The sequence below is a fragment of the Acidimicrobiia bacterium genome, assembly GCA_040880805.1.
In the GTDB taxonomy this organism is placed as follows: domain Bacteria; phylum Actinomycetota; class Acidimicrobiia; order IMCC26256; family DASPTH01; genus DASPTH01.
Genome location: JBBDHW010000056.1, coordinates 1 through 55,844 on the forward strand (window position 1 = coordinate 1; position 55,844 = coordinate 55,844).

At 66.6% G+C, this 55,844-nt stretch carries 54 protein-coding genes, 4 tRNA genes and 1 pseudogene; 8 read left to right on the top strand and 51 right to left on the bottom strand.

The window, feature by feature from the left end; all coding sequences use genetic code 11:
• The 18 genes from WD271_14785 to WD271_14870 all read right to left on the bottom strand — a co-directional run.
• Nucleotides 1–222, bottom strand: a 222-nt coding sequence (locus WD271_14785) for a DNA-directed RNA polymerase subunit beta (protein ID MEX1009093.1), incomplete at its 3' end; no start/stop codon positions are given.
• A 118-nt stretch (nucleotides 223–340) separates the two neighbouring features.
• Complete coding sequence (gene rpoB / locus WD271_14790; GenBank protein ID MEX1009094.1) at nucleotides 341–3,829, bottom strand: DNA-directed RNA polymerase subunit beta; 3,489 nt, start codon at nucleotides 3,827–3,829, stop codon at nucleotides 341–343.
• Nucleotides 3,830–4,217: 388 nt separating this feature from the next.
• Nucleotides 4,218–5,570, bottom strand: coding sequence for a hypothetical protein (locus WD271_14795; protein MEX1009095.1), 1,353 nt, complete (start codon nucleotides 5,568–5,570; stop codon nucleotides 4,218–4,220).
• 67 nt (nucleotides 5,571–5,637) lie between these two features.
• The gene (locus WD271_14800; GenBank protein ID MEX1009096.1) at nucleotides 5,638–6,549 is read right to left on the bottom strand and encodes a hypothetical protein; all 912 of its coding nucleotides are present in this window, start codon (nucleotides 6,547–6,549) and stop codon (nucleotides 5,638–5,640) included.
• Nucleotides 6,539–7,459, bottom strand: a complete 921-nt coding sequence (locus tag WD271_14805; GenBank protein MEX1009097.1) for a winged helix-turn-helix domain-containing protein — start codon at nucleotides 7,457–7,459, stop codon at nucleotides 6,539–6,541. The genes WD271_14800 and WD271_14805 overlap by 11 nt, the downstream gene beginning before the upstream one ends.
• A gap of 462 nt (nucleotides 7,460–7,921) precedes the next feature.
• Nucleotides 7,922–8,311, bottom strand: coding sequence for a 50S ribosomal protein L7/L12 (gene rplL, locus WD271_14810; GenBank protein ID MEX1009098.1), 390 nt, complete (start codon nucleotides 8,309–8,311; stop codon nucleotides 7,922–7,924).
• A 16-nt stretch (nucleotides 8,312–8,327) separates the two neighbouring features.
• Nucleotides 8,328–8,936, bottom strand: a complete 609-nt coding sequence (gene rplJ / locus WD271_14815) for a 50S ribosomal protein L10 (GenBank protein MEX1009099.1) — start codon at nucleotides 8,934–8,936, stop codon at nucleotides 8,328–8,330.
• A gap of 186 nt (nucleotides 8,937–9,122) precedes the next feature.
• Nucleotides 9,123–9,839, bottom strand: a complete 717-nt coding sequence (gene rplA / locus WD271_14820) for a 50S ribosomal protein L1 (GenBank protein MEX1009100.1) — start codon at nucleotides 9,837–9,839, stop codon at nucleotides 9,123–9,125.
• Complete coding sequence (rplK, locus tag WD271_14825) at nucleotides 9,836–10,285, bottom strand: 50S ribosomal protein L11 (GenBank protein ID MEX1009101.1); 450 nt, start codon at nucleotides 10,283–10,285, stop codon at nucleotides 9,836–9,838. The genes rplA and rplK overlap by 4 nt, the downstream gene beginning before the upstream one ends.
• Nucleotides 10,286–10,397: 112 nt before the next feature.
• Complete coding sequence (gene nusG, locus WD271_14830) at nucleotides 10,398–11,282, bottom strand: transcription termination/antitermination protein NusG (GenBank protein ID MEX1009102.1); 885 nt, start codon at nucleotides 11,280–11,282, stop codon at nucleotides 10,398–10,400.
• Between the two features lie 5 nt (nucleotides 11,283–11,287).
• Nucleotides 11,288–11,545, bottom strand: a complete 258-nt coding sequence (secE, locus tag WD271_14835; protein ID MEX1009103.1) for a preprotein translocase subunit SecE — start codon at nucleotides 11,543–11,545, stop codon at nucleotides 11,288–11,290.
• A 58-nt stretch (nucleotides 11,546–11,603) separates the two neighbouring features.
• Nucleotides 11,604–11,676, bottom strand: a tRNA-Trp gene (locus WD271_14840).
• A gap of 67 nt (nucleotides 11,677–11,743) precedes the next feature.
• Nucleotides 11,744–12,286: a signal peptidase I gene (locus WD271_14845; GenBank protein MEX1009104.1), complete on the bottom strand. Its 543-nt coding sequence runs from the start codon at nucleotides 12,284–12,286 to the stop codon at nucleotides 11,744–11,746.
• A 32-nt stretch (nucleotides 12,287–12,318) separates the two neighbouring features.
• A complete protein-coding gene (locus tag WD271_14850) occupies nucleotides 12,319–12,687 on the bottom strand; it encodes a hypothetical protein (GenBank protein MEX1009105.1) in 369 nt (122 codons plus the stop codon).
• Nucleotides 12,677–13,300, bottom strand: coding sequence for a sigma-70 family RNA polymerase sigma factor (locus WD271_14855; protein MEX1009106.1), 624 nt, complete (start codon nucleotides 13,298–13,300; stop codon nucleotides 12,677–12,679). The genes WD271_14850 and WD271_14855 overlap by 11 nt, the downstream gene beginning before the upstream one ends.
• Before the next feature lie 52 nt (nucleotides 13,301–13,352).
• The gene (gene rpmG / locus WD271_14860; GenBank protein ID MEX1009107.1) at nucleotides 13,353–13,514 is read right to left on the bottom strand and encodes a 50S ribosomal protein L33; all 162 of its coding nucleotides are present in this window, start codon (nucleotides 13,512–13,514) and stop codon (nucleotides 13,353–13,355) included.
• 24 nt (nucleotides 13,515–13,538) lie between these two features.
• Nucleotides 13,539–13,614, bottom strand: a tRNA-Met gene (locus WD271_14865).
• 17 nt (nucleotides 13,615–13,631) lie between these two features.
• Nucleotides 13,632–13,704 (bottom strand) — tRNA-Thr (locus WD271_14870).
• 71 nt (nucleotides 13,705–13,775) lie between these two features.
• Between WD271_14870 and WD271_14875 the strand changes: the two genes are divergently transcribed.
• Complete coding sequence (locus tag WD271_14875) at nucleotides 13,776–14,282, top strand: N-acetyltransferase family protein (GenBank protein MEX1009108.1); 507 nt, start codon at nucleotides 13,776–13,778, stop codon at nucleotides 14,280–14,282.
• A gap of 97 nt (nucleotides 14,283–14,379) precedes the next feature.
• Here WD271_14875 and WD271_14880 read toward each other — a convergent pair whose 3' ends face one another.
• The 3 genes from WD271_14880 to WD271_14890 form a co-directional block, all read right to left on the bottom strand.
• Nucleotides 14,380–16,884: an AAA family ATPase gene (locus tag WD271_14880; protein MEX1009109.1), complete on the bottom strand. Its 2,505-nt coding sequence runs from the start codon at nucleotides 16,882–16,884 to the stop codon at nucleotides 14,380–14,382.
• A gap of 1 nt (nucleotide 16,885) precedes the next feature.
• Nucleotides 16,886–17,533, bottom strand: coding sequence for a hypothetical protein (locus WD271_14885; protein MEX1009110.1), 648 nt, complete (start codon nucleotides 17,531–17,533; stop codon nucleotides 16,886–16,888).
• A 95-nt stretch (nucleotides 17,534–17,628) separates the two neighbouring features.
• A tRNA-Tyr gene (locus tag WD271_14890) sits at nucleotides 17,629–17,709 on the bottom strand.
• A 161-nt stretch (nucleotides 17,710–17,870) separates the two neighbouring features.
• Between WD271_14890 and WD271_14895 the strand changes: the two genes are divergently transcribed.
• The gene (locus WD271_14895) at nucleotides 17,871–18,359 is read left to right on the top strand and encodes a YajQ family cyclic di-GMP-binding protein (protein ID MEX1009111.1); all 489 of its coding nucleotides are present in this window, start codon (nucleotides 17,871–17,873) and stop codon (nucleotides 18,357–18,359) included.
• 18 nt (nucleotides 18,360–18,377) lie between these two features.
• On the opposite strand, the gene WD271_14900 is transcribed toward WD271_14895, so the two are convergent.
• From WD271_14900 to ndhC (WD271_14975), 16 genes are all read right to left on the bottom strand, one after another.
• The gene (locus WD271_14900) at nucleotides 18,378–19,646 is read right to left on the bottom strand and encodes a hypothetical protein (protein MEX1009112.1); all 1,269 of its coding nucleotides are present in this window, start codon (nucleotides 19,644–19,646) and stop codon (nucleotides 18,378–18,380) included.
• 21 nt (nucleotides 19,647–19,667) lie between these two features.
• Nucleotides 19,668–20,489 (bottom strand): zinc metalloprotease HtpX, encoded by an 822-nt coding sequence (locus WD271_14905; GenBank protein MEX1009113.1) that lies wholly within the window; start codon nucleotides 20,487–20,489, stop codon nucleotides 19,668–19,670.
• An 86-nt stretch (nucleotides 20,490–20,575) separates the two neighbouring features.
• Nucleotides 20,576–21,073 carry a hypothetical protein gene (locus WD271_14910; protein ID MEX1009114.1) on the bottom strand — a complete coding sequence of 166 codons (498 nt, stop codon included), beginning with the start codon at nucleotides 21,071–21,073 and terminating at the stop codon, nucleotides 20,576–20,578.
• Nucleotides 21,070–23,031, bottom strand: coding sequence for an acetate--CoA ligase (acs, locus tag WD271_14915; GenBank protein MEX1009115.1), 1,962 nt, complete (start codon nucleotides 23,029–23,031; stop codon nucleotides 21,070–21,072). The genes WD271_14910 and acs overlap by 4 nt, the downstream gene beginning before the upstream one ends.
• An 88-nt stretch (nucleotides 23,032–23,119) precedes the next feature.
• Nucleotides 23,120–24,271 (bottom strand): SAM-dependent methyltransferase, encoded by a 1,152-nt coding sequence (locus tag WD271_14920; protein ID MEX1009116.1) that lies wholly within the window; start codon nucleotides 24,269–24,271, stop codon nucleotides 23,120–23,122.
• Between the two features lie 66 nt (nucleotides 24,272–24,337).
• Nucleotides 24,338–25,825, bottom strand: coding sequence for an NADH-quinone oxidoreductase subunit N (locus WD271_14925; GenBank protein MEX1009117.1), 1,488 nt, complete (start codon nucleotides 25,823–25,825; stop codon nucleotides 24,338–24,340).
• A complete protein-coding gene (locus WD271_14930) occupies nucleotides 25,822–27,375 on the bottom strand; it encodes an NADH-quinone oxidoreductase subunit M (GenBank protein MEX1009118.1) in 1,554 nt (517 codons plus the stop codon). The genes WD271_14925 and WD271_14930 overlap by 4 nt, the downstream gene beginning before the upstream one ends.
• A gap of 53 nt (nucleotides 27,376–27,428) precedes the next feature.
• Nucleotides 27,429–29,495 (bottom strand): NADH-quinone oxidoreductase subunit L, encoded by a 2,067-nt coding sequence (gene nuoL / locus WD271_14935; protein MEX1009119.1) that lies wholly within the window; start codon nucleotides 29,493–29,495, stop codon nucleotides 27,429–27,431.
• A gap of 7 nt (nucleotides 29,496–29,502) precedes the next feature.
• A complete protein-coding gene (gene nuoK, locus WD271_14940) occupies nucleotides 29,503–29,802 on the bottom strand; it encodes an NADH-quinone oxidoreductase subunit NuoK (protein MEX1009120.1) in 300 nt (99 codons plus the stop codon).
• 3 nt (nucleotides 29,803–29,805) lie between these two features.
• Nucleotides 29,806–30,309, bottom strand: coding sequence for an NADH-quinone oxidoreductase subunit J (locus WD271_14945; GenBank protein ID MEX1009121.1), 504 nt, complete (start codon nucleotides 30,307–30,309; stop codon nucleotides 29,806–29,808).
• A 130-nt stretch (nucleotides 30,310–30,439) separates the two neighbouring features.
• Nucleotides 30,440–30,919 (bottom strand): NADH-quinone oxidoreductase subunit I, encoded by a 480-nt coding sequence (locus tag WD271_14950; GenBank protein MEX1009122.1) that lies wholly within the window; start codon nucleotides 30,917–30,919, stop codon nucleotides 30,440–30,442.
• Nucleotides 30,919–31,953, bottom strand: a complete 1,035-nt coding sequence (nuoH, locus tag WD271_14955) for an NADH-quinone oxidoreductase subunit NuoH (GenBank protein MEX1009123.1) — start codon at nucleotides 31,951–31,953, stop codon at nucleotides 30,919–30,921. Before nuoH (WD271_14955) ends, WD271_14950 begins: the two co-directional genes overlap by 1 nt.
• Nucleotides 31,953–33,035, bottom strand: coding sequence for an NADH-quinone oxidoreductase subunit D 1 (locus WD271_14960; GenBank protein ID MEX1009124.1), 1,083 nt, complete (start codon nucleotides 33,033–33,035; stop codon nucleotides 31,953–31,955). The genes nuoH (WD271_14955) and WD271_14960 overlap by 1 nt, the downstream gene beginning before the upstream one ends.
• Nucleotides 33,036–33,145: 110 nt before the next feature.
• A complete protein-coding gene (locus WD271_14965) occupies nucleotides 33,146–33,877 on the bottom strand; it encodes an NADH-quinone oxidoreductase subunit C (GenBank protein ID MEX1009125.1) in 732 nt (243 codons plus the stop codon).
• 1 nt (nucleotide 33,878) lies between these two features.
• Nucleotides 33,879–34,406: an NADH-quinone oxidoreductase subunit B family protein gene (locus WD271_14970; GenBank protein ID MEX1009126.1), complete on the bottom strand. Its 528-nt coding sequence runs from the start codon at nucleotides 34,404–34,406 to the stop codon at nucleotides 33,879–33,881.
• Entirely contained in the window at nucleotides 34,397–34,759 is a 363-nt protein-coding gene (gene ndhC, locus WD271_14975; protein ID MEX1009127.1) for an NADH-quinone oxidoreductase subunit A, read from the bottom strand. Before ndhC (WD271_14975) ends, WD271_14970 begins: the two co-directional genes overlap by 10 nt.
• 166 nt (nucleotides 34,760–34,925) lie before the next feature.
• Between ndhC (WD271_14975) and WD271_14980 the strand changes: the two genes are divergently transcribed.
• Nucleotides 34,926–35,825 (top strand): patatin-like phospholipase family protein, encoded by a 900-nt coding sequence (locus tag WD271_14980; GenBank protein MEX1009128.1) that lies wholly within the window; start codon nucleotides 34,926–34,928, stop codon nucleotides 35,823–35,825.
• 71 nt (nucleotides 35,826–35,896) lie between these two features.
• On the opposite strand, the gene WD271_14985 is transcribed toward WD271_14980, so the two are convergent.
• The 14 genes and pseudogenes from WD271_14985 to ndhC (WD271_15050) all read right to left on the bottom strand — a co-directional run bounded on the left by WD271_14985 (nucleotide 35,897) and on the right by ndhC (WD271_15050) (nucleotide 51,242).
• A complete protein-coding gene (locus WD271_14985) occupies nucleotides 35,897–37,408 on the bottom strand; it encodes an NADH-quinone oxidoreductase subunit N (GenBank protein ID MEX1009129.1) in 1,512 nt (503 codons plus the stop codon).
• Entirely contained in the window at nucleotides 37,405–38,958 is a 1,554-nt protein-coding gene (locus WD271_14990) for an NADH-quinone oxidoreductase subunit M (protein ID MEX1009130.1), read from the bottom strand. The genes WD271_14985 and WD271_14990 overlap by 4 nt, the downstream gene beginning before the upstream one ends.
• A gap of 2 nt (nucleotides 38,959–38,960) precedes the next feature.
• Nucleotides 38,961–40,982: an NADH-quinone oxidoreductase subunit L gene (gene nuoL, locus WD271_14995; protein MEX1009131.1), complete on the bottom strand. Its 2,022-nt coding sequence runs from the start codon at nucleotides 40,980–40,982 to the stop codon at nucleotides 38,961–38,963.
• Complete coding sequence (gene nuoK / locus WD271_15000; GenBank protein ID MEX1009132.1) at nucleotides 40,979–41,293, bottom strand: NADH-quinone oxidoreductase subunit NuoK; 315 nt, start codon at nucleotides 41,291–41,293, stop codon at nucleotides 40,979–40,981. The genes nuoL (WD271_14995) and nuoK (WD271_15000) overlap by 4 nt, the downstream gene beginning before the upstream one ends.
• Nucleotides 41,290–41,862, bottom strand: a complete 573-nt coding sequence (locus WD271_15005) for an NADH-quinone oxidoreductase subunit J (protein MEX1009133.1) — start codon at nucleotides 41,860–41,862, stop codon at nucleotides 41,290–41,292. Before WD271_15005 ends, nuoK (WD271_15000) begins: the two co-directional genes overlap by 4 nt.
• On the bottom strand, nucleotides 41,859–42,497 hold the full coding sequence (gene nuoI / locus WD271_15010) for an NADH-quinone oxidoreductase subunit NuoI (GenBank protein ID MEX1009134.1): 639 nt from the start codon (nucleotides 42,495–42,497) through the stop codon (nucleotides 41,859–41,861). The genes WD271_15005 and nuoI overlap by 4 nt, the downstream gene beginning before the upstream one ends.
• On the bottom strand, nucleotides 42,497–43,702 hold the full coding sequence (gene nuoH / locus WD271_15015) for an NADH-quinone oxidoreductase subunit NuoH (protein MEX1009135.1): 1,206 nt from the start codon (nucleotides 43,700–43,702) through the stop codon (nucleotides 42,497–42,499). Before nuoH (WD271_15015) ends, nuoI begins: the two co-directional genes overlap by 1 nt.
• A 10-nt stretch (nucleotides 43,703–43,712) precedes the next feature.
• On the bottom strand, nucleotides 43,713–46,406 hold the full coding sequence (gene nuoG, locus WD271_15020; protein ID MEX1009136.1) for an NADH-quinone oxidoreductase subunit NuoG: 2,694 nt from the start codon (nucleotides 46,404–46,406) through the stop codon (nucleotides 43,713–43,715).
• A gap of 121 nt (nucleotides 46,407–46,527) precedes the next feature.
• Nucleotides 46,528–47,859: an NADH-quinone oxidoreductase subunit NuoF gene (gene nuoF, locus WD271_15025; GenBank protein MEX1009137.1), complete on the bottom strand. Its 1,332-nt coding sequence runs from the start codon at nucleotides 47,857–47,859 to the stop codon at nucleotides 46,528–46,530.
• Complete coding sequence (locus WD271_15030; protein MEX1009138.1) at nucleotides 47,859–48,347, bottom strand: NAD(P)H-dependent oxidoreductase subunit E; 489 nt, start codon at nucleotides 48,345–48,347, stop codon at nucleotides 47,859–47,861. Before WD271_15030 ends, nuoF begins: the two co-directional genes overlap by 1 nt.
• Nucleotides 48,347–49,651 carry an NADH-quinone oxidoreductase subunit D gene (locus WD271_15035; protein MEX1009139.1) on the bottom strand — a complete coding sequence of 435 codons (1,305 nt, stop codon included), beginning with the start codon at nucleotides 49,649–49,651 and terminating at the stop codon, nucleotides 48,347–48,349. The genes WD271_15030 and WD271_15035 overlap by 1 nt, the downstream gene beginning before the upstream one ends.
• Before the next feature lie 11 nt (nucleotides 49,652–49,662).
• A complete protein-coding gene (locus tag WD271_15040; protein MEX1009140.1) occupies nucleotides 49,663–50,211 on the bottom strand; it encodes an NADH-quinone oxidoreductase subunit C in 549 nt (182 codons plus the stop codon).
• Nucleotides 50,212–50,273: 62 nt separating this feature from the next.
• Nucleotides 50,274–50,771, bottom strand: a pseudogene (locus WD271_15045) (NADH-quinone oxidoreductase subunit B family protein).
• On the bottom strand, nucleotides 50,772–51,242 hold the full coding sequence (ndhC, locus tag WD271_15050; GenBank protein MEX1009141.1) for an NADH-quinone oxidoreductase subunit A: 471 nt from the start codon (nucleotides 51,240–51,242) through the stop codon (nucleotides 50,772–50,774).
• Between the two features lie 246 nt (nucleotides 51,243–51,488).
• On the opposite strand from ndhC (WD271_15050), the gene WD271_15055 reads away from it, so the two are divergent.
• The 5 genes from WD271_15055 to proC form a co-directional block, all read left to right on the top strand.
• Nucleotides 51,489–52,574: a M23 family metallopeptidase gene (locus WD271_15055; GenBank protein MEX1009142.1), complete on the top strand. Its 1,086-nt coding sequence runs from the start codon at nucleotides 51,489–51,491 to the stop codon at nucleotides 52,572–52,574.
• A 67-nt stretch (nucleotides 52,575–52,641) separates the two neighbouring features.
• The gene (locus tag WD271_15060; protein ID MEX1009143.1) at nucleotides 52,642–53,145 is read left to right on the top strand and encodes a hypothetical protein; all 504 of its coding nucleotides are present in this window, start codon (nucleotides 52,642–52,644) and stop codon (nucleotides 53,143–53,145) included.
• 33 nt (nucleotides 53,146–53,178) lie between these two features.
• Nucleotides 53,179–54,393, top strand: coding sequence for a glycosyltransferase (locus WD271_15065; GenBank protein MEX1009144.1), 1,215 nt, complete (start codon nucleotides 53,179–53,181; stop codon nucleotides 54,391–54,393).
• A 35-nt stretch (nucleotides 54,394–54,428) separates the two neighbouring features.
• Complete coding sequence (locus WD271_15070) at nucleotides 54,429–54,884, top strand: YbjN domain-containing protein (protein ID MEX1009145.1); 456 nt, start codon at nucleotides 54,429–54,431, stop codon at nucleotides 54,882–54,884.
• Between the two features lie 252 nt (nucleotides 54,885–55,136).
• Nucleotides 55,137–55,844, top strand: a 708-nt coding sequence (gene proC / locus WD271_15075; GenBank protein ID MEX1009146.1) for a pyrroline-5-carboxylate reductase, incomplete at its 3' end; no start/stop codon positions are given.

The window sequence follows — 55,844 nt, forward strand, 5'->3', positions numbered from 1 at the left end:
GATGATGCCCTTGAACCGGACACGCTTGTACTTGCCGCAGTAGCACTCCCAGTCCTTGGTGGGCCCGAAGATCTTCTCGCAGAACAAGCCATCCTTCTCGGGCTTGAGCGTGCGGTAGTTGATCGTCTCGGGCTTCTTGACCTCGCCGTTCGACCACGTGCGGATCTGGTCGGCGGTCGCGAGCGCGATGGAGAGCTGCGCAGAATCGTTCACGTCGAGCACTGGTTCCCTCGCCTTCTTCTTCTCTCGTGCGTCTCGTGCGTCTCGTTCGATGTGACTCGAACTTGCGTCGCCTGTGGTCGCTCTACAACCTTGAACGACGCAGGTTCGTTGTGGGGGGTCAGTAGGCGGGCTGTTGTTGGCGGCGGCGCTCGTCTTCCTCGTCGGTGCCACGTTCGGGCCTCGAGAGGTCGATGCCGAGCGACTCGGTGGTGCGGAAGGCGTCTTCGTCGAGCTCTCGGATCTCGACCTCCTGGCCCTCCGCGTTCATCACGCGGACGTTGAGGCACAGCGCCTGCATCTCCTTGATGAGCACCTTGAAGCTCTCGGGGATGCCGGGTTCGGGGATGTTGTCGCCCTTGACGATCGCCTCGTACACCTTCACGCGTCCGAGCACGTCGTCGGACTTGATGGTGAGGATCTCCTGCAGCGCGTACGACGCGCCGTACGCCTCGAGGGCCCACACCTCCATCTCGCCGAAGCGCTGGCCGCCGAACTGCGCCTTCCCGCCGAGCGGCTGCTGCGTGATCATCGAATACGGACCGGTCGAACGGGCGTGGATCTTGTCGTCGACCAAGTGAGCGAGCTTCAGGATGTAGACGAACCCGACGGTGACGGGCCGGTCGTACGCCTCGCCGGTGCGACCGTCGTACAGCGTGGCTTTTCCGTCGAGCCCGACCAGACGGCCGTGGCTGCCCTCGCCGTCGGGATGCATCTTCTCGAAGAGCTGCTCGATCGTGCCCTCGCTGCTCGACTGCTCGACCTCGTCCCAGTGCGCACCGTCGAACACGGGGCTCGACACCCACACCGCGGGCTCGGTGACCGTGCGGGTCTTGTGCTCGTTCACCGGCGCGACGCGCTGGCCTTCCCAGCCGTGGCGAGCCGCGTAGCCGAGGTGCGCCTCGAGGACCTGGCCGACGTTCATGCGTGACGGCACACCGAGCGGGTTGAGCACGATGTCGACGGGCGTGCCGTCGGCGAGGAACGGCATGTCTTCCACGGGAAGGATCTTGGCGATCACGCCCTTGTTGCCGTGGCGGCCGGCGAGCTTGTCGCCCTCGCTGATCTTGCGCTTCTGGCCGACGTACACGCGAACGAGCTGGTTCACGCCGGGCGGCAGCTCGTGGCCGTCCTCCCGGGAGAACACGCGCACGTCGATCACCTTGCCGACTTCGCCGTGCGGCACCTTCAGCGACGTGTCGCGCACCTCACGCGCCTTCTCGCCGAAGATCGCCCGCAGCAGGCGCTCCTCCGGGGTGAGCTCGGTCTCGCCCTTGGGCGTGACCTTGCCGACGAGGACGTCGCCGGGCCCCACCTCGGCGCCGACGCGGATGATGCCGCGCTCGTCGAGGTCCTTGAGGATGTCTTCCGACAGGTTCGGGATGTCGCGCGTGATCTCCTCGGCACCGAGCTTGGTGTCGCGGGCGTCGGTCTCGTGTTCCTCGATGTGGATCGACGTGAGCACGTCGTCCTTCACGAGGCGTTCGGAGATGACGATGGCGTCCTCGTAGTTGTGGCCCTTCCAGGGCATGAACGCCACGAGGAGGTTCTTGCCGAGCGCGAGCTCACCGTCGTGGGTTGACGGGCCGTCGGCGAGCACGTCGCCGGTGGTGACCGTGTCGCCGATCTCGACACGCGGCTTCTGGTTGATGCACGTGCCCTGGTTGGAACGGCGGAACTTGTTGAGCCGGTACGTGGTGCGGCCCTGCTTGCCCTCGTAGTCGACGACGATCGAATCACCGCTGACGTCGGTGACGGTGCCGTCGCCATTCGCGAGGATCACGTCGCCCGCGTCACGCGCGGCACGCCCCTCGACACCGGTGCCGATGAACGGCGCGGTGGGGCGGAGGAGCGGCACGGCCTGGCGCTGCATGTTGGCGCCCATCAGCGCGCGGTTCGCGTCGTCGTGCTCGAGGAACGGGATCAGCGACGTCGCGACCGACACGATCTGCTTCGGCGAAACGTCCATGTAGTCGACCTCTTGCGGGGTGACGTACGCAACCTCGCCGCGACGCTCGCGCACGAGCACCTTCTCGTCGAGGAAGCCGCCGCGCTCGTCGACCGCGGCGTTCGCCTGCGCGATGACGTGGCGGTCTTCGTCGTCGGCCGCGAGGTACTCGATCTGCTCCGTGGCGACGCCGTTCACGACCTTCCGGTAGGGCGTCTCGATGAAGCCGAACCGGTTGATCCGCGCGTAGGTGGAGAGATAGCCGATGAGGCCGATGTTCGGACCTTCCGGTGTCTCGATCGGGCACATCCGGCCGTAGTGGCTCGGGTGCACGTCGCGCACCTCGAACCCGGCGCGCTCACGCGACAGGCCCCCGGGCCCGAGTGCCGACAGCCGGCGCTTGTGGGTGAGCCCCGCGAGCGGGTTGGTCTGGTCCATGAACTGGCTGAGCTGGCTGGAACCGAAAAACTCCTTGATCGCCGCGACCACCGGCCGGATGTTGATGAGCGTCTGCGGCGTGATCGCCTCGACGTCTTGGGTGGTCATGCGCTCGCGCACGACCCGTTCCATCCGGGAGAGACCGACCCGCACCTGGTTCTGGATCAGCTCGCCGACCGAACGCACCCGGCGGTTGCCGAAGTGGTCGATGTCGTCGGGGTAGTAGTCGGGGTCGTTGTTGTGCAGCTTCACGAGGTACGACACCGTGGAGAGGATGTCGGCCTTCGAGAGCTGATAGTCGACCGGGCCGGCCTCGGGGTCGGCGTTCGGCACGCTGAGGTCGAGGCTCCTGAGCGGCAGCTTGGCGTACTCGTCGCGCAACTTCTTCGACACCTTGTGGCGCCCCACCTTGGCCATGTCGTAGCGCTTGGGGTTGAAGAAGAGGTTCTCGAGCAGCGCGCGCGCGGAGTCGGGCGTGGGCGGCTCGCCCGGGCGCAGCTTGCGGTAGATGTCGATGAAGGCCGCGTCGGCGTCTTCGGTGTGGTCCTTCTCGAGCGTGTTGCGCATCGAGTCGTAGGGGTTGCCCTGCGGGTCGAGGACCAGGTTGAGCAGTTCCTCGTCGCTCTCGCCGAAGCCCAACGCCTTCAACAGGACCGTGACCGGCTGCTTGCGCTTGCGGTCGATGCGGACGTAGACGACGTCCTTCTTGTCGACCTCGAACTCGAGCCACGCGCCCCTGCCCGGGATCATCTTCGCGTCGACGATGTCCTTCTCCGGCGACGTCTTGTCGGGGTTGATCCCGAAGTAGACGCCCGGCGAGCGCACCAATTGCGACACCACGATGCGCTCCGTGCCGTTGATGATGAACGTGCCGCGCTCCGTCATCATGGGGAAGTCGCCCATGAAGACGGTCTGCTCCTTGATCTCACCGGTCTGCGCGTTCATGAAGCGAGCCGTGACGAACAACGGGCGCGCGAAAGTCATGTCACGGGCGCGACAGTCGTCCTCGGAGTACTTGGGCGGGTCGAAGATGTGGTCGGACAGCTCGAGCTTCAGCTGACCGGTGAAGTCCTCGACGGGTGAGATGTCAGCAAGGACCTCGGCGACACCCTGTTCGAGAAACCACTCGAAGGACACACGCTGCACCGCGATCAGATCGGGTAGCTCGAGCACCTCATGGAGACGGGAAAAGGACAGACGTTCGCGGGACGCGACAGAAGCCAACGTCACTCCTTCGTTGAGGAGGCGCGCGCGGACCAGGAGAACGAGGTCAGCGTGGGCACGGCCGGGCAGACACGACTGAGTGCATGTTAGCGCGCTACCGCAGGCGCTGCAAGGACGCCAAAAAGCAGACCCCGAGGGGCCTGGCCTGCGGGAAAGAATACGCCACGACCCCCCCGCGGGTCAAGGTTTGAGGTGTCCTCACTCCTCATCTCCGCGGGCCGCGGGTGGCCCGATGCCCGGCTGTTCTCGTCAGCGCCCTACCTCGGCCGAGCCCCTGCCGGTCCTCCTCCGTCGGACCGGGCTCTCCGAGCCGGGTCTCGACCGACGCCCGCAGCCGCCTCGAACAGGGGCATCGGCCCCACCCGCTCGGCTCTCCTTCTGTGTTTGGCTACTTGGGAGGCGCGTATTCGAAGACTCCGCTCGTTGCGATCTGTTCCCTCGGGGGATCGGGACGGCTATCAGGTAGGCCGTGGGAGAGGTCGGGAAGCTCCACAATTAGGAGCGGTTCGCCGTACCCGACGATCGTCGAACCTGACCACACAGCCATGCGAGTGACGGGTGGGAGGTCGGTGAGCGTGCGCCAGGTGTCGGTTGACGGGGCGTAGGCCACTGCGCTCGCACCGATCTCCTCTGTCGGGAGGAACACCAGTTCCTTCCCGGTCCAGACGCGGCTACCCATCGGCGGTATCGGCGGGAAGCTATTGGCGCCGGGAGGAACCGAGGGTGCACGCCAGTGCCCTGTTTGCAGGTCGTACAAGTGCATGTTCGTCGTTGCGACGGCATCAGACACGAGGACCGAGTTATTGAGGCACGCGAGACTCGGAGGTGCACTGTCGTCGAAAAGGTCATCGGTCAGCGCTTCGCCGGTTGTCCATTCCTTAGCCGCCCTCAAATCGAGCACGGCGATACGCGGAAGGACGAAACCATCATCTGGTCCGAAGCTGAGGCTCTCGCCCGGCTTCTGGGCCGTTGAGGGGTCGTCTGCTTGAACCGCGCCGTGGTATTGGTACTGCGAATTGAGGACGACGAGATTGTCCCCGGCGAGGCATTGAGCGTCGGAGCGAACACCAGGCGCTGGGAGTTGTGTCCAAGTGTCCGAGCCGGAGCTATAGGTCCAATACTCCTCTGCGCCGAGGGCGCCCAGCGCGAACACCGCGTTGCCATCCGGTGCGAGGCCAAGCGCCTGTGTCCGTCGGTAGTCGCCGGGCCACCACGAGCGATAGCGGTCTTGGAGTCGGGCGGGCACGGCGACGCTGCGCCAGTCGTCGCTGCTCAGGTCGAACAACGCCGCTCGATACGTGCCGGGCTTGCATCCCCCCGTCTCCCCGCCCTCCGGCTGGAGAATCTCGTCGCAGGCTGGGCCCACAACCAGCATTTGGTTGCCCACGCGGATCGCGTCCGGCTCGAAGAGTGGCCCAAGACCGGAATCAGGCAGCATCTGCACGTCGCCTGAGCCAGGCGTCAACACCGCAGCGTCGCTCAACAACGAGACGTCGGTTGTGTCGGCGGCCTGGCCGCCGAAGACGAAGACACCCTTCCCAGTCCAGGCAACGGCCGGATAGAACCGTCCGGCAAAGTCCGGCGTTGGTGTGAGGCCGTCGGCCGCGCGGACACTCTGGGTGCCATCCCCCGTCCGATCCCGCTGCACAATCGCAAGCGCCGACGCAGCGATCACGAGGACGATGGCGGCTGCGATGCCCAGTCTGGCCCAGGTCGAGCGCCGCTCGGGACGAAAGGACATCGTCAACCTCCTGCCGCTTCGCGGCGAGGTACGTGAACTCGACGAGGGTACCGACAGGCGGCGCTTTCTACGGCCCGGGAACGACTCCCTGAGCAACGAGTTCGTCATACAACGCGGTGATCGTTCCCATCGCGTGGCGTTTCAACGCTGGGTTCGTCCCATCTCCGAGGAAGTCAGCGTAGGCCTGCGGCCCAATCGATTCGATGTTGTGAAATTGATCGCGGGCGAGGCGGGTGAGCTGTGCTCGGACGTCCTCAGCGTTGTCACCACTCAGGAGTGGACTCGCCTTGATCACTTGAGCCGCGCCCGCCGGACCCAACGCGTCCGCTAGCCACACGATGTCGTACGCGTCCTTGGGCTTGTCTCGGCGCATCATCGCGTCGGTCTTCAGGCACACCCACGACGCGACTCCGGCGATCGGGAACTCGTAGGACAGCAGTCCCCGGCTGGTCTCGACTCGCCGCTCGACCGTAATGGTGTCCTCAAGCACAAGATGCCCGTAACCGACTGCGAGAGCTGTGATCTCACCGCTGCGACCGATGTTCGCCTCCGCAGGCGTACCCGCGGCTGGGTCCTCCGCCTTTCCGGACCGTTGCCGCACCGGGCACAGGAACTCCACCTGGACCCTGATCTCGCGGTGTCGCCCCACCCACCGCCACTTGATGTCACGTCCGTTCTGCCGATCAGGACGAAGACCGAGTCGCCGAAGACCGTCGACGATCGCTTGGTAGTAGTCCGCCGTTTCGCCGTCCATCAGATGCAGCGAGAGATGCAAGTCGAGATCACCGGTTCCCGCGTGGCGCTCGATGCCACGAGGTGGTTCCGGCACGAGGAGGCTTGGCACCGCGCCGCCCACGATTGCCAGGTGCTTTCCGCCAAACGCGCTGCCGAACGAGCGCAGCACGTCGGCTGCGATTCCGAGGAGCCGCTCTGTCGTTGCATCGTCGTAGTCGTGGATGTCGGCTCTGTCACCAAGCATGGCTGATTGCCCCCCACACCTGCGCGGCGAATTCGGAGCCTCGTTGCTCGGTGTGAAGGTCACACCAGACGCGCACGGGGTGTGCAACCTTGGCGCTCCACTCATCGAGCGTTGCAAGCTCAGCTCGATGCACTCCGACGCGCCAGGCATCAACCGCGACGCCAACATTGGCGTCTGCCTTCGGCACTTCGTCGAGATCGAGCGCGTCGGCAATCTGGAGCGCGGACAAGGACGGCCTCGCATTGACCCAACACCGAACTGCTGACGGCGAAGCCGTACCCAACACGCCGAGGAAGGTCGCGCCGGTCCGGCCGGTAATCGCGACCTCGAACTCAGCGGCGTCGGCTCTCGCCGAGAGCCGTGCCGCGACATCTAGATGGTTGCGCCCCCAGAGATATCCCCAGACGACCTCACGTCGACCCCACGGAGTGCGCTGTGCGAGGTGCTCGGCGAGCTGGACTGGGTCGACCACCGACACCAGCACTTCTCGACCATGGCGATGCCTAGTCACGAGCCCGTGACCGGCGAGTTGAGAGACCGTGCGAGAAGCGCTCGACAGGCTGACCCCCGCACCTTCGGCAATTCCACCGATCGTGAGTTGGACACCTCCGGAGGCAACGATAAGAAGCTCCTGCGCGACGAGTGCGTGGCTCTTCTGAAGCGGCACCGCCGTCGTGCGACGCTGAGTAGTCGTTCCGAACCGACGTGCACGGACACGAAGCCTTGGCCACTCGATCTCGGCGACTCCCGATGCATCGATGAACGAAGCTGCGCCGTCGCGCAACCTGCCCCGCCACTCGACCGGTACGGCGCCAGCGACAAGGACCACCCGGCCGGCGCCTTGCTGCCTCGCGATTTCATCGAGCAGCGACTCGACGGTCGACGAGCGAACAGGGTCGACGATCCGCACATCGAGAGTGATGCCGTCGTCATATGAGAGCAAGTTCTCCCGACCTCGATGAACTACGAGATCACCGATCTCCTCGGGTTCTCCCGCGATCCACGGCAGGTTCAGGGTCAGCTTGGGGCCCGGCACGCTTGCAGTCTAGTCAATCCCGTCACTAAACAGCAAGTGTGGGGCCAGAAGACGGCCTAAGTCCCGCTCACTTGCTGTCTAATGACTCCAAGAGTAAAAGCGCAAGTCTTTACCCATGCGGTCAGCGACGCAGGAAACCGCACAGCGTCGAGCGTGCGAGCAGGTTGGTCGGTTCCCGATGGTTGCGCCCGTCGGCCGAGACCCGGCTCGAAGAGCCGACTTTTCGCCGTCAGGCGGAAAGTCGCAGGGGCTCGGACGAGGCCGGGCGCTGTCGGGAACCGCGAGCCGGCTGCTCGCACGCGGCCCGCTCGTGGTTCGAGTAAGGACTCGCTCCGACTACTTGACCTCGACCTGGGCGCCGGCTTCTTCGAGTTTGGCCTTGGCCTTCTCGGCGTCTTCCTTGGCGACCTTCTCGAGGACGGGCTTCGGCGCGCTGTCGACGAGGTCCTTGGCCTCCTTGAGGCCGAGGCCCGACACGAGCGTGCGGACCTCTTTGATGACCTGGATCTTCTTGTCGCCCGCCGCGAGCAGGATGACGTCGAACTCGTCCTGCTCCTCCGCAGCCGCGGCCTCGCCGGCGCCGGCACCGGCAACCGCGGCAACCGCCACGGGCGCGGCGGCGGTGACGCCGAACTCCTCTTCGAACGCCCTGAGGAAGCCGTTCAACTCGAGCACCGTCATGTTCTTGAAGACGTCGAGCAGCTCTTCGGTTGTCATGGTGGCCATGTCGCTGGTTCTCCTGTTACTCGGACTCTGTCGGTTCGGGTTCGGGTTCAAACGTTTCGGCTTCGGCTGCGGGCACTTCGGCTTCCACCGGCACTTCCTCGGCGGGAACACCCCCGCGCTGATCGATGAGAGCCTTCACCCCGTAGGCGAAGTTCCTCGTGAACGCCTGGAAGAGGCCCGCGGCCTTGACGAGCGGCGCCTGGAACACGCCGGCGACCTGGGCGAGGAGCACGTCGCGGGACGGCAGCTCGGCGAGCGCCTCGATCTCGACCGGCGTGATGATGCGCGGTCCGAGGAGCCCGCCCTTCACAACGAGCGCGGGGTTCGTGCGCCCGAAGTCGCGGAGGGCCTTGGCCGCACCGGCCGCGTCGCCGCGAACGAACGCGATCGCGACCGGGCCCTCGAACAGCGACGCGACATCGTCGAGACCGGCCTCGGCGACGGCGAGGCGTGCGAGCGTGTTCTTGAAAACCTTGTACTCAGTACCCGAGACGCGGAGCGTTGCGCGCAGTTCGGCGAGCTCGGGAACGGTGAGGCCGCGGTACTCGGTGAGGACGGCCGCGTCAGCTTCCGCGAGCTTCGTGCGGATCTCCTCGACGACCGCGACCTTCTCGGGTCTTGCCACCTGTGCTGCTCCTACACCATCGGTCGCTCGACGAAAAACGGGACGCCGCAGGTTCGCGAAACGTCCCGTGGAACAGGGCGCCTCGTCCGGCGGATCCCAATCCTGGTGGGACCGGGATCCATTACCTCGAGAGAGACCGGAGGTCTGTGGCGGATTCAGTTGTGGGGCGACACCTTAGCGCGCGGGTCAACCCGAGGACTTGGCGAGCTCGTCGCGGGCGACCGACGGGTCGACCCGCACACCCGGGCCCATGCTCGACGACAGCGCGACACCCTTCAGGTAACGGCCCTTCGCCGACGCGGGCTTGGCGCGGAGCACCTCGTCGAGCACTGCCTGGTAGTTGCTCATGAGATCGTCGGCGTCGAAGCTCGCCTTGCCGATCGGCACGTGCACGTTCCCGTAGCGATCGGTGCGGTACTCGACCTTGCCGGCCTTGAACTCGCCGACGGTCTTGCCCACCTCGCTCGTGACGGTGCCGGCCTTGGGGTTCGGCATGAGGTTGCGAGGCCCGAGCGTGCGGCCGAGCTTGCCGACCTTCGGCATCATGTCGGGAGTGGCGATCGCAACGTCGAAGTCGAGGAAGCCTTTTTCGATCTGCGAGACGAGGTCGTCGCTCCCGACGACGTCGGCACCCGCCTCCTCGGCCTCGCGTGCGGCATCGCCCTCCGCGAAGACCGCCACGCGCACGTCCTTGCCGGTGCCCTTGGGCAGCGACACGGTGCCGCGGATCATCTGGTCGGCTTTGCGGGGATCCACGCCGAGCCGGAACGCGGCCTCGACGGTCTCGTCGAAGTTGCGCGTGGCGAGCGACTTCACGAGATCGACTGCCTCGGTGGGCGGGTAGACGCGCTCACGATCGAATTGCAGGGCCGCGTCGGTGAACTTCTTGCCGTGCTTGCTCATTCCTCAGCCTTCACTTGCTCGTCGCCGATTTCGATTCCCATGGAACGCGCGGTGCCGGCGACCTGCGCCATCGCACCCTCGAGGTCGATGGCGTTGAGGTCGGGCATCTTGGTCTCGGCGATCTGGCGCACCTGAGCGTGCGTGACACGCCCGACCTTCTCCGTGCGCGGGTTCTGCGCGCCCTTCTCGACACCCGCGGCCTGGCGGAGCAGGAACGGCGTGGGCGGCGTCTTGGTGATGAACGTGAACGACCGGTCTTCGTAGATCGAGATCTCGGCGGGGATCACGAGCCCGCGCTGGCTCTCGGTGACCGCGTTGTAAGCCTTGCAGAAGTCCATGATGTTGATCCCGTGCGGACCGAGCGCGGTGCCGACGGGCGGCGCGGGCGTTGCCTGCCCGGCCGGGATCTGGATCTTCACGGTCGCAGCGAGTCTCTTCTTTGCCATCTCTATTCGCTCGCTCTCTGCGAGCCGGGATACCCGGCTCGCGGTCGTTCGCTCGCTGGCGAGCGTCCTTCGCTCGCTCCGCTCGTCTCCGGGCGCCGCGTCCGCATCATCTCTACAGCTTCGCGACTTGGCCGAGCTCGAGCTCGACGGGCGTCTCGCGACCGAAGATGTTCACGAGCACGGTGAGCTTGGACCGGGCGACGTCGATGTCGGAGATCGCGCCGTTGAAGTCGGCGAAGGGACCGGTGACGACGCGCACCTGTTCGCCCACCTCGAACTCGAGGCGCGGGCGCACCTTGCGCTCCTGCCCGGGTTCTTCCTTGCCGACACCGAGGATCGACTCGACCTCTTTCCGCGACAGCGGAGTGGGGCGTGACGCGTTGCCGACGAAGGCGGTGACACCCGGCGTGTTGCGCACGACGTACCAGGAGTCGTCGTCGAGCGCCATGCGCACGAGCAGGTAACCGGGAAATACCTTCTTCTGCACGACGACCTTGCGGCCGCCCTTGAACTCGATGACGTCTTCCATCGGGATAGCGACTTCGTAGATCTGTTCCTCGACGTTCATCGACTTCACGCGGCTCGCGAGGTTCTGCTTGACCTTGTTCTCGTAGCCCGCGTACGTGTGCACGACGAACCAGTCGCCGGGTCGGTCGTAAGGGCTGGGCTCGGGTGGCTCGGCGTCGGCGTCGCCTTCGAGCTCTCCGTCGAGTCCTTCCTCGACGACCTCGAGGAGCTCCGCGCTCGCGAGCTCGAGGGATCCGGCCGGTTCCACGATCTCGACGATCTCGACGATCTCCTCTGCGTCGTCGCCGGCTTCGGGCCGCGTGGAGAGCGTCGCCCAGTCGGGGAGCGAGGACTCCTGCTCCGTCACGTCGGTCGCATCGCCCGTGGTCGAATCGCCGGGGCGCGCGTCGTCGGTGGGCGCGTCGACCGATCCGCCGGCGGGAGCGTCGCTCGAGGAGAGATTGTCCGAAGATGTCTCGATGTCGTCCATGGCGATCAGTCGAAGAGGAAGAGCACGAACTTGGACGACACGTAGTCGAACCCGAAGATGAGCGTGGTCATGACGATCACCGCGATGAGCACGACGATCGTGGAGTTGATGACTTCCTTCCGGGTGGGCCAGGCGACCTTGCGGAGCTCGCCCTTCACCTCCGAGAAGTACTCGCGGGGCCCCACCTTGTCGCGCTGAACCGGCACCGGTTGCGGCCGGCGCTGCTGTGGCTGGCCCGGTTTGTCCGAGCCTTGCTTCTGCATCAAACGCTTGGTCTGACGATTCATCGACACGGCGCAGCCGTCCTGTTCGTGTTCTCTGCAGGGCAGGAGGGACTCGAACCCGCAACCGCCGGTTTTGGAGACCGGTGCTCTACCAATTGAGCTACTGCCCTCCGGCCGTTTGGTCGGGCCGAACACATTGAGGATAGCAGCGGCGCTCCGAGCCGCCCGAGGCGGCTGCTACGCAGGGATCGCTTCGGAGCGCCGGCGGCGGTCGAGGGCCCACAGCGATGTGAGCACGATCGAGCCGACGAACCAAGCGAAGACCGGCGGTTCGCGGAGGACACCCACGACCGATCCGGCGTAGGGAATCCGCAACGCGACGCTGCCGATCACGTCTCGGGAGGTGGGGTGCCACGGGTCGGCGGCGGCGCGGTTGTCGCCGCGGGTGATGTAGCCGGTCTCGGCCGAGCCGCCGATGATGCGGTGGATCACGCGCAGACCCGCGCGTTCGAACCCGTCCGGCACGCGGTACGCGATCACTTCACCCACGTGGTACGAGTCGTGACCGCGCGTGATCACGAAGTCGCCGTCGACGAGGGTCGACTCCATCGACGTGCCCGCCACCATCGCGTACGCGGCCGGGCCACCGATGAGCTGCGGGCGGTAGAGGTTCCACCAGAAAACGGCGAGCACCAGCGTGACCGCGATGTTCAGCGCCCGCAGCCAGGGTCGACGGACGTGTCGCCACGCGCCAACCGCCGCTGCTTCGTCGCCTGCCACGAGACCAGTGTCGCCCAGAACGGAATGACCGTCTAGCTGGCGACCGGTAACCCGCGCCGGCGGGAGCGGTGCACGAGCATCGCCGCCGTCGCGGCAGTCGCGGCGACCGCCGCGCCTCCGATGGCGCCCGCGTACGCGAGGCGACGACCCGAGAGGATCGAGTGGACGGCCTGGCGCTCCCCGGCTTCCTCGATCGCGGCGAGTGTCTGCGCGAGCAGCCCCGGCGAGGGCTCGAGGTAGCGGGTGCGCAGCATCTGGAGCCCGCGCAACATGCGTCGATACCGGGCGAGCTCGGCCTGGCACCGCAGGCAGCTCTCGATGTGCCGCTGCACGGAGAGCTCGACTGCAGCGCCGTGCTCGACCGCCGCGGGCAGCAGCTTGGCGACGTCGTCACACTGCATGGGCCCACCTCCCGCCGTTCTCCGGGCCCTCGTTCGCGGACTCGTCGTCGTAGAGAAGGTCGCGCAGGCGCCTGCGTCCGCGGTGGAGACGCACTTTGGCCGCGGGCACCGAGATGCCGAGCTCAACGGCTACCTCCTCGTGCGAGAGCCCGTACACGTCCTTCAGCACCACGAGGACGCGCAGCTTGGGAGGGAGCTCCTGGAGCGCGCCCGACAGACGAACGAGTAACGCAGCCGACTCCGCGGCGCCTTCTGGTTGCGCGTCGGACCGGAGCTCGATCGGCTCTTCCACCATCGCATCGAGTGCTTCGGTGCGGTGACGGTGACGGCGCTTCACAAGGGTGTACGCAGCGTTCGCGGTGATGCGATACATCCAGGTGCTGAACTGCGCGTCGCCGCGAAAGCGCGGCAGCCCCTTCCAGGCACGAAGGTACGCCTCTTGCACCACGTCGCGTGCATCCTCCTCGTGGGCCGTGAGGCGGAGAGCGAGCGTGTAGGTGTCGACGTAGGTCCGGCGGACCAACTCGTCGAAAGCCGGGCGGTCGCCCTCCCGGGCGGCCACGACCAAGCGGTCGAGCTCGTCTCGTTCTCGCGGCAGTTCGTGCGTGGTCATGTGAGACTCACGCCCGTGCCCGCGGGTTACGCGGCCCGACGTTGCCCAATGTTCAGCGGGTTTCCCGGTGGAGGGTGTGCTGACGCTCGAAGCGGCAGTACTTCTTCATCTCGATGCGCTCTCGGTTGTTGGTCTTGTTCTTGACCGTGATGTAGTTGCGCCGCTTGCACTGCTCGCACGCCAGCGTCACCTTGACCCGCTTGTCACTTGCCATCTGTCGTCTGCTCCCGGTCTTTCCTGGTAGCGGTGGCGGGACTCGAACCCGCGACGCCGCGATTATGAGCCGCGTGCTCTGCCAACTGAGCTACACCGCCAAACTATGGCCTCGCTGAGCCCCCTTACGGACTTGAACCGTAGACCCCTTCCTTACCATGGAAGTGCTCTACCAACTGAGCTAAGGGGGCGGGACCGGCAAGGCTAGTGCCGCGGCTCCGTGCCCGAACAGCCGGAAACGGGTCCGCGCTACCGTGCGACGATGAGCGTCCTGATCCGTCTCGCCGAACGGCGTGACGCGGCGGGGATTCGGGCCATCTACAACCACTACGTCACCGAGTCGACCGCGCTCTTCGACATGGTGCCGCGCACCCTCGACGAACAAGTGCAGTGGATCGACGAGCACTCGGGAGGCCATCCGGCCTTGGTGGCCGTCGCTCGCGGTGAGGACGGCACCAACCGCGTGGTGGGCTTCGGGTCACTGTCGCCGTTCCGGTCGCGGCCGGCGTACACCACCACGGTGGAGAACTCGGTGTACCTGCTCGAGGAGTACCAAGGTCGCGGTGTCGGGCGCATGGTCCTCGAGGAGCTGATCCGGCTCGCCGAGTTGCACGGGTTCCATTCCGTGATCGCGCGCATCGCCGGTAGCAACGACGCGTCGATCGCGCTGCACGCCGCGTGCGGGTTCGAGCTCGTGGGGACCGAGCGCGAGGTCGGTCGCAAGTTCGGCCGTTGGCTCGACGTGGTGGAGATGCAGCGACTTCTGTAGGCGGACGCGGCGACCAGAGCGACGGAGGAGCGGAGGTCGCTCGCCAGCGAGCAAACGGCCGCGAGCCGGGTATCCCGGCTCGCAGAGAGCGAGCGAATTATGCAGGCTCGTCGTCTTCGGAACCGTTGTTGGCCTTGAGCAACTGGCTCGTGCCCGGGCCGATGATCGCCTCTCCCTCGTGGTCGACGAACGCCGGCTGCTTGGAACCGTTCTCCGCGTCGACGACGGGAACATCGGGTGTCTGACCGTTCCCGCTCCCGTTCGCAGAAACCGGCTCGACGGCACTTCGGAGCGTCTGACGCTCGGGCGGCTCGAACTCCACGCGCTGCGTGCCCTCCTGGTGCGCGAGGAGCATCCGCTCGTGGTACTGGTCGATCTCGCCGACGAACTCAGGGTCGAGGTAAACGGTGCCGTCGACGACCGTGCCCATCCGCTGCTCGATCACCGCGACCACGTCTTCGCCGGCCAGTGTCTTCTGCTCCTCGAGCGCGTGGGCAACCCGGAGGATCGTGTCGCGCTCGCGCTCGATGAGCGTGTGCGTGCGACGCAGCAGACGGTTGAGGTTGTCCTCGACGCGCTGTCCCATGCTCCCGCTGAGGAGCTCCTTGTTGAGATCGCCCGGCTTCTGCGTGGGGCCGCCGCCACCGACGCCGGCGCGCTGGATGATCGCGTGCGACGCGATCGTGGAGCCCATGCCCCAGAAACCCTCCATGAGGATCGCGATCTCGGTTGCCTGCTCGAGGTCGCCGGACACACCGGACGCGCTGTCGCCGGCGAAGAAGATGCGCTCGCCGGCGAGCGACGCGAGGCACACCATGATGTCGGACTCGAACTCCGTCTTGAAGAGCTTCTGGCGGTCCTCGATCGGGACCGACGCGACGAGCCCGAGGTAGTCGGTGCCGGGGTGGATGGTGGCCATGTCGATCTCGAGGTGCTTGCGGACGCGGTACGCAACCACTGCGTGACAGGCCTCGTGCACCGCGACCCCGTGGCGGTCGACGGCGATCAGCTCCTGGTCGCGCGTGAGCCCGAGGGTCTTGAGGTGCTTTGCGTCGAGCACGTCGGTCCAGGTGATCATGTCGCGGTTGTCCTGGATCGCGTTGATGAGCGCCTCGTTGACGAGGTCCTTGATCGACGCGCCGGTCGCGTACGGGGTCATGTGGGACAGCCGGTCGACCTGTTCCGCGGTGAGGTCGTGCTCGACCTTGGCGAGGTAGCCCTCGTAGGTGCGGACACGACCCTGGTTGGTGGGGTATCCCACGCGATAGATGCGGTCGATGCGGCCCGGACGCAGCAACGCCTGGTCGAGCGACTGCGGCATGTTGGTAGCCATCATGATGAGCATGCGGTACTTCGGGGGCGGCTTCGACTTCAGCCCGAACAGCTTCCGGACGTAGCGGTTGATGATCCCACGCGGCTTGTTGAGGCCTGACAGCTCGGTGAGGAGCACGGGGAGGACCGACCCACCCATCCCGCCGCCCATGCCCATCATGAAACGCGAGCGCGTGGTGTCGGGACCAGTCGGCGGGTCGTGGTGGTGATGCGCGCCGATCGCGCCGTCCATGAGGTGCTGGCGCGTGACGTCGGACAGATATCCGAATCCTCCGCACGAGCACATCCCGGAGAACAACGAGTCCTGCGCGCGCGGCGCCTGGCCCGCGAGCTCACCTCGGCTGCCGAGCGCGTCGGCCTCGTCGAAGAAGGCGACCACGCCCCCGTAGCGGAGCGCGAGGCGGCGAAGACGGCGGAAGAGCATCTTCACCTTGATCACGCCCATGCCCATCGTGTTGAGCTGGCTGGCGTCGATGTTCACGAACGGCTTGCCGGTCTCGCCCGCCATCGCCTCGGCCATGAGCGTCTTGCCGGTACCGGGCGGACCCCACAGGAGCAGGCCGCTCGGCACGTAGCCGCCCTTCTCCTCGATCATCTTGGGGTTGTCGAGGAAGATGAGATTCTCCTTCACCTTCTCGAGGACGGGATCCTGACCCCACACGTCGGAGAACCGAGTGTTGATGTCGTCGGGGTAGAACGTCTCGACGCCGCCCCTCGTCGCGAACCAGATCATGAGACCGAACTGGAACCCGATCCAGAACGTGAGGAACAGCACCAACTGGAGCGCCGTCGGTGTGACGCCGATGACGAAGTCGAGCAACTCGTAGGGCGCACGAAAGAAGTTGGTGTCGAAGAGCCGCGCCAACACGAGGTTGAGGACCACGAGGACCGTGACGATCTTGATCGTGCGCGCGGCCTGGTGGCGCTTCCACGGGTCGAACCTCGAGATGCTCTCGTTCCAACCCGCGAAGACCTTGTCGCGCCAGAGCTGGTAGTAGGAGGCGCTGTGCTCGCAGATCAGGTAGTGGATCTGGCGGATGAGCTCCAGGCCCATCAGGGCGAGGATCCACCACTTCCCGCGCGCCGTCATGTTGAACGCCTCGGACGCCGGAAGGAGCGGGTCGTCGGCCATCTCGGCCGCGAAGAAGAACGCGAAGAGCGCACCACCCCAGAACAGGAACTTGATGCGGTTCCAGAACGACATCGGCTTGCGCGTCGCGCGTTCGCTCTCGCGCGGACGGCTCTCGAACTCGGTCGCGACTTGTGTCATGTCACTTGTCCTTCACCGTCCACGAGTTGATGACGCTGTCGATCTTCGACTCGTACTTGTCGTAACACTCGGTTGTGCAGTAGATGCTGATCGCGTACACCTTCGACGTCGACTGGTCGAAGAGCGCGATCTGATTGAAGGTGATGGAGCTGGTCTTGCCCTCGACGCGGGCAACCAGGTGTGAGCCGTGGAAGCCGCCGCCGAGCTCCACGAGGTCGTAGGCCGACACGTGCGCGTTCCCGGCCTCCAGGGCGTCGTCGACGTCGAAGAAGATGTTGCGCAGCGACTGGAGCGACGCGGCGTCGGAAGCATCGGGCGAGAGGGGCCGGACGACTGCCTGGCCGAGCGGATAGTTCGGGCGGTTGCCCGCGAGATGGTTGAGCGACGGGTCGGGGTTGGCGTCGAAGACCGTGGTCCACATGGTGTCTCGGCGCTGGTCGATCTCGTCCTTGGAGAGCGCCCCCTTCAGGGCGTCGAGCACGGAGTCCTGGTCGTAGAGCTTCCAGCTGTCGGGCACCTTGAAGTAGGTCTTGTTCTCGGAGCTCTTGACGTAGTGATACCCGGTGCCGGCGCAGGCCGCGAAGGCGAGTGGCGCCGCGAGGAGAAGCAGTGCAGTCGCGGAGCGCGCCCTCCCCAGGCCTCCCGTCATACCCACCAGTATCGACCAGATCAGGGGTGGTCGGTAGTCCGAATGTGGTGTGGAGGCGTCACGGAAAAGAAAGGAGGCCCGCCGAGGCGGGCCAGTGGGCCGGGTTGGATTCGAACCAACGTAGGTTTCCCAGCAGTTTTACAGACTGCTCCCTTTGGCCACTCGGGTACCGACCCAGGGGGGGCGTACAGTACCAGCCCCAAATAATTCGTCGCTCACTGCGAGCGGGTATCCCCGGCTCGCGGTCGTTCGCTCCTGGCGAGCACTCGACTCGCTCCGCTCGCTCGTGCCGCAGGTACCCTCACTATGGTGCGCCGCAGCGAGAGAGCGAATCAGCATGGCAACGTTTGACGTGGTGTCGGAGCTCGACATGCAGGAGGTGCGCAACGCCGTCGATCAGGCGAAGCGCGAGGTCGGCACCCGCTTCGACTTCAAGAACACCGGTAGCACCATCGAGCTCGGCGAGAAGTCGATCGAGCTCCACACCGAGAGCGACGCGCGCCTCAAGGCACTCACTCAGGTGCTCGAGGAGAAGCTCGTGCGCCGTCAGGTCTCGTTGAAGGCAATCTCGTATGGGAAGGTCGAGGAAGCCGCGAAGGGGACCGTCCGCCAGACGGTCACCCTCAACATGGGGATCTCGTCCGACAAGGCACGCGAGATCGGAAAGTTCCTCAAGGGCCTCAACTTGAAGGGTGTCCAGCACCAGGTGCAGGGCGACCAGCTCCGCGTGAGCGGCAAGAAGCGTGACGACCTGCAGGCCGCCATCCAGGCCATGCGCGACCACGACTTCGAGATCGCCTTGCAGTTCACCAACTTCCGCGACTGATCCGCTCGAGGCCGGGCCCTACGGGCCGAGGACGGTGGCGAGCCCCCCGGCCATCGTCTCGAGGTTGGCAGACGGCGTATCGCCGAGGGGCAGGGTCACCCCGACCGGGAGCTGCATGAACGTGAACGCGCCGCGACTTCCCGCGGTGAGGGCCGCGATCGCGGTGGTCCCGATCTGCAGGCCGTCCGGACCGTTCAACGTCGAGATATAGAAGACGTCCCGAACTCCGAGCTTCTTCGCTCCGATCGTCGCCGAACCACGCTTGGGCACGCGCTCGACGTCAACGCTGGAACCGGCAGGAAGACTCGCGAGATAGAGGTCGTGGAGACAGGTCCCGAGGTTGCTGTAGTCGCCGAACCAGTGGCCGGCCGTCCCCTTCGTCGGGAACACGATGATCTCGGCACCGACGGTGGTCCGCGTCGCGGGGTCCTGTGCCCGGAAGCCCCTGATCACGCCGTTCGTGCCCGAGGAGAGGAACGCGTCGGTCGCGGCCCGGCAGGCCGCCGGGTTCGCGGGTACCACCGAACGCGGGGATGGTTGGAACACAAAGGGGTTCGCGGTCGGGGCCCATTCGATGAAGCGCTTCGCCCCTTCGTCGGCGTCCTTGGCGAGCTTCGGGTTCGACGCTTCGAACTTCCACGCCAGCAGGCGATAGCGCAAGCTCGCCCACGCCTGCCGCTCGAGCTCCTCCAGCTCGCCGGGCTTCGCGTTCGCGACGCGAGCCGTGGCCTCGGCGACAAGATTGTCCCAGGTGAGCAAGGCAGCGGCACCGGCCAACGGGGCGGCAGCACTCGTGCTTTCGAACGTCGTGGCCCAGACGCCGTCGTCATTGGAGACCGCTGACGCGAAGGTCGGAGGTGGCGGCAGCTGCGCGTACTGCACGAACACACTGTTGATCGCGTCGCGCGCGCCGTAGCCGAGGCACGCGGCGGACGATCGCGCCGTCGTCACGAAGTTCCTGGCCGCCTTCGCGTTCGGGAACACGTGGATCCGCTCGTTCACGACGATCCGCCCGTCGCTCGTCCCGAGTAGCACGCCGTTCCCCGACGACGGGCCTTTCGCGAGCGCGGCGTCGACCTCGGCGGCACGAGGGCAGCTCCCCTTCAGCGCGTCCGTGTACAGGGGTTGCGCGTCGCGGGCCGTGAACGCCACGAACGGGGTGCGGGCGTACGTTCCCGCCGTCAAGTACGCGTCGGGCGGGACCGCTGCGCCGGGATCGACCGCGCCTGCCGGTACCGCGGCCGTCAGCGCAAGTGCGGTGGTCGCGACGACGAAGGGTCGAAGCACCCTTCGACCCTACTGACTGAGTCAATACTGGCCGCTGCGGAGGCGGGCGATGCGGTCGGCCGTGGGCGGGTGCGTGCTGAACAGGTTCTTGAACTGGACCTTGCGACCGGTGAGCGGGTTGATGATGTACGCAGTTGCTCGCTGCGGACTGACGTCCATCGGCACCTGGTTCGCGTAGGCCTCGATCTTCTCGAGCGCGCGGGCAAGGGGCTCGCCGTCGTGCACCAGGTGGGCGCCGCTGGCATCGGCTTCGTACTCGCGGGAGCGGGTCAGCGCTCGCTGGAGGAGGAAGGCCGCGAGGGGCGCCAGGATCATCATGAGCAATGCGCCGATGATGTTGTCTTCATCGGAGAACCAGAACGCCATGCGCGCCACGAACGTGATGGCCAGGGCCACGGCTGCCGCCACCGATCCGATCAGGATGTCGTAGTTCTTGACGTGCGAGAGCTCGTGGGCGAGCACGCCGCGGAGCTCGTCACGGTCGAGCACCCTCAGGATCCCTTGCGTGACACACACTGCCGCGTGCCTCGGGCTCCGCCCGGTGGCGAACGCGTTGGGTTGCGCCTCCGCGGACACGTAGATCTTCGGCATGGGCATGCCGGCCGCGCTCGTGAGCTCCTCGACGATCTCGTAGACCTCGGGCAGCTCCTCACGGGTGGCCGGCTGGGCGCGCGCCGCCTTGATCGCGAGCTTGTCGCTGAACCAGTAGGAGCCGCCGCAGAACAGGAGGCCGAACGCGAGCCCGATCAGGAGCCCGGTGGAACCGCCCAGGACAGCGCCGATGCCCATGAACAGGGCACCGAGGAGCGCCAGGAGGACGGCCGTCTTCGCTGCGTTTCTCATTGTCCTCACCTCGTCGGGATCGGGAAGATCCCGGTTACCCCTGCAACGCTACGCGCTGCCCCTCGCGTTCCCGCCACGACCCCCAATCAGTCGTAGTACCCCGAGTGGAAGTAGATACACGGGACGCCTTCGGCGCGGAACATCTCGACGTTGCGGCGGTCGTCCTCGATCGCGAGCCGGAGGTCGAACCCGTACCGGCGGAGGTCCCACACCGAAGCCTGCTTGAAGTCGCGGGCGTAGTCGTAGTCGCCCCATGGCCGCATGACGAGCAGGTCCCACCGGATCCTGTAGCGGCGCAACCACGCCTCGGTGAGGTGGTGCACCCGCTCCGGGCGCGCGGTGAGCAGCAGGATCCGCAACTCGGGATCGAGCAGATCGAGGAGCACCTTGACCTCTTCGATGACCTCGTCGTCGCCGCAGGCTTCGAAGAACGCGTCCCAGTCTCGGCGCGGCCGCTCGAGGTAGTGCTGACGGCTCGCCGCGTCGGAGAGCACGCCGTCGAGGTCGACGATCGCGCCCGGCCCGGGCTCGACGGCGCCGTCGTGCCACGTCCAGTGCTCAGGTGCGTAATTCGGAATCGTCAATCTTCGTCGGCCGGTGCCGTCGCGAGGTAGCGCGACTTGATGCCTTCGACGACAGAAGGGTCGGCGAGTGTGGTGGTATCGCCGAGCGCTTGGTCTTCGGCCACGTCACGCAACAACCGACGCATGATCTTGCCCGACCTGGTCTTCGGCAGATCCTCGGTGAAGAGGATCTTCTTCGGCTTCGCGATGGGGCCGATGGTGTTGCCCACGTGGTCGCGCAACTCGGCGACGAGCGCGTCGCTCGCCTCGCGGCCGCCGCGGAGGGTCACGAACGCGCTGATCGCCTGGCCGGTGGTGTCGTCCTTCGTGCCGACGACCGCGGCCTCGGCGACCGCGGGATGCCCCACGAGCGCGTGCTCGACCTCGGCGGTGGAGATGTTGTGCCCCGACACGAGCATCACGTCGTCGACCCGGCCGAGCAGCCAGAAGTAGCCGTCTTCGTCGCGCTTCGCGCCGTCGCCCGCGAAGTACCGACCCTCGAATCGACTCCAGTACGTGTCGCGGTAACGCTCCGGGTCGCCCCAGATGCCGCGCAGCATCGCCGGCCACGGTCGCGTGAGCAGCAAGTAGCCGCCGCCGGGGATCGGCACCGATTCGCCCGCGTCGCTCACAACGTCGGCACCGATGCCCGGGAGCGGGAAGGTCGCGCTCCCGGGCTTCAACGTGGTCGCGCCGGGCAACGGGCTGATCATGATGGAGCCCGTTTCCGTTTGCCACCACGTGTCGACCACGGGGCAGCGCCCACCACCGATGTACTGCCAGTACCAGACCCATGCCTCGGGGTTGATCGGTTCACCGACCGTGCCGAGCAGACGCAGCGAGGACAGATCACGCGACTCCGGGTACTCCGATCCCCACTTCATGAACGTACGGATCGCGGTGGGCGCGGTGTAGAGGATCGTGACCTTGTACTGCTCGATGATCTGCCAGAGCCGGTCCTTCTCGGGGAAGTCGGGCGTGCCCTCGTAGATCACGCTCGTCGTGCGGTTCGCGAGCGGGCCGTACACGATGTACGAGTGGCCGGTGACCCAACCGACATCAGCCGAACACCAGTAGACGTCGGTATCGGGGTGCAGGTCGAAGACGTGTTGGTGCGTCCACGCGACTTGCGTGAGGTAGCCGCCCGTCGTGTGCATGATGCCTTTGGGCTTCGCGGTGGTGCCGCTCGTGTAGAGGAGATAGAGGAGGTCTTCCGAGTCCATGTGCTCGGGGTCGCAGTCACTCGACTGTTGCGGCACGAGGTCGTGCCACCACACGTCGCGCCCCTCTGTCATGGGAACGTCGTGTTCCGTGCGGCGCAGCACGAGCACCTTCTCGATCGACGGGCACTCGCCCACCGCGGTGTCGGCCGTCTCCTTCAGCGGCACGATGCTCCCGCGCCGCCACGCGCCGTCGCCGGTGATGAGCACCTTGGCCTCGGCGTCCTGAATGCGGTCGCGCAGCGAGTCGGCCGAGAAGCCGCCGAACACCACCGAATGCGGCGCGCCGATCCGCGAGCACGCGAGCAGCGCCATCGGCAGCTCGGGCACCATGCCGAGGTAGATGTTGACCCGCTCACCCTTGCGAACGCCGAGCTCCTTCAGCGCGTTGGCGAGACGGCAGACGTCGTCGAGCAGCTCTGCGTAGGTGATGGTGCGCGTGTCGCCCGGTTCGCCCACCCAGTGGTACGCGACCTGCTCGCCGTGACCGGCCATCACGTGGCGATCCAGGCAGTTATAGGACGCGTTGAGCTTCCCGCCGACGAACCACTTCGCGAACGGGAGATCCCACTCGAGGATCGTGTCCCACTCCTGATACCAGTCGAGGAGCTTCGCCGCCTGCTGCGCCCAGAACCCCTCGTAGTCGACGTTGGCCTCGTCGTAGATCTCGGCGTCGACGATGAGCGCGTCCTGCTTGAACGACTCGGACGGTCGGAACGTGCGTCCCTCCTCGAGCAAGGACTCGATCGTGTCGGACATTGCGTTGACCCCCGGGATGCACAGCTCGCGAACCTGCGTCGACGACCGACGCTATACGACGGCTGTTGGCGAAAGTTCGGGAGTGGGGTCAGCCCGCCCGGAACACGAGGACGCGGTGGGCGCCGAGACCCGCCGGGTCGAGCAGCGCGGCAGCCTCGGTGACCCGGCTGCGGTGCCGGAGCGCCTCGAGGTCGCCGACGTGCGCGCGTGCGTCCCACTGCGCACGTGCATCCGCGACGAGCTCCTCCACGCCGAGCTCGCGCAACCACTCCGCCTGCGTGCACTCTCGCTCCAACGTGAGGCCGGCGGCGCTCGCCGCATGCACGAGATACTCGAGCGGAACGTCGGCGGTGATGTCCTGTTCGCCGGGCGCGACGATCGGTGACGCGCCGCGCCGATGTTCCCGGTAGGTGCGCAGCCAACCCGCTTGGCCGCGCTCCATCAGCTCGGCCGCGGATGCGGCGTAGTCGACGATGAGCAACGTGCCACGCAGCACCGCCGCACATCCGAGCAACCAGTCCCGCGCGCCGGTGGGTACCGGCAACCGCGTCCCGACGGGCACGTCGCCCGACGCTACGTGATCGGCCTCGGTCGCGAGCGCGGGCGCGGCGGGAATCACGTCTTCCTCGAACGCGTCTTCCGTGATGCCGACGCGCACCTCCGACCAGCCGTCAGCGCTGCGTTCGACGACGCGGAACGGGAGATTGTCGAGCAGCTCGTTCGCCAGCACCACGCCGGTCAGCGGCACCGCGGGGAGCTCACCCAGCGACGTGGCGATCGGCCCGACATCGGCAACGGGCGCGGGTGGGCCGTCGCCGTCGGGGATCACGGGCCCGAGCGCGTCCTCGAAGGGTTCGAGCACGAGCAGCTCGCGCTGCTCCGCGCGCAGCGCTTCGGAACGCTCGACGAGCACGTACCGCAGCGCCGGGCCGCACCTCGGCTGTGACGCGAGCACGTCGGCCGCGAGCCGTCCCCGACCTGCACCTGCTTCCACCACGAGATACGGGTCCGGTGCGTGCAGCTCGTCCCAGAACTCGTCGAGTGCACGCGCGACGAGTGCGCCGAACAGGGTGCCCACCTCGGGGCTGGTGACGAAGTCGAGGCCGCGGCGGCCCGCTCCCTTCGCACGGGTGAAGAAGCCGCCGTCGCCGTACAAGGCCTCTTCGACAAACGTGTCGAAGGGAATCGGCCCTTCCCGATGAATCCGCTCAGCGAGCCGCTTCGCGAGCGCAGACCTCATCAGAGGACAAGCTACCGGCGCACGCGGCGACGAGCGAAGCGAGTCGCTCGCCAGCCGAGCGAACAATCAGGTGACGGGGAACGCGAGCTCGCCGATGCGGGCGAAGAACTGCGGGTAGATGCCGACTACCACCACAACCGCCGCGGTGAGCCCGATCGCGAGGGTGAGCGCGGCCGGGACCGTCCGGGAGGGCGTGACATCGGCGTACTCGGGCGCGGGATCATGGAACCACATCTCGCGTGCCACCGCCGCGTAGTAGAAGAACGCGATCACCGAGGCGACCGCCGCGATCACGCCCAGCACGATCGCGCTCGGCGTGTTGGCGTCGAAGACGGCGCGGAACATCACGAACTTGGCGAACCACCCCGCGGTCGGTGGTATCCCGGCGAGGGAGAGGAGGAACAGCGTCATCGCGAGCGCGAGACCCGGAGAAGTCTGCCCAAGCCCGGCGTACGATTCGATCTCGCCCGAACGGGTACGGCGTGCCACGGCGATCACCACGGCGAACGCGCCAAGGTTCATCGCTCCGTAGATGAGGATGTAGATCACGACGGCTTCGAACGACGCCACCGCGGCCTGGTTGTCGCCGGCAACCGCGAGCGGTACGAGGATGAAGCCGCCCTGCGCGATCGACGAGTACGCCAGCATGCGCACGATGTTGGTCTGGCGCAGCGCGACCAGGTTGCCGTAGATCATCGACGCCGCGGCGAGGATCCAGAGCGCAGGCTGCCACGAGTCGGGCGACGGGAAGAAGCCGAACGCGACGACGCTGAGCATCGCGACGAAGCCACCCGCCTTCGACGCCACCGACAGGAAGGCGGTGACCGGTGTGGGCGCGCCCTGGTACGTGTCGGGGACCCAGAAATGGAACGGGACCGCGCTCACCTTGAAGGCGAAGCCGCCCAGCGTGAGGAAGATCGCAACTGCGAACAGCGGCGTGGTCTCGCGGCCGGGCGCACTGATGTAGTGGGAGATGTCGCTCAACAGCGTGGAGCCCGTCTCGCCGTAGACGAGAGACATGCCGTAGAGCATGATCGCCGTCGACAGCACACCGATCAGGAAGTACTTGATCGCCGCCTCGTTCGAGCCTTCGTCGTGCTTGCGCCACCCGGCGAGCACGAATGTGGGGATCGTGATCGTCTCCAGCGCGACGAAGATCGACACCAGATCGCGCGATGAAGCCATGACGAGCATGCCGAGCACCGAGGTGAGCAGCAGGAAGTAGAACTCGCCCTGGTAGTAGTCGCCCTCGCTGATGTAGTCGGCTGACATGAGCAACGACACGTACGCAACGACGAGGAAGAAGCCTTCGAGCGCGAGCGCGTAGTTGTCGACGACGAACGCGCCGCCGAAGAGATCGCGTGGGAGCTGCGACCCGTCGGCGGCGAGCGTGATCACGGGCACCAGTGCCGCGAGCACGCCGATCGACGCGATCCGCGACGACGTGAAGCGGGACCGTTCCGGCCAGATCAGGTCGGCCACGAGCACGACGAGGATCGCCGCCGTGAGGACGATCTCGGGCGCGATCGCGTGGAAGTCGACGGAAGGGTTCACCCAAGTGCCCTGTTGATGCCGGCGACGATCTGCGTGACCGCGGGATCGCTGATCTTGAACAAGAGGTTCGGGTAGAACCCGAGCACGACGATGAGCGCGAGCAGCGGGATCCATGCGATCCACTCGGGCCCGTGCACGTCGTGCACATGGAGATCGGCGAACTCGGCGTGGACCTTGCCGAACGCGACGCGCTGGAACATCCAGAGCAGGTACCCCGCGGCGAGGATCGTCCCGATCGCCGCGATCACCATGTACACGCGGAACGTCCAGAGCGTGCCGCTGCTCCCGCCCCACAGACCATTCGGGTTCGCGGGGTCGTACGCGGAGAGGATCGCCGGGAACTCGCCCCAGAACCCGGCGAGCCCGGGAAGGCCGAGTGACGCCATCGCGCAGAACCCGAGTATCCAACCGAGGTGTGGCGCCTGCGTGAGCAGACCGCCCAGCCGGCTGAGCTCGCGCGTGTTGTAGCGCTCCTGGATCGATCCCGCGAGGAAGAACAACATGCCGGTGATGAGCCCGTGCGCAACCATCCCGAACACCGCGGCGTTGATGCCGAAGTCGGTGAGCGTCGCGATGCCGAGCATCACGAAGCCCATGTGCGCGATCGAGGAGAACGCGATCAAGCGCTTCATATCTCGCTGCGCGAGGCAGCCCAGCGCGCCGTAGATGATCCCGATCACGGCGAGGAGCCCGATCCAGGGTGCCCAGGTCTGCGCGGCTTCGGGGATAATGGGGAGCGCGATGCGGATGAACCCGTAGGCACCGAGCTTCAGGAGCACCGCGGCCAGGAGCACCGAACCCACGGTGGGCGCCTCGGTGTGGGCGTCGGGGAGCCACGTGTGGAACGGGAACATCGGCACTTTGATCGCGAAGCCGAGGAAGAGCCCCGCGAACAGCAGCACCTGCGTGCTGTGCACGATGCCGGCACCGTGCAGCTTCGTGAGCACGACCATGTCGAAGGTGTGGACCTCCGACAAGAAGAACAGCGCCAGGAACGAGAGCAGCATCATCGCCGAGCCGAACAGCGTGAACAGGAAGAACTTGATCGAGGCGTACTCACGGTTCGGCCCGCCCCACACTCCGATCATGAAGAACATCGGGAGCAGGACGATCTCGAAGAAGATGAAGAAGAGGATGAGATCCTCGGCCACGAACGTGCCGTTCATCCCGACCTCGAGCAACAGGACGAGGGCGAGGAAGGCCTTCGGGTTGTGCGGCTCCGGGAAGTGGTTCCAGGAGTAGACGACGCACACGACCGTGATGAACATCGACAGGAGGAGCAGCGGGAGCGAGATCCCGTCGATCCCGAGGTGGTAGCGGCTGTGGATCACGTCGATCCAGGGCTCGTTCACGTTGAACTGCAGACCCGGAGCGTCGAAGTCGAAGCGGGCCAGGATCGCGATGCCCACGCCGAGCGTGACGAGTGACGTGAACAGCGTGACGATCTTGATGAGCTCTTCCTGCGCACGCGGGATGAGCAGGATGATCGCCATGCCGACGGCGGGGATGAAGACCGCCAGGGTCAGTGCCCAGTCGTCGAACCAGTCCATCGAATCGATTCCCCTAATGAGCTAGATATTGGGTGAGCTAGATATTGGGTGAGCTAGATATTGGCAATGAGCAGGGCGAGGCTGAGCAGCCCCACCGCCACGAACAGGAGTAACGCGTAGCGCTGCACGCGGCCGGATTGGACGTACCGCAGGAGACCGCCGGTCTCGCCGGTGGCTTCGGCGATCTCGTTCACGGCGCCGTCGACCACCTTCTGGTCGACGACGTCGTACGTAAAGATTCCGAGACGACGCGCGCCGGAACCGAGTGCGTTGACGATCTTGTCGATGACGTGCTGGTCGAACCAGTACACGCCACGCGCGATCGGCCCCTTGATCCCGGCGACGATCACGTTCTCGTAGAGCACGTCGAGGTAATACTTCTTCTCGAGGAACGTGTACCCCGCCCGTGCGAGCGCGTTGCGCTGCGTGAGTCCCTCGAGGGGGCCGCGCTCCTCGCGCCGGAACCAGAAGTACGCGGCGATACCGATACCGAGTGCGGCGAGTGACACCGAGATAAGGGCCTTCGGATAATCGAACTCGGGATGGACGAGCGCCGGGAAGGTGACTGTGGGCTCGACCCAGTCCTTGAACTTCTCGAGGCCGAGCGGCGCGGCGTTGATGAGGCCCGCGACGATCGAGAAGAAGGAAAGGACGACGAGGGGCACCGTGATCAGCGGCTCCGACTCGTGCGGGTGCCCATGCCCGCGGTACTCGCCGAAGAAGGTGAGGTAGATGCAGCGCGTCATGTAGGCCGCGGTGAGGAACGCGCCGACGAGGCCGACCACCATGAACGCGTCGAAGCCGCTCGCCCCCGCAGTCACGAGGATCTCGTCCTTCGACCAGAACCCGGCAAACGGGAAGATGCCGGCGAGCGCGAACGAGCCGATCATGAACGTCCAGAACGTGATGGGCATGGGCTTTCGCAGCCCGCCCATGTCGCTCTTCATGTCGAACGAGTGGTGCGAGCCCGAGAAGCTCACCGACCCTGCACCGAGGAACAGCAGCGCCTTGAAGAACGCGTGGGTAAAGAGGTGGAACACCGCGGCGGTCCAGGCACCCACACCGAGCGCCATCACCATGTAGCCGATCTGGCTGATCGTGGAGTACGCGAGCACCTTCTTGATGTCGCGTTGCACGAACGCGAGCAACGCGCCGATGATGATCGTGATCCCGCCGATGAGCGCCATGAAGTTCACGCCGCCCGCGGCGATCGAGAACCCCTCGAAGAAGACGGGATAGAGCCGCGCGCCGAGGTAGACGCCGGCCACCACCATCGTCGCGGCGTGGATGAGCGCGGAGACCGGCGTGGGTCCGGCCATCGCGTCGGGAAGCCAGGTGTGGAGCGGGAACTGTCCGCTCTTGCCGATGATCCCGATGAACAGACAGATCGCGCCGGCGAGCAAGAGCGAGTGGTCGGCGCCTCTGCTCAGCGCGTACGCGTTCGTGCCGCTGATGCTGAAGGTGCCCGCGGCGAAGAACATGATGATGATGCCGATCATCAGCCCGATGTCGCCGGTTCGGGTCGTGAAGAACGCCTTCAGCGCGGCGTTGGAGTTCTCCTGCTCCTCCCAGAAGTGCCCGATCAGCGCGAACGAGCAGAGGCCGACGCCTTCCCAGCCGACGAGCATCACGAGCGTGTTGTCGGCCACTACGAGCAGGAGCATCGACGCCGTGAAGAGACTGAGCATCGAGTAGTACTCGGTGAAGCGGACCTCTTCGCGCATGTAGGCGACCGAGTAGACGTACACGAGCAACGAGATGAGCGTGACGACGAACAGCATCATCACCACGAGGCCGTCGACTCGAGTGCCCACGGTGAACTTGGCGAGGCCGTTCTGCCACCAGGTGATCGAATTGACGACCGGTTGGACGGCAACCTCGCCGTGGCCCTGCGTCGCGAAGATCCCGCGCCCGAGCGCTCGGAGACCCTCGCTGTGGCCGGTCGCGTTGTCGACCCGGTCGATCCACTGGAAGACCGCGACCACCGACAGCACGAACGACGCACCGACCGCGCCGATGCCGACCTCGGCGCCGCGCAACGGCATCCGCTTCCCGAAGAAGAGGATCAGGAGGAATGAGACCGCGGGAAGCGCGGGGATGATCCAGGCGTAGTCGAGCACGGAGCGGTCAGCCCTTCAACTGGTCGACTTCGTCGAGATCGGATGTGTGAACGTTTCGGTAGATGAGCAGCACGATCGCCAGGCCCACGCCGACTTCGGCCGCCGCGATCGTGATCACGAACAACGCGAAGACCTGGCCGGACACGTTGGACCGATACGCCGAGAACGCGACCAGGTTGATGTTCACCGCGTTGAGCATCAACTCGATGCTCATGAGCACGAGCACCGCGTTCTTCCGTGCCAGCACCCCGTAGATACCGGTGCAGAACAGGAACGCGCTCAGGATCAGGAACTGGTTGAGGCCCACCCCTCAGTCCCTCCGCGCGATCACGACGGCGCCCACCAGCGCGGCGAGGAGGAGCATCGACACGACCTCGAAGGGCACGAGGTAGTCGCGGAAGATGGACGATCCGACCGTGTTGCTGTTCCCGATGACCACGAGGCTGTTCTTCAGCTTGATCTCCTTGCCGCCGTACGCGTCGACGAGGAGCGCCGTGAACACGCCGAAGACGAACAGAGAGACCACAGCCGACGCGATCCACTGCCCGTTGTCGAGGCTGCCCTGGCTGCGCATGGGTGCGCGCGTGAGCATGATCCCGAAAAGGAAGAGGATGACGATGGCGCCGATATAGATGAGCACCTGCACCCACGCCACGAACTCGGCGGCGACGAGGATGTACTGCGCGGCGGCGCCCGCCAGCACGACGACGAGGTACAGCGCCGCGTGCACGACGTTCCGCGAACGAACCACCCCGATCGCGGCACCCGCCATCGCGACCGCGAGAATGTAGAACGCAACGTTCTGCGCCAGCACTATGGCCTCACTCGCTGCGGACCGGGATACCCGGCCCGCCCCCGCTCGTTCGGCTGTGCGCGCTCGACTCCGCTCCGCTCCGCTCGCTCGCGGCGGCAAATCTCCGTGAGCCGGCAGCCGATACGACTACTCATCGTTTGACCTCGGCGCCGATCTCGAGCGGCTCGGGCTCGGGGACGGACTCCATCCACTCACCGAGCGTCTTCTTGTCGTGGAGGAGCTTGGCGATGCTCCACTCGGAGTACTCGTACTCGGGGCTCCAGAACAGCGCGTCGAACGGGCAGACGTCGACGCAGATCCCGCAGTACATGCAGAGTGCGTAGTCGATGTCGAAGCGGTCGAGCACGCTCACGCTGCGCTCACGTCCGCCCTCGCGGCGAGGTGGGCGCTTCTCCTTGTGCCCCTCGATGTAGATGCACCAGTCGGGGCACTGGCGCGCGCAGAGCATGCAGACCGTGCAGTTCTCTTCCTTGAGTGCGATGACTCCGCGCGCGCGCGTGGGTGGGTCTTCGCGCTCGTGCGGATACTGCACGGTGACTGCCGGCTTGAGCATCGTCTTGAGCGTGATCCCCAACCCACCGATCAACCCAGGGAGCTTGGGTTTCTTCATCAGAAGGCGACCTTGAAGATGCCGGTGAGGAGGATGTTGGCCAGGCCGATGGGGATGAGGACCTTCCACGCGAGCGCCTGCAGCTGGTCTTCGCGCAGACGCGGGTATGTGAACCGCACCCAGAACATGAGAAACGCAACCGCCATGATCTTCGCGAAGAGCACTCCGGGGCCGAGGAAGCGCATCACCCCGACCGAGATGCCCCACGACGCGGGAAGCGCCCAGCCGCCGAGGAACAGCGTGGCCGAGATCGCGGCGAACGCGAACGCGGTGCCGAACTCCCCGATGAAGAAGAACAGGAACCGGAAGCCGGTGTACTCCACCATGTAGCCGGCGACGAGCTCGCTCTCTGCCACCGGCATGTCGAACGGCGTCTGGGTGAGCTCCGCCTGCGACGCGATGAGGAAGAGGCCGAACCCGACGAACTGGGTGAGGATGAACGGGGAACCCAACCCGTCCCAGCCGAAGATCGATCCCGTGCTCTGATCGAACACGATTCCTTGCAGGCTCATCGTGCTCGCCTGGATGACGACGCCTACCACGGCGAGCAACAGCGGAAGCTCGTAGGCGATGAGCTGCGCCGCGGCGCGCAGCGCACCGAGCAGCGCGAACTTGTTCGCGCTCGCCCAGCCGGCCATGAGCACGCCGATCACCGAGAGACTCGACACCGCGAGCGCGTAGAACACGCCGACGTTGAGGTCCTTGACGATGACGTCGGGACCGGCGGGGATCACGAGGAACACGAGGAACGTGGAGATCACGACGACCGCGGGCGCGAACGCGAACACGCGCCTGTCCGCCTGACCCGGAATGATGTCTTCCTTCTGGATGAACTTGATGCCGTCGCCGATCAGCTGAAACCAGCCGTGGAACCCGCCGGGGTCCATGGGCCCGAGCCGGCTCTGCATGTGACTCATCACCTTCAGCAGGAACGTGTAGCCGAGGATCAACGCGCCTGCCGGCACGAGCATGAGGATGATGATCGTTTTGAGCGCGAGCGTGGTTCCCCAGCCGACGTCAAGAGCAAGAGTCATCACCGGTCGATGTCCCCGAGGATGAAGTAGAGCGAGCCGAGGATCGTGATGACGTCGGCGACGAACACGCCACGGAGGAGCCACGGCAGGATCGACACGTTGCTGAACGACGCGGAACGGATCTTCACGCGGAACGGGCCGGTCGCACCTCGCGACACCACGTAGTAACCCATCTGGCCGAGCGGGTTCTCGGTCTCCACCCAGACCTCGCCCGCCGGCACCTTGATGATGAGCGGCACCTTGGTCATGATCGGTCCGCTCGGCATCTTGTCGAGGAGCTGGAGCACCATGCGCGCCGCCTCGCGCGTCTCCTGGAGCCGCACCCAGTAGCGCGCGTAGGAATCGCCGTCGGGATGCGTCCAGACGCGAAAATCGAGCTCCGGGTACACGAGGTAGGGCTTGCCGTCGCGGCGAAGATCCCAGTTGACTCCCGACGCGCGCAGGTTGGAGCCCGACACGCCGTACGCCGCCCCGAGCTCGGCCGGAATGATGCCGATCGAGCGGGTGCGCGCTTCGAAGATCTCGTTCCCGGCCACGAGGTCCTCGAACGTGTCGCACGCATCGAAGACGGTCTTCATCGCGGTGCGCGTGTCGTTGACCCAGCCCCAGGGGAGGTCGTCCTTCAGACCGCCGATTCGGTTGAAGTTGGGGTGGAAGCGCCCGCCCGTGGCCGCCTCGATGAGGTTGAGGATGTGCTCACGGTCGCGGAAGCCGTAGAAAGCCGGCGTGAGGGCGCCCACCTGGAGCCCCATCTCGCCGAGGAACAGCAGGAACGTGGCGATTCGGCTCAGTTCGGTGAGCGTGGTGCGGATGTATTGCGCGCGCGGCGGGGCCTGGATACCCATGAGCTGCTCGGCCGCGGCGATGAACGGGACCTCGTTGGCGAAGCTCGACAACCAGTCGATGCGGTTGATGAGCGTGGTGATCTGCGGGTACGTGCGGAACTCCGTGAGCTTCTCATAGCCGCGATGCATGTAGCCGATGATCGGGTCGGCCGAGATCACGCGCTCGCCGTCGAGCCGGACCACGATGCGCAGCGTGCCGTGCGTCGCAGGGTGCTGCGGTCCGAGGTTGAGGATCATGTCGCCCGTATCGAGCTCCACCGACACTCCCGGCTCGCTCACTGCGGGCTGGGGTACCCAGTCGGGAGTGTTGGTTCGCTCCCCCATGCTCGCCGGCGGATTCGTCGTGCTCATTCGGACTCATCCCCTGCTTCGGCCCCCTCGTCAGTGGTCTCCTCCTCGGGCATCGGTTCCACGTCGACGAGGCCGGGCCATGGCTTCACCACACGCGCCAGGAGCGCGAAGTCTTTGCGAAGCGGGTGACCCTCGAACTCGAACGGGAGATAGAGGTGCCGCAGGGCCGGATGGCCGTCGAAGGCAATCCCGAACATCTCCCAGCATTCACGCTCGTGCCAGTCGGCGCCCGGGTACACCGGCACCCACGACTCGGCGAGCAGTCCCTGTTCGTCGATGTCGACCTTCAGCGTGAGACCCCAATGACGCGACGTGGACTGCACGTGCGCGAACACCTGGAAGCGCCCCTCGGACCCGGCCGCGCCGTACGTGACCTCCTGAGGCTGCACCGGGGACGACGTATCGCCGCTGTCCTCGTCGCCCTCCCTGGGCGCAGGGTTCCAGTCGATCGCGGAGATGAACGAGAGATAGTCGCAATCGAGCTTCGTCTTGGCGAACTCCGCGGCGCGGCGCCACGCGTCGCGGCGCACGCGCACAACCGGGTCGCCGAAGCGCGGCTCGTGCTCGACGATCGCGTCGCCGAGCTCGGCCTCGAGGCGCGCGAGCAAGTCGGCGTGGCCGGCGTCGAGCGCGTGCGGATCGACCGAATCTTCGACGGCCGAATCTTCGACGGCCGAATCTTCGACGGCTGGTGCATCGTCCTCGGCTTCGGGTTCGGTGCCGGTCACGTCAGTCAACGACGATCGGCTCCCCGCGCCAGCGCTGCTCGAGCTCGTGGTTACCGATGCCCTCGTTCTGGATGCGCTCCTGGAGCAGCACGATCCCCTGCATGAGCGCCTCGGGCCGAGGAGGGCACCCGGGTACGTAGACGTCGACGGGGATGACCTGGTCGATCCCCTTGGTCACCGAGTACGAGTCCCAGTACGGACCGCCGCAGTTCGCGCACGACCCCATCGAGATGACGTACTTCGGGTCGGGCATCTGCTCGTATAGCCGCTTCACCGCGGGCGCCATCTTGTCGGTGACGGTGCCCGAGACGCAGATGAGGTCGGCCTGGCGCGGGCTCGCGGGGAACGGGATCACGCCGAGGCGCATCACGTCGTAGCGCGGACTCGCCAGCGCGGCGCCCATCTCGATGGCGCAGCAGGCAAGGCCCCACTGGAACATCCACAACGAGTACTTCCGGCTGTAGTTGAGGAGCCAGGTGAGGGGTTTGAGCGCGGGCTTCGAGAGGGTGCCCTTCTCGACTAGGCCCACCGCAGCACCCCCTTGCGCCACGCGTAGACGAGCCCGAGCGCGAGCACGATGATGAAGACGAACATCTCGATCAGGCCGAACACACCCAGGCTCTCGAGGCGCACGGCCCACGGGAAGATGAACACGGCCTCCACGTCGAACATCACGAAGAGCAGGGCGTACACGTAGTAGCGGACATTCGACTGGCCAAAGCCCATGACCGGGTCGGAGCCTGCCTCGTACGACAGGAGCTTCCCCGGTTGGGGGCGGGTCGGGCGGAGCAACCGGCCGACCCCGAGCATCGCTCCGACCATCAAGAGGGCGGCCCCGATGAAGACGGCCACCGCGAGATAATTCCGGTAGAACTCACTCACGCGTGGGCCTCCCGCCCCCTCGCCGGAATGAGGTGTGGGTCGTGGGGGGTTGATTTCGGCCGCAGCATAGCTCCGGCCTTTCCGCGTCGGACGAACCGTGCACGGCACGCGCGAGCATCGGGAGAGTGTCGAGCATCAACGTGCACAGAGAGGGACGAAGCGACCGGTGAGCACTCCGATCAGCCAGCTCCGGCGCCGCGCGGCGCGACCGCCGCGAACCGCCTTCGTGCTCGCCGGCGGTGGCAACCAGGCCGTCTGCCAGGTAGGGATGCTGAAGGCGCTCCTCGAGCGCGACATCGTTCCCGACGTGCTCGTCGGGACGTCGGCCGGGGCGTGCAATGCCGTGGTGATCGCGACGATGCCGAACCTCGCCGGGGTGGAGCGCCTCGCCGAGTCCTGGACGTCGCTCCGTGGCGACGAGGTGTTCCCAGGCGGGCGCCTGTCGCGGGCGTGGAACCTGCTCACCCGCGACGACCACCTCTTCGACAACGACGGGCTGCGGGCGATCATCGTGAAGGGCGGCACCCCCGCGACCTTCGACGAGCTCCGCGTGCCGCTGCGCGTGGTGGCCTGCGACCTCGACTCCGGTGAGGAGGTGGTGTTCGCCGCCGGACCGCTCGAGCCCGCGCTGCTCGCGAGCGCGGCCCTCCCGGGCCTGTTCCCGCCGATCCGCCACGACGGCCGCTTGCTGGTCGACGGCGCAGTGGTCAACACGGTGCCGCTCTCTCACGCGTTGGCAGGGCCCGTCGACCGCGTGTACGTGCTCAACATCGCCGGTGAGCTCCTCCAACGTTCGTTGCGGTCGCCGATCGACGTCGCGATCCGCGCGTTCGCGATCAGTCGCAAGCAACGCTTCGAGGTCGAGCTCCGGAGTGTGCCCGAGAGCATCGAAGTCGTCGTGTTGGAGGGACCGCTCGACGACCGCGAGGTCACGGATTTCTCCGATCCACAGAAGCTGATCGATCAGTCCTACCGGATCGCCGAACGGACCCTCGACGAAGCCGAGATCGCGAAGCGCAAGCGGCTCACGTTCCGCCGCCCCTGGTGGCGCCGATACGCCGGCTAATTCCCTTCATCAAACTGGCGTCGCTCAGCACGGATTATTCATGTCCTGCGACGCCGGTTCGTTCTTGGGTGCTACAGCATCAGGCTGGCGTGGCGGGCCCAGTCGACGAACGTCGCGGGGACGACACCCAGAATGAGCGTCATCGCCGCGGTGACGGCGAGCACCACGCCGGTCCACGTGTCGACCCGCCAGCCGAACGGCACCCGAGGCTTCTCTTCGGCGGCTTCTTGGTCGGTCTCGGGCCTGGCGACCGAGAGCGCGACCCGCAGATACGCGAACGCGGCGATCACCGTGGCCACCGCGCCGATGGTGACCAGCGCGTACTCACCGGCTCGGCTCGCGGCAGAGAAGACCTCCACCTTGGCGATGAAGCCTCCCGTGAGCGGGATACCTGCCTGCGCGAGCAGGAAGAAGATCAACAGGCTGCCGAGCACGGGACGGCGGAAGGCCAGGCCGCGGTAGCCGTCGATCGAGTGATCGTCGTCACCCCTCATCGAGAGCACCGTGACGATTGCGAACGACCCCACGACCATGAACGTGTAGACGAAGAGGTAGAAGAGCGCGGCTTCGACCCCGCGCGGCGTGGCCGCCTGGAATCCGATGAGCACGTAACCCGCGTGGGCGATCGAGGAGTACGCGAGCAGACGCTTCACATCGGTTTGGAGCGCGGCGCCGACGCTGCCCACCAGCAACGTGAGCACGGCGAGCACCCAGACCGCGGGCCGCCAGTCGGTGCGATAGAGCGGGAAGGCGACGAGGAACACCCGCATCAGCGCGGCGAATCCGGCCACCTTCGTCGCCGACGCCATGAAGCTCGTGATGGGGGTGGGCGCGCCCTGGTACACGTCGGGCGTCCAGGTGTGGAACGGCACCGCCGCGACCTTGAACCCCAAGCCGACGAGCAGGAGCGCGAAGCCCGCAACCAGCGTTCCGGTCTCGAACAGTGTGTTCTCGGCGAGGAAGCGCGCGATCCCCGTGAGCGACGTGGTACCGGTCGCGCCGTACGTGAGCGCGATCCCGTAGAGGAAGATCGCGGACGAGAACGCGCCGAGCACGAAGTACTTGATGCCCGCTTCCTGTGAGCTCAGCCGGCGTCGATCGAATGCGGCGAGCACGTACAACGGAATCGACAGGATCTCGAGCGCCAGGAACACGACGACGAGGTTGTTGGCAGTGGTCATGACGACCATGCCGAGACTGGAGAAGAGCACCAGCGCGAGGTACTCGGGTGCTTCGAGCCCCTCGCGACGGAGATAGGCGACGGATACCAGGAGCGCGAGCGCCGTCGCGATGACGACGACGATCCCGAGATAGACACCGAAACCGTCGACGCGCACCATCCCCGACATGGTGCTGATCGGGCCGTCGTCACGAACGTGGATCCACTGCCAGGCGAGCGTTCCTCCGGCGGCGAGGACACCCCCGCCCGCGAGGATCAACCCTGCGAGCGTGGCGCCGGGGCGCCGGCGGATGACGGCGCGGAGGAGCACGATCAGAACCGCCGCGCCGGCAAGCGCGATCTCGGGCGCGATCGCGAGCCAGTCGACGTGCGGGGTGGTGATCGGTGTGACGACGGCGTTCACTTCTTCGGCTCGCCGTCTCCCGCCACGCGCAGGATGTCGTGCGGCTTGGGCTCGCGGTAGTCGCTCTTGCGCTCGAGGTTCGCAACCGCACGCTTGACCGAAGGCTGGATCCGGTCGAGCGCGGCCTTCGGGTACAGGCCGAGGAACAAGCTCAACGCGATCAGCGGCGCCACCACGACGACCTCACGCAGGTTGACATCGCGCATCTTGGCGTTCTCGCCCTGCGGCTTTCCGGTGAACACGCGTTGGAACGCCCACAGCGAGTACACCGCGGCGAGGATCACGCCGAACGTCGCGACGATCGCGTACGGACGATCGGAGACGAACGCGCCGAGCAACGACAAGAACTCACCGATGAAACCGGAGAACCCGGGCAAGCCGATACCGGCGAACAGGGCGACGAGGAAGAACCCGCCGAGGATCGGCGCGGCCTTCCACACGCCGCGGAACTCACTGATCTCGCGCGTGTGTCGCCGCTCGTACAGCATGCCGACGACGAGGAACAGCGCGCCGGTGGTGAGCGGGTGGCTCAACATCGTGAAGACCGCGCCGTTGATGCCGATGACCGTGAGCGAGAAGATCCCGAGCACGACGAAGCCCATGTGCGCGACCGACGAGTAGGCGATCACCCGCTTCAGGTCGGTTTGCATCGTCGCGACGATCGCGCCGTAGATGATGCCGATCACCGCGAGCACGAGGAGCAAGGGCGCGAGGTCGACCGATGCCTGCGGGAACAGCTCGAACGAGAACCGGAGCAAGCCGTACGCGCCCATCTTCAGGATCACGCCGGCCAGCACGACCGAACCGGCGGTGGGCGCCTCGGTGTGCACGAGCGGCAGCCACGTGTGGAACGGGAACAGCGGCGCCTTGATCGCGAATGCGGCCAGGAAGCCCAGGAACAGCACCACCTCAGTGGTCCCGGACAGGCCGTTCCAGTCCGCGAGGACCCGGAAGTCGAAACTCAGGGATCCGGTGTCGGCCTCGTGGATGAAGCCGAGCGCGAGTGTCGCCGCGAGGAGGAACGCCGACCCGAAGGCTGTGTACAGGAAGAACTTCATCGCCGCGAAATCGCGGCGCTCGCTTCCCCAACCCTGGATGAGAAAGTACATGGGAACGAGCATCAGTTCCCAGAACACGAAGAACAGGATCAAGTCGAGGGACAGGAAGATGCCCATGATGGCGCCCTCGAGGAGCAGGAACCATGCGACGTAGGCCTTCACCCGGTGCGTGATGTATCGCTCCGACGAGAGCAGCCCGAGCGGGAACAACAACGCGGTCACCGCGATCATGAAGATGCTGATGCCGTCGACCCCGACGATGTACCGGACGCCGAGCGCGGGGATCCAGGGGCGGTCCTGGACGAACTGGAATTGCACCGTTTGCGTATTGAAGTTCCAGAGGAGCCACGCAGCGAAGCCGAAGGTGATCATCGTTGCCGCGTAACCGATCGCCTTCGCGATCTCCGGGCGGTGCGCGGGAACGAACATCGAGACCAACGCGCCGGCAATCGGGACGGCGATGACCACCGACAAGATCGGGAAGTCGCCCATCGCTACCCGGCCCGCACGACGAGAAAGAGGAGGAGCGCAACCGCGCCGAACGCGATCCCGAGCGCGTAGCGACGGACGAGCCCGTCCTGCACGTGACGGAGCCCGAGGGCTGCGCGCTTCACGAGACCGCCCACACCGTCGACCGTGCCGTCGATGATCTTCCGGTCGATCACACGGTCGAGCCAGTTCGCGAAGCCGCGGCCCGGGCCGTCGACGGCGCGGGAGACGGCGGCGTCGTAGTAGTACGCGTGTCCGAGCACGGGCGCGACGACGCGGAGCCGGGCGTCGAGCGGTTCCACCGCTGGGCGTTCCAGACCCCGGCGGTACAGCCGGTAGGCGATGAAGATGCCGACGAGTGCCAGTACCACCGATACCACTTCGAGAACGAGGCCCTGGACGAACGACGAGGGGTCGGCGACAGCGACCCCGCGGAACGACGGTTCGAGCCAGTCGTCGAACCACTCGGTGCTCTTGAACGGCGTGTTGAGAAAGCCCGCGACCGCAGCGAGGGTCGCGAGCGCCAGGATCGGGATCACCATGATCCACGCCGACTCGTGGGGCGGGTGCTCGTTGTGGGGAGCGACCACCGGGGCGCCGTACGAGACCGTGGGTGAGGGATCGCTGTCGGCGCGGTCCTCACCCTGGACGGCTTCCTCGGCCGCCGTCGTGGGCTGCCAGCGCTCGTTGCCGTAGAAGGTCAGGAAGATGAGGCGCGTCATGTAGAAGCCCGTGAACACCGCGCCGAGGAGCGCCACGATCCAGAGCCCGTAGTCGTCTTCGAGGAAGGCCGTGCTGATGATCTCGTCCTTGGAGAAGAAGCCCGACAGCGGAGGGAGGCCGGCGATCGCGAGCCATGCCACGACCATTCCGAACGCGGTGTACGGGAGGAACTTTCGGAACCGGCCCATCACGCGCATGTCCTGGTTGTCGTGGTTCCCGTGGATCACGGAGCCCGCGCCGAGAAACAAGCAACCCTTGTAGAAGGCGTGGCAGACCACCATGAAGACTGCCGCGCTGTACGCGCCGATGCCTACCGCGAGGAACATGTAACCGAGTTGGCTGACCGTGGAGTACGCGAGCACGCGCTTGATGTCGGGCTGCATGATCGCGACCGTCCCCGCGAGCAACGCGGTGATGCCCCCAACCCACGCGACGACGGTCATCGCGTCGCTGCTGACGTCGAGGAACGCGTGCGCGCGGCACAGCAAGAAGACACCGGCGGTGACCATGGTGGCTGCGTGGATCAGCGCCGAGACCGGCGTAGGGCCTTCCATCGCGTCCGGCAGCCAGAGGTGCAGCGGAATCTGCGCGCTCTTCCCGACTGCCGCGGCCAACAGCAACAGCGCGATCGCGGTGGCGGTTCCCGACGACACGAACTTCGCGCCGACGCCGAGCGCGGTGTAGTCCAGCGTGCGGTACGACGCGAAGATCAGGAACATTGCGAGCAAGAAGCCGACGTCGCCCACGCGGTTGGTGACGAAGGCCTTCTTGCCCGCGACTGCTGCGGAGTTGCGCTCGAACCAGAACGACACCAGGAGGTACGAGCAGAGCCCGACCCCCTCCCAACCGAGGAACGTGACGAGGAAGCTCGATCCGAGGACGAGGATCAGCATCGACGCCGCAAAGAGATTCATGTAGGCGAAGAACCGGCTGAACCGTGGGTCGCCGTGCATGTAGCCGATCGAATACAGGTGGATCAGCAAGCCCACGCCGGTGACCAGCAGGATCCAGGTGACCGACAGCGGGTCTGCATAGAAGCCCATGTTCACGCGGAGCTGACCGGCCGGGAGCCACGACCAGAGGTTCACCACGTTCACGCGCGCGTCGGAGGGGAGCTGGATCATGGCGAAGAACATGACGAGCGACCATGCGAACGCGAGCGCCATCAGACCGTTCGCGATCCAACCGCCGATCGGCTCGCGCATGCGCTTCCCGAACAGGAGCAGCAGGGCGGAGCCGAGCAACGGCAGCGCCGGGACGATCCAGACGAGGTCGAGGAGATTGCGCGCGTCGCGTGCGCTCACTGCGCGCCGTCCCGGAGGAGGTCGAGGTCGTCGGCCGTTGCGCCCCGGCGTCGCCGGAAGATCGCCACGATGATGCCGAGCCCCACCGCGACCTCGGCCGCGGCGACGACGAGGGTGAAGAAGACGATGGCCTGACCCCGGATGTCGTTCAGCTCACGGGCGAACGACACGAACGTGAGGTTGACGGCGTTGAGCATCAGCTCGACGCACATGAACATCACGATCACGTTGCGCCTGATCAGCAACCCGACGGCACCGATGGTGAAGAGCATCGCCGCGAGCACCAGGTAATACGTGGACGTGATCGTCATCGGGCAGGTGCTTCCTGCTCGTCGTCGGCCAACGAGTCGTCGGGTCGTTGGCCGCTGCGACGGGCGAGGACGACGCTGCCGACGACGGCGATGACGAGCAGGGCGGAGGTGATCTCGAACGGCCAGAGGAAATCGGTGAACAGCGCCCGCGCCACGCGCTCGACGTTGCCGCCGAGATCGCTCGCGCCACCCTGGATGTTGTGCAGCGCGTCGGCGTGCTTGCCCGTGGCCCATTCGTGTCCGGCCAGGAACAGCACCTCCGCGAGCAGGATCACACCGAGCGCGATCGCGGCCGGACGTTGGAACGGAATCGGATCGCGGAGCGACTCCTCGCGGTCGACGCCGAGGAGCATGATCACGAACAGGAACAGCACGACGATCGCGCCCGCGTACACGATGATCTGCACCGCGGCGAGCAGGTGCGCCTGCTGCTGGACGAAGAAGATGGCGACACTCACGAGGGTGACGACGAGCGCCAGTGCGGAGTGCACGGGATTGCGCGCGAGCACAACCCCGAGCGCGCCTCCGAGCGCCAGCGCCGCGAAGATGAAGAAGATCGCCTCGGTCACGACCCCTGACCACCTCTTTCGTCTTTGGCCTCTTCGTCTTTGGCTTCTTCAACTGACTGTCCGATCTCGGGTGCGCGCACACCGAACCCGAGCTCACCCGACCAACCCACGCGGCCTTCGTAGACCGCTTGCCCGGACGGTGCCGTCGCGCGCATCCACGCGCTCGTGTCGTCGTCCTCGCCGCCCAACCAGAGCTCCCACGGTTGACGGCGCGCCCGGCCGTCGTCGTCCACCAGGAGCTCTTCCTTGGTGTAGATCGCGTCCTCTCGGTTGGAGAACGAGAACTCGAACAGCTTGGTCTCGGTGATGGCTTCGGTGGGGCACGCCTCGACGCAGAGATCGCAGTGGATGCAACGCAGGTAGTTGATCTCGTAGACGAAGCCGTAACGCTCGCCCGGTGACACCGGCGCGTCGGGCGGGTTGTCGGCGCCGCGCACGTAGATGCACTGCGCCGGGCACACGCCCGCGCAGAGCTCGCACCCGATGCACTTCTCCATGCCGTCTTCGTAACGGTTGAGGACGTGCCGGCCGTGGAAGCGCGCCGGCTTCGGCCGCTTCTCGAAGGGGAAGCGTTCCGTGACCTTGCCGCGCCGGATCTGGCGCAGCGTGACCGCGAACCCGCTCAGCCAGCCCACTACTTGATCTCCTCCAGCAACTCGGTTGTCTTCGGGACCGAGGCGTAGAGCACGGCGCCGATGGCGATCCCACCGGCGATGACCGCGGGCAGCACGATCCACATCGACCAGTCCTGTTCCTTCGCCACCACGACGACGCCGGTGATCATCACCCAGATGAAGGCGAACTCGATCAGGAACTTCCAGCCGAGCGCCATGAGCTGGTCGTAGCGCAGCCGCGGCATCGTCGCGCGCAACCAGACCGTGAGGAACAACAGCACGATCACCTTCGACATGAACCAGAACACCGGCAGCACCCACACGTTGAACCAGCCGTTCGCGGCGAGAAAGCCCAGGCTCGGACCCGACGGACCGCCGAAGAAGAGCGTCACCGCGATCGCGCTCATCGTGATGAGGTTCATGAACTCGGCGAGGTAGAAGATCGCGAAGCGGATGCCCGTGTACTCGGTGAAGAAGCCGCCGGTGAGCTCCTGCTCGGCCTCGACGAGGTCGAACGGCGGGTGGTTCGTCTCGGCGACGGCGGCGATCAGGAAGACGAACAGCGCGCCGATCGCGGGCAGCCAGTACCAGCCGTTCACGATCGACTCCACGCCGGTCCAACCCTGCTTGATGACGATCGCACGAGTGGAGAGGGTGTTCGACTGGATGAGCACACCGACGATCGCGAGCCCGAACGCCGCTTCGTAGCTGAGGAGCTGCGCCGACGCGCGGACCGAGCCGAGCAGCGGGTACTTCGACCCCGATGCCCAGCCTGCCAGCATCACGCCGTAGATGCCGAGGCCCGACATCGCGAGGAGCAACAGGATCCCGAGTGGGATGTCGACGAGCTGGAGGAACGTCTGGTGTCCGGCGATCGTCACGAGACCGCCGATCGGCACGATGCTGAACGCGAGGAAGGCGGGCAGCAGCGACAGGTACGGCGCGAGGTAGAAGATTTTCCGGTCGGCCGTGGTGGGTACCGACTGCTCCTTGAAGAAGAGCTTGATGCCGTCGGCCAGTGTCTGGAGGAGACCGAACGGGCCCGCGCGGTCGGGACCGATGCGGTTCTGCATGCGCGCGATGACCTTGCGCAGGAACCAGATGTACATGAGCACGGACAGTAAGAGGAGCGCGAACACCGCGATCGTCTTGCCGATCACAATGAGCACGACCGTGAGATCGACGCCGTTCGAGAACAGCGGATCGGCGGTCGCGAAGCCGGTCACCGTTTCTCCTTCATCGTGTCGTCTCGACGCGGAGCTCGGTGACGGAAGCGGCCACGTCGACCACGTCGTTCGGGCCGACGGCGGCGTCCTGCGCGAAGGCCATGAAGCACGTGCCGGGTGCGACCGCGGTGTCGGTCTGCACCGGCAATTCGATACTGCCGCGCGCGCTCGTGACGCGGACGGTGTCACCCTCGGCCGTGACACCGACGCGGGGTAGATCGTTCGGGTGCACCACCAGTGCGGGGCCGGGTGCGAGCGAGGAGAGCGACGGGCTCGACGCCACGGTGCGCCCGGCGTCGTAGAGCGTGCGGGCAGCCACGAGGCGGAGACTGTACGCGTCGGGCGGGACTGCGACCGGTGCCGTCGCGACCCGGTCCCAGCGGTAGAGCGCGGGCGCAGCGAGAGTCAGCGGCACCGCCACGAGCGACACGTCGGTCTCGGGGGCCGGGGCAGGCCGGATCGGCTCCCACGACACACCCGCCGACACCTGAGGTGTCGTGTGAAGGACGATCTCGTCGAGATGCTCCGCGATCGGCACGACCGCTCCGTCGCGCGCGTGGTTCAGCAGTGCCGCGTCGACACCGGCGTACGCAGGCGCCGCTCGCGCGATCTCGTCCTGCACCTCGTCGACGGTCTCGAGCCCGAAGTCGGTACCGAGCCGGAGCGCGAGCTCGGCGGCGATGCGCCAGTCCTCCATCGTGGTCCCCTCGGGGGTGACCAGACGCGCGAGCCGCATCACCCGACCCTCCAGGTTGGTGGTGCTGCCGGTCTTCTCACCCCACACCGACGTGGGCAGGAAGACGTTGGCGCGTTCCGAGACATCGGAAGCGAATGCGCCGACTGCGACCACGAAGCGCACCTCGTCGAACGCGCGGGCGACGAGCGCGCGATCAGGGAAATCGGAGAGCAGATCGGTGCCGAGCAACACGAGCGTGTCGATCTGGCCGGCAGCCGCCGCCGCGAGGATGCCGGCCGCGTCGAGCCCGCGCGCGCCCTCGATGGCGACGCGGCCGGGTCCGAAACCGGGGGTGAGGCCCATGTCGAGGGCGCCGTGGACGTTGCCGCGTCGCAGCGACGACAAGAACTTCACGTCGGGGAGCTCCGCGAGCGCGGCCGCGCCCGCGACCACGGCGTCGGGTGACTCCGCCAGCGACTGCCGGCCGAGCACCACGACGAGATCACCTTCGCGTCCGTCGAGTGCAGCGACCGCGCGTTCGATCTGGCCGTCGCCCGATGCGGTGCCGTCGCCGGCAAGGGCGCGAGCCAACGCGCGGGCGACCGTCGCAGCCTCACCCGGTGCGTGGCGCAGGACCGCCGACGCCTCGCGCGTGAGCCCGGTGGCGCGGGGCGCGATCTCGACGACCGGCACACCGAGGTCGATGGCGGCGCGACGCACGCGCAAGTGAAGCACCGGCAGCTCTTCCTTGAGGTCCGGGCCGAGGAGCACGATGCCGCGCGCGCGATCGAGATCTGAGATCACGGCACGCGGGAGGCCGAGCACGACCTCCGCGGGAAGGCCATCGCCGAGTTGCGCGTCGACGTTGTCGGTACCGAGCACGCCCTTCGCCAGGCGCGCCCACACGTACGCGTCCTCGTTGGTACCGCGTGCACCGCCGAGCACGCCGATCGACGACGGCCCGCCGCCCTTCCGTTCGGGCACGGAGCCGTCTTTCCGTTCGGGCACGGAGCCGTCTTTCCGTTCGGGCACGGAGCCGGCGTCGAGGGCGCGTCGCAGCCCCGCGGCCGCGGCGTCGAGTGCCTCGGGCCACGAGACCTCTTCGAGACCGCGAGGCGTTCGCACCATCGGTGCGCGCACGCGATCCGGCGAGTGCACCCACTCGTACCCGTAGCGGCCCTTGTCGCACAGCCAGCCCTGGTTCACCGGCTCCGAGTCGACGCCGAGCAGGCGCACGATCTGGTTCGAGGTGCTCTGGAGCGCGCCCCGGCAGCCGACCGCGCACGTCTGGCACGACGTCTCGACGGTCTGGAGATCCCACGGCCGGGCACGGAAGCGGTAGGCCGACGCGGTCAGTGCACCGACCGGACAGATCTGGACGGTGTTGCCGGAGAAGTACGACGAGAACTTCTCGCCGGGGTACGTGATCACCTCGGTGTCCCCGCCGCGGCCACCGAAGTCGATCAGCGGGTCGCCGGCCACTTCCGCCGCGAAGCGCGTGCACCGACCGCACTGGATGCACCGCTCGCGATCGAGCAGCACGAGATCGCTGATCGCGATCGGCTTCTCGAAGTGACGCTTCTCCTCGACGAAGCGCGACTCGCCGGGGCCGAATGCGAGGGTCTGATCCTGGAGCGGGCACTCACCGCCGCGATCGCACACGGGGCAGTCGAGCGGGTGGTTGACGAGGAGGAACTCGAGCACGCCGTCTTGCGCGTTCTTCACCACATCGCTCTGCGTGCGCACCACCATGCCGTCGGCAACGGGCGTCGCGCACGAGATCTGCAGGCCGCGCATCCCTTCGACCTCGACGAGACACATGCGACACATCCCGACCGGCTTCATGCGCTCGTGCCAGCAGAACCGCGGGATGTACGTGCCGTGCTGCTGCGCCGCTTTGATGAGGAGCTCACCGCGCGCAACCTGGACCGCCACACCGTCGATGGTGACCGTCACCACATCGGGTCCCGGCGCCACGGGGAGGGCGTACTCGTAGTCTGACGGCCACTGCGACATGGGAACTGCCATCACCATTGCGCTGCTCCCGCTCCGCTACTTCCGCTCGCTGCGCTCGCTCCATCCGCTCCACTCGCAGCGCGTGCTCCACTCCCTGCGGTCGCTCCGCCGCCCGTGCCGATCCTCGTCACACTCATACAGCGGCCGTCACTTTCAGGGAGTTGCGGCGCGCGGTGTCGGCACTCATGCGCTCGATGATCTCGTCGCGCCAGAAACGGTTCAGGCTCACGACCGGGGACATCGTGCTCGGACCGAGCTGGCAGATCGTGGTCATCCCCGGAGGCCAGCCGAGACCGGGCGCGAGGTTATTGCCGAACCCGAGCATCAGATCGAGGTCTTCGGGGCGGCCGTAGCCATGGAGCATCCGGTACAGCACCTTCTCCAGCCAACCGGACCCTTCACGGCACGGGGTGCACTTGCCGCACGACTCGTGCGCGAAGAACTTCGCGATACGCCACGCGACGAGGAGCGGGTCGACCGTCTCGTCGTAGACCATCAACGCACCCGACCCCAGCATCGTGGTCGCGCTCAACTCGCTCTGGACATAGTCCATGTCGAGCGGTGCATCGAGGTGCTCCTCGAGCAACCACGGTGACGACGCGCCACCCGGAATGAAAAACCCGAGTTTCTTGCCGCCTCGCACACCGCCGGCGAGACCCTCGATCAGATCGCGGAATGTGATGCCCAGCTCCACCTCGTAGTTACCCGGGCGCTCGACTTGGCCGGAGACCGAGAAGAGGCGCGTGCCCTTCGACCGGTTGACACCCATGGCCGCGTACCACTCCGCGCCGTTGCGCATGATGTGCGGGACCGTCGACAGCGTCTCGATGTTGTTCACGATCGTGGGCTTGGCGTAGACGCCCTGCACCGCCGGAAACGGGGGCTTGATCCGCGGCATCGCGCGTTCGCCCTCGAGGCTGGAGAGCAACCCGGTCTCGTCTCCCGCGATGTAGCAGCCCGCGCCGCGGTGCAGGATGATCTCGAGTTCGTAGCCCGACCCCTTGACGCTCTTGCCAACGAAGCCACGCGCGTACGCGTCGGCGAGCGCCTGTCGGAGACGCTCGGCGCCGAGCGCGAACTCCCCCCGGAGATAGACGAATGCGTGGTGAGCCTGGATCGCGTACGACGTGATCACGATCCCTTCGATGAGCTGGTGAGGATCACCCTCGACGAGCATGCGGTCCTTGAACGTCGACGGCTCGCCCTCGTCGCCGTTGACCGCGAGGTAACGCGGGAACACGTCCTTCGGCAGGAACGACCACTTCTGGCCGGTGCCGAACCCCGCGCCGCCGCGTCCGCGCAGGCCGGAGTCGACGACTTGCTGGACGATGTCCTCGGGTGCGCGGTCGAACAGCGCGTCGAGCGTTGTGTACGTGCCGTTCGCGAGCGCGGCATCGATCGTCCACGAATCCTCCGGATGGTCGCGGAGGAACTTCGTGACGACGCGTGTTTCTTGTGCTGCCATCAGCCGGGCGACCCCGAAATCGTGCGCGCGACTCGCGCGCCACGCTTGTACTCGTCGATGATCGTGACTGCCGCGTCGGGTGTGAGCGGCCCGTGGAACTCGTAGTTCACCTGGATGACCGGGGCAAGATCACACGCCGCCACGCACTCCACCTCTTCCACCATGACCTCGGGATCGTCCGCGTACCGGCGCTCGAGGTGGTCGAGGAGCTCGGGCCCGCGATTCACGAGGCAGCTCACGTTCGTGCAGACCGACACGATGAGCTTCCCGACCGGCTCGCGCTTGAACATCGTGTAGAAGGAGCATGTCCCGAGCACGACCGCGGGCGTGAGGTCGAGGAGGCCGGCCACCTCTTCCATGGCTTGCGGCGTGACCCAGCCGTCCTGGTCCTGCGCGAGGTGCAGCAGCGGGAGCGTCGCCGACTTCTTGTGCGGATAGCGGGCGATGATCTCGCGCGCCTTCTCGAGATTCGCCGGGTTGAACGACATCAGCGATCGACCTCTCCCATGATCGGGTCGATGCTCGACACGATCGCCACCGCGTCGGCAAACATCCCGCCGGGGACCATCGCGTCCATGGACTGGAGGTTGTAGAAGGACGGCGCGCGAACGTGGAGGCGCACGGGCTTCGACGTGCCGTCGGACACCAGGTAGCAGCCGATTTCACCGCGCGGGGATTCGACCGCGACGTAGGTCTCCCCCGGCGGCACGCGGAATCCCTCCGTGAACAGTTTGAAGTGATGGATGAGTGCTTCCATCGATTCGTCGATGCGCGCACGCGGCGGCGGCGTGATCTTGCGATCCTGCACGCGGTAGTCACCCGCGGGCATCCGGTCGATGCACTGCTTCACGATCTTGATCGACTCGAGGATCTCGTAGAGACGGATCTGGTAGCGGTCGAAGACGTCGCCGTTCTCGGTGTAGATCACGTCGAAGTCGACGTCGTCGTACGCGAGGTAGGGCTGGGCTCGGCGCAGATCCCACGCGAAGCCGGTTGACCGCAGGATCGGCCCGGTCGCACAGAGTGCAAGGGCTTGCTCGGTGGTGATCACGCCGACGCCCACCGTGCGCTCGCGCCAGATCGGATTGTCGGTGAGCAGCTCGTTGTACTCGCTCACCCCGCGTTCGACGAGGTCGCACACTTCGAGCGTTTCCTCTTGCCAGCCGTCGGGGAGATCGGCCGCGACACCACCGGGCCGGATGTAGTTGTGGTTCATCCGCAACCCGGTGATGGTCTCGAGCAACCGCAGCGTGAACTCGCGCTCGCGCCAGCCGTAGATCATCATCGACACCGCACCGAGGTCCATGCCGTTCGTCGCCTGGAACAGAAGGTGCGACGACATGCGGTTGAGCTCGACCATCAGCATGCGGATCCATGTCGCGCGTGGTGGCACCTCGAGATCGAGGAGCCGTTCGACTGCCGTCGAGAACACGAGCTCGTTCGAGAGCGGCGCCGCATAGTCCATGCGCGTGACGTTGGTCGCCCCCTGCACGTAGGTGAGCTCCTCGCCGGTCTTCTCCATGCCCGTATGCAGGTAGCCGACCACGGGTTTCGCGCGCAGCACGGTCTCGCCGTCGAGCTCCATCATGATTCGGAGCACGCCATGGGTCGACGGGTGCTGTGGACCCATGTTGATGATCATCGTGTCGTCGACGTCGGGCCACGGCCCACCGGTCAGCACGACCTCGCGCGCACGCGCTTCACCCGTGAGCGGGCTGAGCTTCTGCGCGCCCTCGTCGGTCTGCGACTCGAGCCTTGCTTGCTCTGGCTCGTCGGCTGCGCGATCGCTCATGCGCTCCCTCCTCACCTTGGACCTGGATCTTCCTTGAAGGTCACGGGGACGCGCGACGGCGAGTCGTCTTTGCGGAGGGGATGACCAATCCAGTCGTCGGGCATCAGGATGCGCGAGAGATCGTCATGGCCGGGAAAGTCGATCCCGAAAAGGTCGAAGATCTCGCGCTCCGCGAACGCGATGCCGGGGTACACGTCGACGATGCTCGCGATCTCGAGCTCGTCGGGAGACACTTCGCAGATCGCGCGGATGCGCCGGTTGCGAGGATGGGAGAGGAAGTTCGCCACGACCTCGTAGCGTTCCGAAGAAACTCCCGCCGGCACCGTGCGCTCGGCGTCGACGAGGTGATCCACGGCGGTCACGTCGACACACTGCGTGAACCGCTGCTCGTCCCGGAGGAGCAGCGCGAGGTCACGCCAGTGCTCGCGGCCGACGTAGACGACCGTCTGCCCGTGGGAGTCGACAACGGTGGTGCCGGGGAAGCGTTCGAGGACGGCTGCCGCCACCTCGTCGGGAAGCTCGTGAACTTCTTCACGAGGGCTGTCGCGGTCGTCAGCCACAGGCCGGTTGCCGTCACTCACCGCGCGGCGGGGACGCCGTCGCGCTGGTCGACCTGGATGCGGGCGCCGCCACTCTCGGTTTCGTCGCGCCGCCGCATGATCTCGCCCGACTTGATCTGGTCGTACAGGGTGAGGATGCCGTGCATGAGCGTCTCCGGACCCGGCGGACATCCGGGCACGTAGACGTCGACCGGGACGATCTGGTCGACGCCCTGCACGATCGCGTAGTTGTTGAACATGCCGCCGGTGCTCGCGCACACGCCCATCGAGATGACCCACTTGGGCTCCACCATCTGGTCGTAGACCTGACGGAGCACCGGCGCCATCTTCTGGCTCACGCGCCCGGCGACGATCATGAGGTCGGCTTGACGCGGGCTCGCGCGGAAGATCTCCATTCCCCAACGGGAGAGGTCGTAGTGCGCGGCGCCCGCACCCATCATCTCGATCGCGCAGCACGCGAGGCCGAACGTCGCGGGCCAGATCGAGTTGCGGCGCGCCCACTTGACGAGATCCTCGACCCGAACGGTCAGGAAGTTGGCTTCGATCGATTCGAGGCCCATCTACGCGGCCCTCTCGGGTGCGTCGTGCGTCACGGATTCAGGATCGAGGCCGTCGCGACCGGGCATGCCCACTGCGCGCAGGATCGTGGTGCCGGCTCGGGCGGCGACCTGCTTCACCGGACCCCAGTCGAGCGCACCGGTGGAGAGAAGGTACGCGAACGGCACGAGGAGCACGAGGAGGAAGACACCCATCGCAACGAGGCCATAGGCGGCAAGACCGCGGAAGATCGTGGTGAAGGGGTAGAGGAAGATGATCTCGACGTCGAGGACGATGAACGCCATCGCCACCAGGTAGAACTTCACCGGGAACCGCTCGGCGGGCTCGAACTCGGGAACGATGCCGCACTCGTACGGCGCTTCCTTTGCGGACGTCGGGCGGCGGGGCCCGAGCATTTTCGACGCCGCGAACGACAGCGACGCGAAGAGCACCACGAGAATGACCAACGTGAGGATCGGCAAGTAGTCGCGCACGCCTTTTCCACACCCCTCGAACCGGGATACTCCGCTCGACTCGGCCGCGTTCGGCCGTCGGATCGCAGGCTATCCGAACCGTCCCAGGCGGTGCCGTTTGCGGGCTCGGCCACGCGCCGCAGTCGCGCGGCACCAGACCGCGCGACTGCAGGTCCGCGTACGGTCCTCGACACATCGGGCAGGCTCCGACCGCTCGCGAACGGTTCCTGCTAGCGTCATCGCAACTCCGGGCCACGCCTGCTGCATATGCCTGTCTTTCGCCGCTCGCTCACCCTCGTCGTTGCCGCGACCCTGGCACTGCTCCCCGCTTTTTCAGCCGCCGCGTCGACAGCCGACGACCTCGATGCTGCCAAGCAACGACTCGCCGGCGCGCGTTCAGCCGCAAACGACGCGAGGGCTGCAGCGCACAACGCCGAGGTCAAGCTGGAGGAAACCGAGAGTCACATCGCGGATCTCGAGCTGGTGATCTCCGACCTGAAGGCGCGCGCGGCGGCGCTCCACGACATCGTCGTCAAGCGCGCGCAGTACGCCTACACGCACGCCGGGAACGACATCGACGTCGTCGTGGGCACCGACGATCCCCTCTCGGCGGCACGGGGCAAGGCACTCATCGACCAGGCGAACCAGAAGGACAACACCGCGGCGAAGCGCTTGACTGCGATCAACAGCGATCTGCGCGACCAAACGTCAGCGTTGCACGACGAGGAGAGCAAGCAACGCACGGTCAAGGACCAACTCGACGCGCGCAACAACGAGTTCCAGGCAGCGTTCGACGACGCACAGCAGGCCGCAAACGCGCTTCAGAATCAGTACGACCGTGAGATCGCAGCAGCGCAGGCGGCGGCGCGGCAGGTCGAGCTCGAACGGCTCGAACGTGAGCGCGCCGAGCTGCTCGCGTCGCAGCCGGTCACCAACGCCAACCTCGGCCCGGGCCAGATCCTCGTGAACCCCGGCGGCGGGGCGTTCATGTGCCCGGTGTTCGGCGCCGCGTACACCGACGACTACGGCGGCGGGCACTACGGCATCGACATGTTCGCCCCGATCGGTGCTCAGGCGTTCGCGGTGAAGGCCGGCACCGTGCGGTACGTCGCGAGCGAAGGAGGCGGCGGCAACACGGCGTACGTCGCCGCGAACGACGGCAACACCTACTTCTATGCGCACCTCTCCCAGTTCGTCGGCGGTCCGCGCTCGGTGTCACAGGGCGAGGTGATCGGGCTCACGGGGATGACGGGCAACGCCAGAGGACCGCATCTCCACTTCGAGATCCGGCTCGGCGGAGTCAACGGCTCGCGTATCGACCCGTATCCCACGCTCAAAGCGGCAGGCTGCTGAGCCGACAACGTCAGCAGCGACCGACGACGAGGTCGCTGACACCGTTGCCGTAAGGAGGCACCGTCACATGACTCAACCGCACGTGCGTACCGCGAAGGTTCTCGACCCGAGCTACGTCGAGGATCTCGACGCGCGCTCCGTGGACGAGCTGCGGCTCATGCACGCGGAGTGCCTCGAGCTCGAGACGGAGGTGTCGTACGTGCGGCGCCTCACCCAGGCTCGCATCGACATCCTCGAGGCGGAGATCGGGCGTCGCGAGCGAGGCGAGTCGATGGAAGACCTCATCCGCGCACTGCCGGAGATCCTCGCTGACACCGGCCCGCGTGCCACACCGGCGGCCAGCCACCTCCCGCTCCAGATGGCCCCGGCGCAAGACAGCGAGTGGGCACCCGAGCTCGAGGAGTTCGACGGGCTGCTCGCCAACCTGCCGATCCTCTCGGACGACGGACTCGTCGACGCCATCGACCGCCTCCGTGCGCTCGAGCGTGACGTGTCGTCGGAACGCCGCGGATTGCACACGGTCATCGACCGCATCGACCTCCGCCTCGGAGTACTGCTCAACACGCAATAGGCCTGACCATTCGCCAGTAGGATTGTCGGCGTTATGCAGCGGGTGGCCATGCTGAGCGTCCACACGTCGCCGCTGGCGCAGCCGGGAAGCGGCGACGCCGGCGGTATGAACGTGTATGTGCACGCACTTGCTTCGGCGCTCGCGCGCGCCGGTGTCGCGGTCGACGTGTTGACACGCCTCGAACACCCCGAGCAGCCACCGGTCGTGGTCGTCGAGCCGGGCTACCGCGTGATGCACATCGAGGCCGGACCGTGCGCGCCGGTTCCTCGGCACGCGTTCCCCGAGCTCGTCGCACCTTTTGGCGAAGCCGCGCGCGCAACGCTCGAACGGTGCGGCACCGACTACGACGTGCTGCACGCGAACTACTGGGTCTCGGGCGCGGTGGGACACCGGCTCAAGCACGAGCTCGACCTTCCGCTCGTCACCACGTTCCACTCGCTCGATCGCGTGCGCGCGTCGGTCGGACTCGGCGACGAGATCACGTTGCGACCGCGCGTCGAGGCCGAGGTCGTGCGCTGCGCCGATCTCGTGATCGCGGCTACTAGCGATGAACGCGACCAGCTCGTGCGCTACTACGGCGCCGATCCCGAGCGCGTCGAGATCGTCCCCCAAGGTGTCGACCCACGGTTGTTCTCGCCCGGCGACCAGGCGGCTGCCCGCCGTGCGCTCCGGCTCGACGACGGGCCCGTGCTGTTGTTCGTGGGGCGGATCCAGCCGCTGAAGGGCGTCGACCTCGCGGTCGAGGCACTCGCCCGGCTCGAGACACGCCGAGCCACGCTCCTCGTTGTCGGCGGGCCGAGTGGTCTCGAAGGCGAGGCCGAGCTCGAGCGTGTGCACCGCCGGGTCGAAGACCTCGGGCTCGAGGCGCGGGTGCGGTTCGTCGCGCCGCAGCCGCACGCGAAGCTCGCGACCTATTACCGCGCCGCCGACGTCTGCATCGTGCCATCGCGCTCGGAGTCGTTCGGTCTTGTCGCGCTCGAGGCCGCCGCGTGCGGCACACCGGTCGTCGCCACGAACGTCGGAGGTCTCCGCTTCGTCGTCGACCACGGCTCCACCGGCTATCTCGTCGACGGGCGAGATCCCGACGACTTCGCGGTGCCGATCGACCGGATCCTGCGCGGCGATGCGGGCCCGATGGCCGAACGCGCGGTCGAACGCGCGGCCGGCTACCGATGGAACATCGCCGCCGCTCGGCTTCGGCGTCACTACGACGACCTCGCGCTCCGCGCCCTCGTGCAGTGCACCTGAACATTGTGGAGGCTGAGCGACTCACCGTCGACCCAATGGGCATCGACAGAGCGCACGCGTTGATCGCCGCGCACCTCGAGGGCCCGGTCGCGGCCGAGTCGTACATCCAGCACGTCGAGTACGACCCCGAGCTCCGGCGTTGGTACGTGCGTTTCACCTGCGACGGTCGTGACGCGACGACGATCTACTTCGACCTTCACGAGCGCACGTTGCGCTACGAGGTGTACTTCCTTCCCGACCCGCCCGCGAACCATCTCGAGCTCTACGAGTACCTGCTGCGCCGCAACCACACCATGTACGGCGCGCGTTTCTCCATCGGGCCCGACGGCGACTTCTATCTCGTGGGCCGCGTCGCACTCGAACACCTGACCGTGACCGAGCTCGACCGCGTCATCGGCGTGCTGTACGAGCTCGTCGAGCGCTGGTTCCAGCCGGTGGTGCGCCTTGCCTACGGTCCCCGGATCGCGCCCCTTGCAGGAAACGGCAAGTAGCGTTAGATTGCCTGAAGCGGCGCTGACAGGCGCCGAAGTGTGCTGGGTCCGAGGTGCAGGAGCGTCACCCCGTTCGGGGAAGTGCGGGGCGACTCGAGCGTTCCTCGGGCCCTCGCACGTTCCTCCTCCGTCCCGCCCGCCCCGTTGCGATGTTTGGTGCGATGTGTGGTGCGATGTGTGGTGCGATGTTTGGTGCGATCACTGGTTGCGATCACACCATGCGTGCACGTCATGGCGGTTTACCCTGATCCGATGAACCTTGCTCTGCTCGGTGGCGGCAGAATGGGCGAGGCGTTGGCGCGGGGTTTGCTCGCCTCCGGTTGGGACGGCGAAGCCATCGCGATCGCCGAGATCGACGGCGATCGGCGACGCGTCCTCGAGGAGCAACTCCCCGGCGTGCGCGTCGTTCCGAGCCCCGCCTGGGCGGCCGCCGACGTCGACATCATCGTGATCGCGGTGAAGCCGGGCGATGTCGCCGGCGTCCTCGAAGCGTGTACGCCCACTCTTCCCGAGCACGCGCTCGTGCTGTCGATCGCGGCCGGGGTGACGCTCAGTGAGCTCGAGGCCGCAGCCGGCAACCGTCCTGTCGTGCGCGCGATGCCCAACACGGGTGCGCTCGTCAGAAAGGGGGCGGCCGCGATCGCCGCGGGGACGCGAGCCGAAGAGCAACACCTCGAGCTCGCGGAGCGGGTGCTGGGCGCAGTCGGCACCGTCGTTCGCGTGCCGGAGGCTCACCTCGACGCGGTCACCGGACTCTCCGGCTCCGGACCCGCCTATGTGTTCCTTCTCGCGGAGGCGATGACCGAGGCCGGTGTGCTCGTTGGCTTGCCGCGTTCCACCGCTGCAGCACTTGTCCGGCAGACGTTGCTGGGTGCAGCGACGCTCCTCGAAGAGACCGGCGAGAGTCCGGAGTCGCTGCGCGCCCCGGTGACCTCCCCCGGGGGCACCACCCCCGCCGGC

Bases quoted from the DNA above. Each gene is read 5' to 3' on its own strand.
- WD271_14905 (MEX1009113.1), bottom strand. From the start codon at position 20,489: ATGAGAAACGCAGCGAAGACGGCCGTCCTCCTGGCGCTCCTCGGTGCC.
- WD271_14990 (MEX1009130.1), bottom strand. From the start codon at position 38,958: ATGGGCGACTTCCCGATCTTGTCGGTGGTCATCGCCGTCCCGATTGCC.
- WD271_14960 (MEX1009124.1), bottom strand. From the start codon at position 33,035: ATGATCCTCAACCTCGGACCGCAGCACCCTGCGACGCACGGCACGCTG.
- WD271_14895 (MEX1009111.1), top strand. From the start codon at position 17,871: ATGGCAACGTTTGACGTGGTGTCGGAGCTCGACATGCAGGAGGTGCGC.
- nuoK (MEX1009132.1), bottom strand. From the start codon at position 41,293: ATGACGATCACGTCCACGTATTACCTGGTGCTCGCGGCGATGCTCTTC.
- WD271_14880 (MEX1009109.1), bottom strand. From the start codon at position 16,884: ATGACACAAGTCGCGACCGAGTTCGAGAGCCGTCCGCGCGAGAGCGAA.
- nuoH (MEX1009123.1), bottom strand. From the start codon at position 31,953: ATGACTCTTGCTCTTGACGTCGGCTGGGGAACCACGCTCGCGCTCAAA.
- WD271_14850 (MEX1009105.1), bottom strand. From the start codon at position 12,687: ATGCAGTGTGACGACGTCGCCAAGCTGCTGCCCGCGGCGGTCGAGCAC.
- WD271_14950 (MEX1009122.1), bottom strand. From the start codon at position 30,919: ATGAAGAAACCCAAGCTCCCTGGGTTGATCGGTGGGTTGGGGATCACG.
- rplL (MEX1009098.1), bottom strand. From the start codon at position 8,311: ATGGCCACCATGACAACCGAAGAGCTGCTCGACGTCTTCAAGAACATG.
- WD271_14855 (MEX1009106.1), bottom strand. From the start codon at position 13,300: ATGACCACGCACGAACTGCCGCGAGAACGAGACGAGCTCGACCGCTTG.
- WD271_14930 (MEX1009118.1), bottom strand. From the start codon at position 27,375: ATGGACTGGTTCGACGACTGGGCACTGACCCTGGCGGTCTTCATCCCC.
- WD271_15065 (MEX1009144.1), top strand. From the start codon at position 53,179: ATGCAGCGGGTGGCCATGCTGAGCGTCCACACGTCGCCGCTGGCGCAG.
- WD271_14875 (MEX1009108.1), top strand. From the start codon at position 13,776: ATGAGCGTCCTGATCCGTCTCGCCGAACGGCGTGACGCGGCGGGGATT.
- WD271_14795 (MEX1009095.1), bottom strand. From the start codon at position 5,570: ATGTCCTTTCGTCCCGAGCGGCGCTCGACCTGGGCCAGACTGGGCATC.
- WD271_15070 (MEX1009145.1), top strand. From the start codon at position 54,429: ATGGGCATCGACAGAGCGCACGCGTTGATCGCCGCGCACCTCGAGGGC.
- WD271_14920 (MEX1009116.1), bottom strand. From the start codon at position 24,271: ATGAGGTCTGCGCTCGCGAAGCGGCTCGCTGAGCGGATTCATCGGGAA.
- secE (MEX1009103.1), bottom strand. From the start codon at position 11,545: ATGCAGAAGCAAGGCTCGGACAAACCGGGCCAGCCACAGCAGCGCCGG.
- rpmG (MEX1009107.1), bottom strand. From the start codon at position 13,514: ATGGCAAGTGACAAGCGGGTCAAGGTGACGCTGGCGTGCGAGCAGTGC.
- nusG (MEX1009102.1), bottom strand. From the start codon at position 11,282: ATGGACGACATCGAGACATCTTCGGACAATCTCTCCTCGAGCGACGCT.
- WD271_15035 (MEX1009139.1), bottom strand. From the start codon at position 49,651: ATGAGCGATCGCGCAGCCGACGAGCCAGAGCAAGCAAGGCTCGAGTCG.
- nuoG (MEX1009136.1), bottom strand. From the start codon at position 46,406: ATGGCAGTTCCCATGTCGCAGTGGCCGTCAGACTACGAGTACGCCCTC.
- WD271_14885 (MEX1009110.1), bottom strand. From the start codon at position 17,533: ATGACGGGAGGCCTGGGGAGGGCGCGCTCCGCGACTGCACTGCTTCTC.
- WD271_15055 (MEX1009142.1), top strand. From the start codon at position 51,489: ATGCCTGTCTTTCGCCGCTCGCTCACCCTCGTCGTTGCCGCGACCCTG.
- WD271_14800 (MEX1009096.1), bottom strand. From the start codon at position 6,549: ATGCTTGGTGACAGAGCCGACATCCACGACTACGACGATGCAACGACA.
- WD271_15030 (MEX1009138.1), bottom strand. From the start codon at position 48,347: ATGTCGTTCAACCCGGCGAATCTCGAGAAGGCGCGCGAGATCATCGCC.
- WD271_15060 (MEX1009143.1), top strand. From the start codon at position 52,642: ATGACTCAACCGCACGTGCGTACCGCGAAGGTTCTCGACCCGAGCTAC.
- rplA (MEX1009100.1), bottom strand. From the start codon at position 9,839: ATGAGCAAGCACGGCAAGAAGTTCACCGACGCGGCCCTGCAATTCGAT.
- acs (MEX1009115.1), bottom strand. From the start codon at position 23,031: ATGTCCGACACGATCGAGTCCTTGCTCGAGGAGGGACGCACGTTCCGA.
- nuoF (MEX1009137.1), bottom strand. From the start codon at position 47,859: ATGGCAGCACAAGAAACACGCGTCGTCACGAAGTTCCTCCGCGACCAT.
- rplK (MEX1009101.1), bottom strand. From the start codon at position 10,285: ATGGCAAAGAAGAGACTCGCTGCGACCGTGAAGATCCAGATCCCGGCC.